Raw genomic sequence first — 55,995 nt, forward strand, 5'->3', positions numbered from 1 at the left:
TCTCTCTCTCTCTCTCTCTCTCTCTCTCTCTCTCTCTCTCTCTCTCTCTCTCTCTCTCTCTCTCTAGCAAAATAAGGCTAACCTCCAAATTTTCAACAGAAAAAATGAGGTTCTTTTTTGCAAAAAAATCCATGAAAAGCAGTCTTAACCACATGTCGTATGTACTATTGTCTTTATTGTCTTTATTGTCTTTCTCTAAAAATTGCCATGTCCTTAATAGAACAGTCCAAAATTAACAATTATTTTTTATAAACAAAGTAAATCATTAAGATATTTTACTTTTAATATGGTTCGGCTCATTAGCGGGTATCGTATATAACGGTTTGTAATTTAAATATTTAATGATTTATATCTGATACCTAAGATATTTAAATGTTAAAGATTCACCTAGATAAACACAATTTTAAGAGCGGCTGTATTGTTTCGGTTTCATCCCCATATGTTCATTAAAAACTCTCGAAAAATGGCTTAGATTGGTGAATCCCAGTCGGTAACCGACATCAGATGCAGATAATTTTTCTTCTTTTAACAAACGGAAATATCTGATAAGTGGCGCAAACCATCAAAAATATTATTTTTCATTCCTTTCTAAAATATTCTTTCCCCTCACTCGTCTCCATTAATAGAGAGCTCTTTATTAAAAAACAGATTATAAAATAAAAGTCTAACAAAAAGGCAAGAATCAGCCAAACGAGGACAACCGATTGATAGTGTGCGGGAAAGTCCTTTGTTTGGCTTTTCTTTTGCGACAGCAAAAGCCACCAATAGACAAAGGTAAGACAAAGTTTAATTACCACATCATTACCTCGATGTAAAATGTAATTGGCGCATAAGTCTCTATTTGTCTGCTTTTTGCGTTACCCTGTGTAACCTCTTGTAGCTCAAAGTAAACTAATTTTGTAACATTTTAAAACTTTGAGTATGCGAAGCACTTTTAAAATCTTGTTCTATCTAAAGAAGAACAATCCTAAACCTGATGGAACAGTTCCGTTAATGGGAAGGATAACGATTGACAGAACTATCAGTCAATTCAGTTGTAAGATGAATGTTCCACCCTATCTATGGGATACCAAAGCAGGTAGGCTGACAGGCAAAAGCACGTTAGCTGTAAAAACCAACCTCACATTGGATAAAATCCGATTGGATATAAACCGCCGCTATCAGGAAATAATGCAAACAGACGGCTTTGTAACTGCTGACAAGGTGAAAAATGCCTATTTAGGGTTAGGCGTAAAGCAAGATACATTTCTTACCCTATTTGCGAAGCACAATCAAGAGTTTTCCCGAAAGGTAGGCTACAACAGAGCGCAAGGCACATATTCCAAGTACTGTATCCTCTATAAACACATCGAAAGCTATATCAAACAGGAATATAAACGAGATGATATATTCTTGAAGGAATTGAATCTCGCTTTTATCAACGGTTTTGAATACTATTTGCGAACTGAGAGAGAATGTTCGACCAATACGATATGGATGTACATGATAGGCGTTAAACATATAGTAGCTGTTGCCCGAAATTCGGGTCAGTTGGCTATCAATCCGTTTGCAGGATATCTGATAAGTCCCGAAGTAAAAGACAGGGGATTTCTTACGAAAGATGAACTAAATTCCCTTGTCAATGCTAAGATGAAGAATGCACAATACGAATTAGTAAGGGATTTGTTTGTGTTTTCATGTTTTTGCGGTCTCAGCTACTCGGATGTAAAGAACCTGACAAGAGATAATATACAAACCTCTTTCGACGGTCATTTGTGGATAATTACCCGCAGACAGAAAACGAACACAGATTCAAGCATCAGGCTATTAGAAGTTCCAAAACGCATAATTGAGAAATACAAAGGTTACACAAGAGATACCAGGGTTTTTCCTATGCCGGGCAACGGCACATGTAACAAAATTCTGAAAAAGATAGCCGAGCAATGCGGAATCAAAACCCGCCTGACCTACCATGTTGCTAGGCACACTTTCGGAACGCTTTTGACGATCTCACAAGGAGTTCCGATTGAAACTGTCAGTAGAATGATGGGGCATACCAATATTAAAACGACACAAATTTACGCCAAGATAACGAAAGAGAAAATCAGTCAGGATATGGAAATTCTCTCACATAAGCTGGAATCGTTTGAAAAGCAAATTGCGGAAGTACTGTAACAATGAGGTTGTTCATAAATGCACAGCCCTATTTTACAAAAGATTTATCAAGAAGATTTGGTAAAGTATAAAGTATTATAATCAAAGAAAATTCAGGGATAAACGATTGCATTATGCGTAATAATAGATTTGGATACGAGATGGGTAGATTTGGTTACATCGGTTGTTTTTGTCTTATCTACCTTTGTTTCGTAATTTAAAACAAAAATTATTATGAGTAAAATAGCAATCATCTATGCTACCAGTCGTGGAAAGACGGCGAAAGTAGCGGAACTAATTAAAGAGAAAGTGGGAAATGCCGACATTTTCAATATCAAAGAAAGTGGAAATGTAGATATCAAGCCTTACGATGTATTATTTTTAGGCAATTCATCAACAGGTCATGGAGATATACAACAATCTTGGCTTGATATTTTACCAACATTCTCACAGCAACATTTTGCAGGCAAAAAAGTAGCACTCTTTGATCTTGGCAATTCAGCCTACCATAAAGATACATTCTGTGCCGGCATGTCTCATCTATACAAAGCATTAAAAGACAAGGTCAATTTCGTTGGCCGAGTATCTGTTGACGGGTATGCGTTCGAAGCCTCTGATTCTGTTGTTGATGGCAAATTCGTTGGACTGGCTCTTGACGAAGATAATGAATCGGATAAGACAGATACACGCCTTACTTCGTGGATAAAATCACTTGCTTTGTAAGCATTTAAAGGTTATTCTTTTTCAAGACTGTTTAATAATAGATTTGGATACAAGATGAGTAGATTTGGCTAAATCTGTTACTTTTACCTTACCTACCTTTGTATTGTAAATCAAAATATAAAACGATATGAAAGTATTTTTAACAGGAGCATCCGGCTGGATTGGCTCCGCAATACTAAAAGAATTATTGGCAGCAAACCACGAAGTTATAGGTTTGACACGTTCCGATGAATCGGCTAAAGCCGTTACCGATGCGGGAGCCAAGGTGTTGAAAGGTACTATTGAAGACTTAGACATACTGAAGCAAGGTGTATCCGAAGCTGACGGGGTAATACACACAGCTTTCCTCAAAGGCGATTTTGCAAAAGCAAACGATGCCGATAGAGCAGCCATTGCCGCGATGGGCGAGGTGTTAATAGGAACAAACAAACCGATAGTAGTAGCCACCGGTATGTTGGGGACATCCAAAACCAACGGATTTGTAACAGAAGACAATGCCCTGCCCGAGTTTCCCCGTTCTTCCGAAGTAGTAGCACTGGCTTTGGCGGAAAAAGGCATAAATGCCTCTGTTGTTCGTCTATCCCCCTCTGTACACGGTAAAGGAGATCGGAATTTTGTTCCTTTTATCATCAGTCAAGCTATTAAAAATAGAGTATCTGCCTATGTAGGAGATGGCAGTAACCGTTGGCCGGCTGTACACAGATTAGATGCCGCTTGTTTGTTTCGCTTGGCATTGGAAAAAGGAGCTAGGGGACAGCGGTATAATGCTGTTGCCGATCAAGGTGTCGCAATCAAGGAAATTGCTGAATTGATAGCAGATAAATTGGATCTGCCTCTCAAACCACTATTGATGGAAGAAGAAGTTACAGCGCATTTCGAGTGGCTCAGCTGGTTTGTAGGATTTGATTCTCCATCCACAAGCTATAAAACACAGGAAATACTGGGATGGGAACCTACTCAGATCGGATTATTAGAGGATATGAGAGAAAACTATTTTTGAGATGAACAGAAAAAATGTATATTTCATAACTATAATATTATTTATCGCAGCACAGGCTGTTAGTGGTCAGTCGAATAAGGCAAATGATATAACATTAATCAATAAAAATATAACAAATATGAATCTACTTTCAACAAGAATTATTACAGACGATGTGCAACGCCTCGTTGATTTTTACGGACATATTACCGGTTTACCCGCGATACAATTTACACCCGATTTCGCAGAATTTAAGACCGAAGCGGCAGCCTTGGCAATAGGAGGAACAAGTACCATGCAATTTTGGGGCGATGATGTGGCCGAAGCAGCTAAAAATCGCACGGTAATATTAGAATTCAGAGTGGCAGATGTGGATGAAACATACAATAAATTGGAAGATTTTCTTGCTCCTTACCTTGTTCAAGAGCCCACAACAATGCCTTGGGGAAACAGATCACTGTTGTTTCGCGATCCTGATGGTAATTTGGTTAATTTTTTCGCACCTGTAACACCTGAAGCAATCAAGAGATTTGATGGAAAATAAAGGCATTAGAAGGATTAAAACGATCAGCGAATTTCATCGGTTGAATAATCTGCCTGCTCCGGAACATCCGCTTTTCAGCATCGTTGATTATGGGATGGTAATACGTCCCGAGGATATTGCTGAAATGAGTTTTGTATTTGATTTTTACCAGATCGCTATAAAAAGAGGTGTGAACGCGAAAATCAAGTATGGTCAGCAGGAATATGATTTCGATGAAGGCATTATGTCTTTTATTTCTCACAATCAGATTCTAAGAATAGAACCCGACTCGAATCCAACAGATAGACAGTCGGGCTATCTGATTCAGATACATCCATGCTTTTTGAGGAATACATCCTTAGGCAAGAACTTTAAGAATTATGAGTTTTTTCAATACTCTGTAAATGAGGCCCTTTTCCTTTCTGAGAAAGAAGAAAATATTATCAACAACATCATTCAGAACATCCAACAAGAATATCATTCGAATATTGATAAATTCAGCCAATGCATTGTTATTTCACAGTTAGAGACCTTGCTCAATTACGCCGACCGCTTTTATCAACGTCAATTCATTACACGTAAAATAACAAATCATCAGATTCTCGATCAGCTGGAAAAAATACTCTCTGACTACTTTAAAAGTAATAAACCCTTGGAGAATGGACTTCCTACTGTTCAGTATGTTGCCGACACGCTCCATCTTTCGGCAAGTTATTTAAGCGGCTTACTCAAATCCCTGACGGGACAAAGTACGCAACAACATATCCAGAATAAACTAATTGAGCTTGCAAAAGAAAAGCTGACAACAACTGATCTTTCTATTAGTGAGATTGCTTATGAGTTAGGCTTTGAATATTCTCAATCATTCAGTAAACTATTCAAAAGTAAGACGAACAAAAGTCCACAGGAATTCAGGCAATCGTTTAATTAAAGTTACAGAGCCTTTTATTGATTCGAAAAAAGAAGAACATACTAATTGATAATCATACAAGTATTTAGCATAAAATAGACTTCGGTCTGATTATTAATATTCACATTTAAATTTTATGCTTATGAATGATTTAATTAAAACAGAGTTTTTCGTTATGTTAAACGAGGACTTACAGAAGATTACAAACGAACAAATGCAATGTACCTATGGAAAGCTTATTACGCATATAGACACCATCAGTCAAGTCGAAAATGACCTTACAGGCATTATTAGAAAGCTGAATGTTACTCGTATTGAGTTAGTATCCCTTTTGAAACAATTTCAAGACGAGCAGGGGGAAAAATGTGCTAGAACTTCGCTACCTAAACAAAGCGATAACTTACATCGATTCCGAATTATCCCTTATTCGTTTAAGAATTGAGCATCCCGAGCAGTTCTGCCAATCTGAACAACAAGCATTCCAATCCGACCTTTATATTCTCCCTAAGTCGAAAGACTTGGGGATTGTTGCATTAGCAGAGATTGTAATAGCTCTTTTCTTCTCAAAGAAAGTATTTCAGCGAAACGGAAAGCCCGCACATCTAAACCAAATTGCAGATGCTTTCCAAAAGATGTTCAATTGTAGTTTTGGCAGCATCTATGACCAACAGGAAAGGGTATTTGACCGTAAACCGTTCAACCGAACGAAAGCCCTTGACTTTCTGCGAAATCTCATAATCCGAAAGGATAAAGAGAGTAGAAATAGACAAAATGAAAAATAATCGTTTTGCAACAAGCTAAATAAAAGGTTGTTATAAAAAACTTTTGGGGGAGTAGTTAACTACTCCTCTATTTTTGTTGCGTTGTTCTACCGTCCTTTGCTTCATCAATGCATTGAGAAAAACAGTATTAATCTCAAAAATGAGGCAAAATGTATATCAATAACGAAGATTTTGAAAAGTGGATGGAAAAACTATCCAAAAAATTGAATGAAATAGGTCAGGACTTGAAATCCCTGATTAACACATCCGACGTATTTGAAGAAGATGAAAAAATTCTGGATAACCAAGATTTAGCCTTCCTTCTCAAAGTGTCCTATCGAACACTCCAAAGATATCGCACAAGTGGCAGACTCCTTTATTTTACAATAGGTCATAAAACCTACTACCGAGTAAACGATGTTCGGAATTTCGTTCGTGAACATATGGATTTCGGGACGTATAAGGAGTTCGAAAAGAAACACCCGAAGAAAGGTGGGGATAAAAAGCCGAATGATGATGAATGATTCTGCTTTTCTTAGCTTTAAGCAGAATGAAGAAAATTAATGAAGGCTGTATTTAGTCCACCGCCTTGTATTAACGCTCCGCATTTCTCAAAAACAACTTCGCCTCGTGGCTCTGTTTGTTTTGCGAAATTAAGCAAGAGGGAACTGGACTTTGTCCTGTTCTTCCTCTTGCCCTGCGGGGCAAAGCCTTCGGCTTTAGCGTGTTATCAAAACACGCTGTAATTAGTCTAATAATTACCCTTTTACTATTATGGCTAATTATCAGCCGTTTATCTATATGTTTTCCAATTAAAAACTAATTAGTCATGCAAAATAAAGGTCAGAAAATAATATTCACTACCATTTCCATAGATACGGAAACGGCAAGTTTAGTCGGGAAGATATGTAAACGCTATTCGCTGAAAAAGAGTGAAATTGTGAAACTGGCTTTTCAGTATTTGGATAAGGCACACATCAACCCTGTCGATGCTCCCGAATCGGTAAAATCGGAACTGTCCAAGATTAACAAACGGCAGGATGATATTATCCGTTTCATTCGGAGCTATGAAGAAGATAAGCTCAACCCGATGATACGGACAAGCCATTCTATTGCCATCCGCTTCGATACGGCTGTCAAAACTCTATCCGAGAATGTAGATTTAGAGATAAAGAACTCAAAAGAGAATCTTATCAACGTACTGAAAAAGTTGGATGAACAGTTTGGCAAAGTCGTACAAGTAGTAAACAACCAAGCCAAGCAGATTAACGACCTATCCCAAGTACAGCAGAGAGATAACAAAAAACTATTGCAACTGATTTCCCTTTATTCGGAGCTATCAGCCTGCGGAGTAATGGACGGAAAGCGAAAAGAGAATCTAAAGACTGAAATTATCAACCTGATAAACGAAAGGTAATCCATGAATATAGATTTTCCGCCACCATCCAAAGGCACGTACAACAACGCTGGTAGCAGTCGAAGACTTACTTCATACATGGAGCATGAAGATATGGAGCGCATGGAACAGGGAATTTATACGGAGGGATTTTTCAACCTGGCAGAAGATAATATCTACAAATCACAAGTTATAAAAGATATAGATAGCAATGTCGGTCAGCTACTGAAAACGGATGCCAAGTTTTACGCTATCCACGTAAGCCCATCGGAAAAGGAGCTTCGGGCAATGGGCAATACAGAGCAGGAACAAGCCGAAGCCATGAAGCGGTATATCCGTGAGGTAGTCATTCCCGAATATGCCAAGAACTTCAACAAAGGTCTATCGGCAGAAGATATTAAGTTTTTTGGGAAGATACATTTCAGTCGTGACAGGTCTAACAATGAACTGAATATGCATTGCCATTTGATTGTAAGCCGAAAAGACCAATCCTATAAAAAGAAACTATCTCCGCTTACCAACCACAAGAACACCAAGAAAGGAACAGTTAAGGGAGGTTTCGATAGAAAGAACCTGTTCCAACAGGCAGAGCAGGGATTTGATAAGCTATTCGGCTACAATAGACAGCTAACCGAATCTTTTGAATACTACAATACCATTAAGAACGGCAGTATCTCCGACCAACTCAAAATACAGAAACGGCAGATTACCAGTGAAAAAGGAAAGATGGATACAGTGCAGATGGGCTTATATGCAGATAAACAGAACGAAGTGCTTGAAAACAAATTTGCAAATAAGCAAGAAAGCAATATTTCAGACAATCCTGAAAAGAAGCAAAATTTCAATCTGCCCGACTTGGGGTTATCCTCCGCATTAGGCTTGTTTACCCCTGAACCCAACAATAAAGAGGACGAACAGCCCCCGATGAAAAGAAAAAAGAAGAAGCCTAAACGAGGGTTCAAGCGGTAGTGCGGTTGTTACCGAAGTTATTTCCTGCACCTATGTCGGTTATTTCCCGCTCATGCTTCCCAGCCCGTTTGAAGGGCGGAAGCTCACGGGAATAACCAACGGCGCAAGAATAACTTCTACCGCTGTGAGGTTGGCAAACAAAGCTACTTACAGCCATTTGCTACCATTGATTACACAATTTCCGAATAACCTGATTATTCTGCTTTCCTTTGCTGCGAACCAATGAAGATAGTAGTTATACATCAGGCTAATATGCAATTAATTAATGCTTTGTATTTCACATTTCTTTAACGAAATTGGCTATATATGGAACGATTTTTCTACCTTTGCAAACAAATGATATTTTAGATATTCCAAGTTATGGGTAGTGAAGCAAGGAATTACACTCTTCCAACCTTAAAAAGGTTATATGGATTGTCAGGGAATCAATGTGCTGCCCCTGATTGTGACAGGGTATTAATTGCCCGCGACGGAATATCTATTACAAGTAAAATCTGCCATATTGAGGCTGCAAGTGGAGATGGTCCTCGATATAATGCATTAATGACAGATAAAGAACGGGCTCATTTTGATAATTTGATTTTATTATGTGATGAATGCCATACCATTATTGACAATAAAGAAAATGAAGGCAAGTATCCTGTATCTTTATTAAAAGAATGGAAAAGGAACCATGAAAGTAAATTTCTTCATGAACAACTTAGAAACCCATCATTGTTAATGCAAGCAATCAATGCGATTGCAGATGCAAATTTTGAAAATGATGCAGTTAATGATGAAAGTTTGCAGACATTTGGCATTACTGATAAAATCAGTTATAACAATATCAAAAGGAATAAATGCTTAATTGAAGAATACGGTGGATATTATGGAAAAATTAATTCCCTTTATGGTGAATTGGAATCTCAAGGTAGTTTTAAGAAAGAAAAATTGTTACGTAATATTCGTGCCGCATATTTGAAAACGAAAGGTAAATATACTCAAGGGGCTTTAGACCCAATGCCAATAATTCAAGAAAAAGCAGACGATATTATTGAGGATATTGAAAATGAGTTTCTATCTTTAGTCGCTGATACGAACAAATATCAGGAAGATATTTCGTTCGGCATCTCTGTTGTGTTAGTTGATGCTTTTATGCGTTGTAAAATTTTAGAAGAACCGCCAAAAGTAAAATGATACTGGGAAAAGATATACATCCGCAAAGAAAGATTTACTATCTTGGAGCCATTGTTATTGAGATTCTAAAATCAACAAATAGCAAAGGAGATGATTTCTTTTCGTTGTACGAGCAGTTGAGTAAGAAAGAAAAGATTTCAATGAATTTGTTTGCTTTGACATTAGATTGGTTATTTGTTTTGGGACTTGTTGAAAATAAAAAAGGATTAATACAAAAATGTTTTTAAAGTCACTGAAAATAGAGAATGGAAGTACCGTTGTGAGAGATATTCTTTTTCACAAAGGGATTAATCTTATTATTGACGAGACTAAAACATCCGATAAAAAAGAATCAGGAAATAATGTTGGTAAAACCACAGTAATAAGGCTAATTGATTACTGTTTGGGAGGAAAAGGTGAAAATATCTATAAGGATACTGAATTTGTTCAAAACACAAATACGGAAGTTGAAACTTTCTTAAAGCAAAATAATATAATTATTACATTGTCATTAGTTGATGATTTGGATAATCCTTTGACTGAAATTTGTATAAGAAGGAACTTCCTCTCTCGTAATGATAAAATTACTGAAATAAATGGTGAATCTTACAAAGGTAAAGATGCCTTAACGAAAGAACTTAAAAAACGTATTTTTAACTCGGAGGAAGATAAACCCACTTTCAGGCAAATTATCTCTAAAAATATTAGAGATGAAAAGAACAGACTACAAAATACGCTAAAGGTATTGCATGCTACTACAACGAAAGATGAGTATGAGCCGTTGTTTCTATTTTGGTTAGGAATAGAACTAAACTCCAATACATATAAAGACAAACTGAATAGAGATAGAAAAACGGAAGAAAACCTACAAGCTCGGTTAAGAAAGGAAAGTACTCTGTCAATGATAGAGCAATCACTTTTGGTAATCGAAAGAAGTATTCAGGAATTAACAACGAAAAAGGAGACTTTTAATATTAACCCATCATTTGAAAGAGAGTTGTCAGAATTGAATCAAGTAAAATTTGATTTAAACAGATACTCTACCGAACTGAGCCGTTTTGAAATGCGGAAAGAGTTGATCGTTGAAAGTAAGAACGAGTTGGAGAGTGAAAAATCCAATGTTAATGTAGTTCAAATCCTTAATCTCTACAATGAGGCAAAAGCATTAATCCCAAATCTTCAAAAATCATTTGAAGACACATTACAGTTTCACAATCAGATGATTGACGAGAAGTTGAGATATATTGTACGTGAATTGCCAGACTTAGACAAAAATATTGCAGCTATAAAACGGGAAATTAACCAGTTATTGGCTAAGGAGAAAAATCTTACGATTCATTTGAAAAAAAATGGAGCAGCAGATGACTTACAGAAGATAATCACAGAATTAAATTCGGAATTTGAGAAAAAAGGAAAAAATGAAGAATTGAAAAGGCTTTGGGAACAATCAATAAAGAGTATTGCAGAAATTGATCAAAAACTTAGCCAAATCAATGAAAACCTTAATTCAAAGGATGAGTTAATACAACAACGAGTTGCAAAATTCAATGAGTATTTTTCAAATGTTACCTATAAACTTTATGGAGAACGGGAAATCTTAAGTGCAGACCCAACAGATAAAGGCTATGAATTTAAGATAACACCTGTAGCGGGAAACCCTGGAACAGGAAAGAAGAAAGGTCAAATAGCAGCATTTGACCTCGCCTACATACAATTTGCCGATAATATGAATATTAGATGCTTGCACTTTATTCTTAACGACCAGATTGAAAACATTCACGATAATCAAATTGAGAATTTACTTACTGAAATAGTTCTTGAAACAAATTGCCAGTACATATTACCAGTACTTCGAGACAAACTTCCTGATGATATTGAGGTAGCGCAATATGAAGTCTTAACTCTTTCCCAATATGACAAGTTGTTTAAGATTTAAACAATTCAAAATCAGATGTTAACTTATTTCTTTTTCCCATAAAGGACATGTTTAACGGATAAAAAAATAAGAATATCTGCTGTGGATTTTGGAAAAATTGCGTATATTTGCGGTTGAGTTATTTGAGGAAATGCAGCGCAAAACGCAGAAATTAGCACGGTTGCCAAATCGTTACCTCGCCCGCTGAAAAATTCCCCTTACAGCCTTTTGTTCAAAAGGTTATCTCCCAAAGATAATTTTATAAAATAAAAAACAAATAAAATTATGATGACAAGAGGTTTTGGAATGGGATTCTTCGGAAGAAACCCTTTCGACAACGAATCAAGAAAAAAGTTTAAAGAAGAATGGTCTAAAATGACCGATAGTGAAAAACTTGAGTTTATGAACAAACGTATGGAGTGCCTCGACAAGCATGAAGACCACTTTTCGGTGGAGGCGATAGATGCCCGCTGCGAAAAATGGATGAGCATGTCGGCTGAAGAAAAACAGGTATTCGTTGACGAAAAGAAAAAAGCGTTCGAAAGCAGGATGCATGGAATGCACGGAGGCTTTGGTTTCGGACATTAAAAGAAGAAGCAACAAAAAAGCCTGACTAAATGCTTAGTCAGGCTTTCGTTAGTTATATATAATCAAGCTGTGAGGCTTCTGTGTTCTCTGTGCAATGCCTGCAACTCACTGGACATCACCTCCAGTTCTTCCAGCAATATATCCATATCTTCGCGGGAGATATTGCGGTACGAATCTTCAAATCGCTTTCTTGCCATATGAATTTCATTAATCAGTTCTTCGTGGCGGTTCATGGTGGTATTTTTTAAGTGTTGTTAATTTAGTTTTTATAGCTGAAATAAACAATATTTCCTCATATTGCTATGCAAAGATAGCAATTATTGCAATCTGTACATTGCAATATAGTGATTTTTTGAATATGTTTTTTAGCATGTTTTTCGCAATTATTTGATATATAGCCGTTTATTGTTTCTGGATAATTAAAAAGTTTTATTTCAGATAATTCACCATTTTAGGTTATGCGATAGGATAGGGGAGCTTATCTGCCGAGCCATTAAATGTTTGCCACAGAATACAATATTCACTATAAATAAAATCATCCGCTGATATTAAGTTATGTAAAGTATTTATAGATGCCAATCAGTAGTTGAATTTAATGTTTGATTTTTTCTAACGCGCCTGCCGGCTTGTTCTCCTAACTTTTTCTTGATAAAAAGTTACAAAAATCAAGGCCTCGTCCCACAGGTGGGGCCGGAGTCGCGATGCGAAGACAAGACAGAGGCTTTTCAGGCTTTAGCTCCATGTGCGTCAGCCCCCGTGCATTAGTCACGCAGGCGGGGCACCCACACGGTGAAGACGGCGTAAAAAGGAATGGGGCGATAGCCCGTTCGTTCCTTTTAGCCGGCAAGCCGGTTGTGGGTCGCCGAGGGACGGAGCACTAGCCTTTTGCCTTCTTTTGGGCAATGCCAAAAGAAGGGACAGGCCCGGGAGGGCGCGGCAGAAATGAACTGAAGATAAAAGCTATTACAAAGAATAATTATATAGATAAATCGAACATTAAATTCAACTACTGATTCGCATTATTGATACATTTTAGTATGTAGGGGCGAATAAATATTCGCCTGTTGATTGTTGCGGGCGAATGTTTATTCGCCCCTACATCAGTCATAGAAAATATATCATTAATTGTTATCATTTACTTATATCTTCCTTTTCCCGGTACTTTTTACTTTGATCGCTTTACCTGAAACCAAATCCTTTCCTCCTTGCAGAAAGAGGTCGCCGCACGTCACTAAACCGGCGCTGTATATATGAGATAACCTATTCTTTTCTATCTTTACAACAAAAAACAAACAAGGCTTCAGTTTTTGGGATTAATATAATCAATTAACAGGGGCTATTAATTGCTGAATAAAAGATGGAACTCCGGACAGTAAACGTCACACGATATATCACCCCCTTGCGTGAAGGTGGTTCATTGCCCGCTTTGGCCGAGGCCGATGATGGATTCAAGTATGTAGTCAAATTCCGCGGCTCGGGCCATGGCACAAAGATGCTTGTGAGTGAACTCATAGGCGGACTGGTTGCACAGGCTCTCGGGTTCCGTGTGCCTGAGATGGTATTTATCTATCTCGACGAGGCTTTTGGCCGCAGCGAGGGCGATGAAGAAATACAAGACCTGCTGAAGGGCAGCCAGGGGCTGAATATGGGATTGCACTTCCTTTCCGGAGCATTGACATTCGACCCGGTAGTAACACGCATAGACGACATTACCGCATCGCAGATACTATGGATGGATGCCTTACTTACCAATGTAGACCGCACCGCCCGCAATACCAATATGCTGATGTGGCATAAGGAGCTGTGGCTGATAGACCACGGTGCATCGCTCTACTTTCATCATTCGTGGACAGGATGGGAAAAATATGCACTGAGCCCTTTCCCTCAGGCCAAAGACCATGTATTGTTACCCTATGCCAGCCGTCTTGACGAAGCAGATGCAGCGTTTAAGAAAGTACTTACACCGGAGAAGGTGGCCGAAATAGTAAGCGTATTGCCCGATGATTGGCTGCACTGGGGAGGAAGTGACGAGTCGCCACGGGATATACGGCAGGTGTATAACGATTTCCTGAATGAGAGAATAAAGAATTCAGCAATATTTATAAAAGAAGCACAGCATGCAAGGGAAGCACTTATATGAATACGCCGTCATCCGTGTTGTACCTAGGGTGGAGCGCGAAGAATTTATAAATGTGGGCATTATTATGTACAGCAAGCGGGAGAAATTCCTGAAAGCCCGCTATTATGTAGATGAAAACAAACTTCGCCTGTTCACATCGGAACTGGATACGGACTCGATACAGGAGAACCTGAAGGCATTTGACAAAATATGCGCTGCCGCCGGGGACGGAGGCTATGTGGCTTCGCTGGATATAACAGAGCGCTACCGCTGGCTGACGGCCGTGCGGAGTACATCTATACAGACATCGCGCTCCAACAGGGGCTTTTCGGATGATTTGGACAAGACGTTCGAAAAGTTGTTTACAGAGTTGGTGATGTAGCAGCCAGCGTTCTCAAGCAGCGTCTAAATCTCCCGTATCACCCTGCACGGATTGCCTACGGCCAGTACATTGGACGGAATATCTTTCGATACTATGCTTCCCGCGCCTATCACCGTGTTGTCGCCGATAGTAACTCCGGGCAGGATATGCACGCCCGCACCTATCCATACATTATCGCCGATGGTAACAGGATAAGCATATTCAAGCCCGCTGATGCGCTGCTCCACATCGAAGGGATGTCCGGCTGTATAGATACCTACGCCGGGGGCTATGAATACATTGCTGCCGATGGTGACCTTTGCCCCGTCGAGGACTACCAAATTCATGTTCGCAAAGAAGTTTTCACCTATCTTGATATTGTAGCCGTAATCGCAAAAGAAAGGAGGTTCGAATATGAAGTTCTCGCCTGTTTTGCCGAGAAGGCTTTTCAGCATTTGCTTTTTTTCGGTTTGCATGCCCGGGCGCAAGAGGTTGTAGTCGTAAAGTATTTCTTTAGCTTTTTCTCTTGCCTGTAAAAGATCTTTATCGTTGTTGGCATCGTAAAGAAGGCCTGCGGCTGCTTTTTCTTTTTCTGTCATAAGTGTCGGTTATAGTTACAAATCCAAATATAAGGCATATTTACTAAAGTAATCTCCTGTTTTAGGCATTTTCTCCTTATTTAAGGAATCCTGCAACTTCTGAAGTGTTAAATAGTAAAAGTGCGGACAACCACCGTTATCCGCACTTTATTTATATATAAACTCCATACCGATCAGGCGTTTATCAGCTTCTCGATATCGAATTTTCTCATTTGCATAAATGCATCCGTTACCCGTCCTGCTCTTAGCGGGTCTTTCATCAGGTCGGTGAGAATAGCGGGAACTATCTGCCACGAAAGGCCATATTTGTCTTTCAGCCAGCCACAGTAGCTTTCTTCACCGCCATCGGCAATAAGGGTGTCCCAGTAATAGTTTATTTCTTCCTGTGTATCGCAATATACCTGAAACGAGACCGACTCGCTGAAGCGGAACTCAGGCCCGCCATTGAGAGCTGTGAACGCCTGTCCGTTGATTTCAAATTCTACGGTAAGCGCTGTACCTTCGGGCTGGTTGTGTATCTCAAATCCTTCCTTGCCGTAGTAAGTAATGTCGTTTATCTTCGAATTACTGAATACGGATACATAAAAACGCGCGGCTTCTTCGGCTTTGCCATCGAACCACAGACAGGGGATTATCTGATATTTCATGATTGTTGTTTTTTTTGTATGGCTACCGATTTGTTTGATTAATGTTCTATTATTTTCTACATTTTTTCTACGCGCAATCAAAGATTGCTTGTGTTCCTTTTGTCCAAAGCCGCAAAAGGAACCAAAAACGCTTTAGCGCCCGCTTCAAAGGCCGACCCGTAGGACAAAAAGACGAAACGAAAAAACTCGCTCTGAATAGAGCATAATACGAATCGGTCGATAAGCTCAAACACGTTTTCGTTTTTTTTCGCCTTTTAATCCTACGGGTACCCCGTCCATGAAGCATACGGCGCAGGCTGACGCACGATAAGGCTAGCTGCATTAAAATCAGGGGCTTTGCCCTCACTGTGGCGTCCGCCCCCGCGCATTAGTGACGCAGGCGGGGCACCCAATCCGTAAAGCGGAGGTGTAGGGCAAAATAGGGTAGTTGCTATACTCGACTGATAATTCAGATAAAGATGATCCCGTACTATTTTGCTCCGCCGAAGCTGCGGTTTTGGGTCGCCGAGGAATGGAGCGCTAGCCTTTTGGTTCGTTTTGGGCAATGCCAAAATGAACATTCAGAGAAAATAATAGAACTTTTCAATTAAATTATATGCTGCGCCCTTGCATAACAATTTATTTCTCGTTCAATTCCACATAATATTTGAACCTGTCGAGGATGGCCTGCCACCCGGCACGTTGCATATCTGCCGGATTCAGGGTTTCGGTGTCGAATGTCTCTGTGATCAGGGTATTATTATCCACATTGGTGAATAATATCTTTACCCTGCGTCCGTCGGCCATTGTATATATTATCTTTTCGTTTGGCACGATCTCATCGTACCGTCCTTCAAAGTCGAAACCTGCGCTGCGGTCTTTGGCTTCCATACGCCACCTGAACCACCCGCCCTGCTGAAGATCGTTGACGGCGGTAGGTGTATGCCAGTCGTCAGACGCACAGTTCCAGTTGACTATGTGTTCAGGGTCTGTCCAGTATTCCCACACGATATGGGGCGACAGGTTGACCTGAACTTTTACGGTGATTTCTTTCTTTTCGTGTTCCATCCTGTTGTTTTTTGAGGGGTTACTTCTCTGAGTGCAGTCCGAAGATATTCCCTTCGGTATCTACAGCAAGCGTAATAAAGCCATATTCCCCTATCGGGAATTTTGGTTGGTGTATCTGCCCTCCTGCGGCTACTACCCGGCTCTCTTCCACAGAGCAATCGTCGCACCCGAAATACACTACCGTGCTGTTGCCTCCGGCTTTCACGTCTTTCATCCATACCAGCGCTCCGGAAGCATTGGGGGCATCCATATCGTCTGCCATGGGAAACATTGCCATGTTGTAGTCCGTCGCGCCTTCCATCGGCATATCGGTCAATTCCTTAGCCAGTACTGTTTCATAAAATTTGCGGGCACGGGCCATATCGTCTACATAGATTTCAAACCATACTACGGGATTCGTCTTTGTTGCCATACTGATCTTGTTTTTTATTGGTAATTAAATTATTTTGATAGAAAATTCCTGAGGGATGTTCCTAATATTTCCTCCCAGCCTGCCACATAGTTTTCGCGGGAGAAGTCAGCCCCGGCATCGGCAAAGTTTTCCACACCTGTGTGCGTAAGGGTGACTTTAGTACCGTTGTCAACAGGCTGTAAATCCCATGTGACTACCGATTCGCCATTGCTCTGTGAGGGATGCGTCCATGTGTGGCTGAATCTTTTTTGCGGAACAATTTCTTTTATCACGCAACGGTGATGATAGATAACATCTTCGAAGGATACAGTAAAATTAAATTCGGCACCTTCTCTGAGTTCAAAGTCTTCGATGGTGAAATACCATTCTTCCATCTGGTTTTTATCGGTGATCGCGTTCCATACCTTCGATAAAGGCACCGGATAAATTTCTTCTGTTATTATGGGGATATTATGCATGAAACAGTGTTTTAAATTGATACTGATATATTTCTTTAAACAGAAAAGTGAATATCTGTGTTCATTCGAAAGAGTTAATATGTAGTTAGTTATTGTTGGTAAAATATAAAAATGCCGGGGGTGGCATAATAAACTGCGTCAGCCGGATTCTTTTTAGCTAACGTATGAAGCCGGACATTTGGTGCCCGGCTATTGTAGTATATTTTTTTAATGCGAATCAGTAGTTGCGCTTAAACGTTCATTTTGGCATTGCCCAAAACGAACCAAAAGGCTAGCGCTCCGCTCCTCGGCGACCCAAAACCGTTTTGCCGGCTGAATCAAACACACGGGCTATCGCCCCGTTTGATTCTATGCCGTCTGCAACGGATTGGGTACCCCGCCTGCGTCACTAATGCGCAAGGGCTGGCGCACGCGGGGCTAAAGCCTGAAAAATCTCTGTCTTGTCGCCGCATCGCGATTCCGGCCTCATTCCGCAGGCGGGGTACCCAATCCGTAAAGCGGAGGTGTAGGGCAAAATAGGGTAACTGCTATACACAGCTGATAATCCGGCTAGAGATGATTCCGTATTATTTTGCCCCACCGGAGCTGCGGTTTTGGGTCGCCGGAGGGATGCAGCCTTGATTTTTTGTTTCGTTTTGCATCAAGGCAAAATGAAAAACAAGACGGCAGGCGCGTTAGAAAAAAATAGAACAATTTTATACTACAATAATTATTTTAACTACTGATTGGTATTTTTACTTAATTGTTATAGGATATCTATCTGATTATTGAGGGTTTAACTTTATTCTATCACAAATACCACCGTGCCTTCCACGGGGAAGGTATCATAGATAAATTTGGCATGCGAAGTAGCATTACGCACACACATATGCGACCGTGGAGTAGTTCCCAGCGAAGCGCTGTATTCTATAAAATCTTTGCGGGGAGCATTCACCGGCACGCCGTGCAGGTATCCGCCATTGGTAAACCGGCTGGCGTAAGGAGCAAAGCCGCCTGTTTCGGTAGTGCCGTCGACAAGGAAAAACATCTTATATTTCTTCTCCTGTATGACGAACATCCCCAATGGAGTTTCCTGCTGATGGGGCGGTTTGTGCAATCCGGTAGTCACAGGATTCATGCTTCTTATCATCCACTTGTCCCCCTCCTTTTGCAGCGTGACCACATTCTCATTTATGCGATCTACAAATATGGCACTGCGGAAGGCTATACTATCTGCTATTTCTTTCACATACTTACGGGGGACCAGCCATTCGCCGGGAAAGTATACGGTCTCTATTTTTTCAAACTTTGTGCTGTCTGTTCCTTTTATCAGTTTCACCAGCGAACCGTCCCTGCCGTAACGCTCGGGAACTACGGTGTCCTGAAGGGAATATAAGGGTACCGACTGGTAACGTTCTACATCGTAATTGTCGGATATACGTTTATATACATTGCGGTGATATTCTTTTACCAGCGGGGCTTCCCCGTTGTTGTTCCTGTAATTTTGCAGAATGCCCCACGACGAATGCTCTATCTGCATGGAATCTATGGTTTTCAGCCCAGCTTTGATCTTCTCCCATTGAAACCGCCTTGTGGTATCTTTGTAGGGGTAAGTATCTTCGAGCGTGTACTTATCGTAGAGAAGTTCCTTTTCTACGGTGACTGTATCTGTTTTCTTTGTCTCATCTTTATCCTTTACAGCCACCGTATCTTGCGAGGGGGGATCTGTGGGTTGGGGATCAACATTTTTCTGCCTGCACGAATTTAATATAAGAATAGTGATAACTAGGAGAGTCGTAGTTATTTTAGCCATAAACTTTTGTTTTTGTATTTATTGTGAATATCCGTTTATCCCTAAGAATACGAATGATTTCCTTCTTGTTGCTATTTTTACAATTATTTCTTCTTTATAAAAATATTAACTTTTTATTATAAAAACAAAGAAGACGCTTTATTGTTTCCCATATTTACAAAATAAGCCCGTTCTGCCGGCTTATTTAAAAAGGTTGAGATTGTATAAGTTCTTTTTTTATAAAAATGGCGGTGATATCAACCGGTAATTAAAATTTAGCATTATTCGAAAGTTTTCTATGCTTTAAACATACAGATAAAGAGATATTTACCTGTATTGTTTCCTAAAAATACCAAAAGTGAAAGAAGGATAGCTGTTATGCATGAAATAATTGAAGAATTTCGTATATTTACAGAAGTATTCTACTCCTTATTTCTATAAATATCAGCATTATGAATAAACAAAGCATTACATTTCTGTTCTTGATGTTGTTTGCTTTACAAATGGCATATTCGCAAGTACCGGCAGTGAGGGGACAGATAACTTCGACAGAAGACAAAAGGGTACTACCGGCTGTTATGATATCTAATACATCGCGACAAATAAAGAGTGTCTCGGATAGCAAAGGAAATTATACAATACGCGCCGGGGTGGGCGATACACTCCGTTTCTCACTGATAGGATTTAAAATCAAACAGATAGTTGTAAGCAGTCCTGTGTGCGATATTGCCCTCGATACGGACAAACACGTTATGGGTAAGGGGACTCCCGGATCTGTTTATTCCCTTATAGAGAAACGGGAAGACAATATCTATCTGGTAGACGACAATGTGATCTCAAAAGATTCGTTGCTCAGGATAGATCCTTCTACAATAGAATCTATCAGCATACTCAAAGACGGTGATATGCACCCCATCAATAAGCCTGTGACCATAAGCATCAAGTTGAAACCCATTTACGAAGCCATCGTTATGGAATCCGGCTATGAAACATTCCTGGTCACTCAGCGGCCGAAAAATTTCTATACGGAATCGTCACTGAAGACTAAAAATGTATTCCTTGTGAATGAATGGAATTACCGCTGCGACAATCCCATGCTATACAGCCCGCTGATCTATGAAGCAAAAATAGATTACAATCCACAGAACGAATACGGGCTGGATGTGGAATACCGCTTGTACATGTTTTTCAGGTATATGGATAAAAAATACAGGCTGGGACTCGAAAACTGGTAAGTTTTGTGAAAATTTGCGACAAAATCCGTTCACAAATCAAATTATTCCTGTCTTTTTGATTGAGGTTAATGCCTTTATACTATTTTTGCGCTTAATCCGTTTCCTTAATAAAATAAAGAGAGCAAGTATATATAATGCCGGCATTAATCAAAAAACGAAACCGCTTATCAAGAGCCTGGTGTATAATTATATTGGTATTTTTGGTACTCGTGTCCAATACGGATTTTCACAGACCGACAGTACCTATATCGGTTTCTTTGAGCAGCCTCTCTCGGTGCGTACCTACTTCATGGATAAGTTTACCGTGCTTTCGCACCAGCAGGGCGACCACGACGATGAAACCTCTTACCGCTCCAATGCTCCTTTTGGCATCGGCTTTGGCTTTTCGTACAAAAATGTCTCGCTGAGCGGTGCCTATGGTTTCGATTTCATGCGTGACAAGAAACGGGGAAAGACCCGCTCATTCGACTTTCAGTATCATCATTACGGGCGGAAGTTTGTTTACGATATATTTTTCCAGAACTATAAAGGCTTATATACCGAACCCGAAAACGATAGATATGAATTGTATCCCGACATAAAGCTGAAGCAATACGGAGTATATGGACAGTATGTCTTCAACGGCAATAAGTTTTCCTATCCGGCAGCCTTCAATCAGAGCGAAAAGCAATTGAAATCGGCCGGGAGTTTCCTGCTTGGAGGTGCAGTGTACTTCAATGAAGCCCGCGCCGATAGTTCACTGGTGTTTGATGGCGGTCACAAACTAAAAAATTATCAGGTGGGTGTAAATGGAGGTTATGCCTATACGTGGGTTGCCAACAAGCGGATATATGTTTCGCTGTCTCTTTCGGTGGCGGCGAATGTAGGTTTTGAAAATATAGACGGAAGAAAAAATAAGGTGAAAGTATATCCATCCTTTTTTCCCCGCTTCTCGATGGGATGCAACCACGATACGTGGTCGGTAGGAGCATCGGTGGTCAACAACCGGGTGTATATTCTCTATACAGCCCCTTCAAAAATGGCATTCGATGCGGGGGCAATCCAGTTCTCGGTTATCAAGCGATTTGGAAAAGCGCCTAAGTTTCTCGAAAACCAGAAGATAATAGATAAATATAACGAATACAGGTTTTGGTAGGGGAGGCTAAAAATAAAATCCAGGAATCTCAAGTAAAAGTATGGGATATGACATAAAAATGGGCTGTCTCAAAAGTCTTTTTACTTTAGGAACAGCCCCTTTTCCATGTTATTCTCGTATCGTCAGTTTCTTCTCCGGCGATTCTCCTGCATTTTCTTCTGATGCTCATCAAATTTCTTTTGCTGGTCTTCGGTCAGTACAGCCTTAATAGCGGCAGTACGTTCTTCCAGATTCTTCTGGAATTGAGCTCTTAGCTTTTCCCGGTCGGTTTCTTTGCTATCGTCGGCTAGCGGCTGGGCAAATTTCAGGTTTATTTCATATACTTTCTTTTGCTGGTCTTCTGTCAGGCTGAGTTCCTTTACCAGTGTTTCAGTTTGTCTTTTGGCTCTTTCTTCAGGTGTGGAACGTTGTCTCTGTTGGGCGAATACTCCACTTGTAGCGAACAATGCAATTGTAAGAAACAATACTAACTTCTTCATAGATTATAAAAATTAAGTTATACATACCGTCTACTATGACTATCGAAACCTGAAAAAGTAAATTCGGAAAGTCGTCTTTTTTAGTTAAATAATCATAAAACAAAAAAGTATACACCCAATACAGCACCTACAATAAGAATGGATGCGATAACAGAGGCATACATCGTATCGGTGGAAATCTTAAATACATTCCTGATCCGTTCCTGGCTGATAGTCCACAGCGTGCCGCTAAAAAACAAGCTGCCGATAAGGAATGTGGGGTCGTAGGCAATGAAGAACATCCAGAGCAGCCCCATGAGTGCAAAGCTCAGATAGATGGATAGCAATATCCATCCCGCCGTCTTTTTCATCCAGAAGAGTATGGCTGCCAATGGCGTGATGATGACAGGAAACAGGAATATAACTACGCTGAAATCCCATCTCGAATCCTGAAACAGTCCTGTAATCAGGTCGAACTGGGTAATAATCTGCAACAGGCCAATAGCAAGGAATATAATAGCAATGGTATTAATCAGTCTGGGCGATTTGCGGGCATCGTCTTCGTTGTCCTGTATAGGGCTTATGTAATCCATAATACCGGAGCCTTTTTCTTTCAGCGTATTCTTTATCTCCTCCCTATGTTCCTTTTTTAAGGCGAGTTCCTGCCGTTCAGCTTCCAGTTCGGCTATAGCCCTGTTTTTATCATCGGGGGTAAGATCGCGGGCATCGAGTTCGTCCCGGGCGGTCTTCACGGCTTCGGGGCGGTAGTTTTCGGGGTTCTCTATAATCCGCAGCAGGGCGGTTACAGAATATGTTTTATATACTTCAGATAACTGGCTCATATTTCGTCATTGTTTACACGGTAAAGATAAGATATTTATGCGAATCCGTAGCTTTAAAGGCCGGACGGAAATAAACGCTGAAAATATTGTGTAGTAGAAATCACCTTATAAAATCACATATTTGCAAACTGATGCTAATGCTTTTTACCTATCTTTGAAAATAATAGTTGTTAGAAAAGGATTAGACAATATCATAAAAAAACAATATGAAGATAATATCCGTCAAAGAGACTCCCGGATATAAGGATAAAGCGATAGATTATATCAGTAGCAAATGGTCGGCTTCCCGTATCATTTATGACGATTGCATTTCCCATTGTCTTACATCTCCCAGCCCTGTTCCCCAATGGTATCTGCTGGAAAAAGAAAATAAAATAATAGGATGTGCAGGACTGGTAACAAACGATTTTATCAGTCGTATGGATCTATATCCCTGGGTATGTGCTGTATTTATTGAAGAAAAGCACCGGGGAAATGCATATGGTTCCCTCTTGCTGGAGCAAGCAAAAGAAGACACCCGTAAAGCGGGTTTCCACAGCCTTTATCTTTGCACGGACCATATCGGTTTTTACGAAAAATATGGATTCCGGTATATCGGGCAAGGCTATCATCCATGGAACGAGGAATCGAGGATTTATGAGTTTACGGGTCTCTGAATTAAAAATACTTTATTCAGGAATTTCTTCCTTGTTCCCTTCTCTATCCTCCATATGACGGGCATCACAAAACGGCTTGTTCCGTGATTTACCGCAACGGCAAAGAGTCATCCTGTTGCGTGCGGCGTATGGGCGTCCGTTGGCATCTTCTACACTGATGCCTCCTTTCAGCCATATAGGCCCGTGTGTTTCGGCTACCGTATCTTCGAGGATACTTATTTCCTGAGCAAGTTCGGGTTCTATCCTTTTCCCGTCTTTGGTTACGGCAGTGAGGCGTCCACTGGGGCAATTGCAACATTGCCGGATAACAGTCTCTATGGTTTCTTCATCGTCGCCTTCTTGCACCAAATCCCATGTGGTCCCGTTGGTGTCACAGAAACGGGCTACTGCACAGAGGTTCTGCGCATCTAGCATATCTATACGTTTACCTTCCGTAAACAGAGCTGTTTGCTCATACGGGCGGTGAGTGGCGGTTTCTTTTCCATAAAATCCCTGCAAATGTGAGCCATCACAGTAGGGCTTATTATTCGATCTCCCGCACCGGCACAAATGATAGGTTTGCTGCAATGGGAACGTTCTGATATGCTCATAACCTGTCGATGCTCCGTTTTCATTGTATAGATAGCCCAATTGGTCGAGTGGCACATTTCCCGTCACTTCGTAAGGGCCATTTTCCAGCACTTTTACTTTTTTCGGATCTTGTGTGTTCATAGCTTTGTTCTTTTAAGATCTGAAGCCGTCCCTGATTTTATTTCTTCCGTTTCATATTGTCATATACAGAGCTTCCCTGTTTCCTTTTTTCGAGGACCTTCCCTTATTATTTAAGATGACAGAGAAAAGATTTATATCATAATGACAGCAAAACTTCGATAATTTCTTAGTTGTATTCAATCTTAACAAACTGCTACATGATAAGTTTACGGATTTACCGCGAAAAATAAAAAAAAAGTCCGCAACATCACATCGCAGACTTTCCTAAACCTTAACACAAACTTTACAAAACTACACGCCGTTATAACTGTAAACGGACGTATTATGTTCACGGGAATTTGATATTTAACATTATTATTAGATATTTTAAGAATTCTGTTATCTGAAAAGGCTTTTGACGAGTAAAAGTATATTTATTTTTTATGGTTTTATGGCTTTTTTTTATTTTAGCACTATTTCTATAATAGAATCTGTTTCATCTAATCCTCCGGCGAATGAAAAAGTCACATCCCCTGTCTTTTTATCTTTCTCCCATTCGGGTTGTGCAGAGACATTTATCCATTTTGCCGATTTTATGTCCGGTATATTCAGCGTAATGGATTTTGTGTCCTTATCCAGTATATGGATATAGTATGTTTTATCCTTTTTAGTCACTGCGCCCCATGTCTGAGGTTTTACAAAGCCCTGCTCTGTGCCGTATATCGTATATCCGTACTTATCCATCCATTTGCCCATCTCCTGCAGGCGTTGCACACATTCGGGCTGTATCTGCCCGTCAGGCATAGGCCCTACGTTCAGCAGGAGGTTAGCACCCGTTCCGGCAGTGCGTATCAGCAGATGTAGAAGCTCTTTTGCAGATTTGAAATTGTCGTCGGTGATGTTGAAGCCCCATGCGCCGTTTATTGTTTCACAGGTTTCGAGTGGAAGGCGTGAAACTTCCTGTCCGCTATATCCCGATTTGTTCTCACCCGGCACATCACGTTCAAAGATTTGATAGTCCTCTCCCGCAAATGGCGGCAGATGGTGGTTATTGGCTACCAGACATCCCGGACGAAGGGTATGGATGAGTTTGTATATCTCGGGATAGTGCCAGTCTACATGTGTGGTGTGGTCGGTACGATTTTCATCTTCGGTCTGATCCCAGTGTCCGTCGAACCATATGCCGGCAATCTCATAGTTGGTAAGTAATTCGGTCAGCTGGGCTTTCATAAAGTTGATATACGACAGCCAGTCGCTTTTTCCGGTACGTCCTGCGGCCTTTCCCGTGCGCCCGGTTTCATACTGGTAATCGGTACGCATCCAGTCGAGAAGGGAATAATACAATACCAGCTTCATGTCCTGTTTTTGGCATTCGTCCGACAATTGTTTTACAAGATCCTTCCCGTAAGGTGTGTTCATTATGTTCCAGTCCGACTGTTTCGTGTCCCAGTTGCTGAAGCCATCGTGATGGCGGGAGGTAAACGTGATATATTTCATCCCTGCATCTTTGGCTATCCTGACCCATTCTTTGGCATCGAAGGCTTGCGGATTGAACAGTGTTTGCAGGCGCATATAGTCTTTCCCTTTTACGGGGCGGGTGTTCATTACCCATTCTCCGGCTCCCAGTACACTATACGGGCCAAAGTGTACGAACATGCCGAAACGGGCGTCTTCAAACCATTTGGTATCGGTTTTTTGTACTGTTTCCTGACTATTCATGCGGGGAACTATAAACGAAATAAGCAATAAGCTGAATAATACTTTTTTCATGGGCGGCTTTATTAAAAGTTAACAGGTATAAAGGTAAGGAAAAGAGGGGAGAAGAATTAAGAGCCTGTTTAAATTTTACCAAAATATTTTATTATAGATTCTTTTTCGTTCATTTTTAGTCTCTTTTTGGCTATTTTTTCATTCTCTCAGTTCAAATAGCCCGCTATTATCACTTCGAGGAAGAAAAAACTATCTCAAAAATAGTTCTAAAAATTTAAACGAATAAAATTTAAACAGGCTCTAAGAAATTAAATAAAAAACAGTGTGGTATACTTCATACGCAAGTTACGTTTGACTAAACCAGCCTAACATCGGCAAACAAAGACCTGTTTTTCCGATTTATTTCTGCATTTTTTTCAGACTCATTTATCTATACTGTAAAAACAGCTATGGATGCAATAATGATAAGCGTCACTCTGACTTTAACCGCAATTACCTCTCTTTACTGGGGTGAAGTTCTTTCTATCCGTCTGCCCGAAATAGACAAAAGATTCGACCGTAAGCCTTTCAATTGTCGTCCTTGTTTTACTTTCCATATTTCGTGGCTATTAGCTTTATTGTCAGGGATTATATTAGGATGCGCATACCTTGTGTTTATTGGCGTATTTATATCATTCGCACTGTTTTTTATTACAAAATTTATTGACAATAAAAAGATAACAAAATGAGTGAAATGAACCTAAAATCAGAAGTAGAGCAGCTTTTAGCTGAAATAGAGAGAACCCACAGGTACTCGATGAGTAAGATATATAACCTTGCGAATAGAGTATTTAATAAAAATGAAATACCTCAGTCGTGTGCCAGCTGCCTAATACGAAAGACTCGTGAATTAAGGAGTTGGCTCAATATGCAGGAAAGTGAAACGGAAGTACCGAAACCAGCGGTAGAAACTCAGGCAAAGAAGAGAAAAAGTAAGAAAACAGGGGAGGGAAAAGTATAAAATACGGCAATTTACACTCCTTTTCCTATTACTCACATTAAATACAAAAACATATGACAACAGTAAATTCTATGACGCGACAAAAAAGAACAAAACAACAACTATATACTGACCCCGAAATGCTACTTTCCAAGGCATTTGAATACTTTACATGGTGTGAAGAAAATCCGTGGCTGAAGAAAGAACTGATGCGCTCGGGCGAAAAGAAAGGTGAATTCATAGAGACACCTATACCGAGGCCATTCACTCTCGCAGGCATGTGCGTATACTGCGGCATCAGCGAATCTGCATTTATGCGGTACGGCAAGGATGAAGAGATGCGTGATGCAGCAGCCCATATTTTGGGTATAATCCGCCAGACCTATCTCGAAGGCGCTATATTGGGAGAATATAACGCTACATTTGTGGCGAATCTGCTCGAAGATTTATACTAGGTATTTCGGGATAGTCGGAGGGGATTATATTAAAAACGGGATTGAAACTTAAGTTTCAATCCCGTTATTTTTGTTTATCCTTCAAATTTTATTTCGAAACAGGAGCTTTTGACGTATTGTCTTTGAATACTCTGTTTATTATATTCAGCACCGGACCTGTCATAAACGTAGTCACCAGTGCCATTATCACCATCATGGCAAATATTTCAGCATTGAGCACACCCAGATCGTAACCGATATTGAGTACCACCAGTTCCATCAGTCCGCGTGTATTCATCAATGTACCTATGGTGAGGCTGTCCTTCCAGCTTTGCCCTACATACTTGGCGGCTACCGCACTGCCTACGAATTTGCCGAATACGGCCACAAGGATTATCACTCCGGTTACTATCCACAGATAAGAGTCGTTGAGCAATCCGATTTCGGTACGCAGCCCCGTGATGACGAAGAATAAAGGCAACAGGAGTACCAGGGCCACATCTTCTATCTTGTCTATAAACATGCTTCTGAAACGTGGATTGCTAGGCATGATAACACCGGCCATAAATGCGCCGAACAGGGCATGGATACCGATTATTTCAGTGACAAACGAAGAACAGAGCAATACGAGGAAGAATATGGCAATAGCCGATTGTTTAAAGCCCTTTTCTGTCTTTAAGGATTCTGCCGTTTTCTTGAGGAAGGGACGCACAATCTTTATCATAAATGCCACATAAGCTACGGCCAGCAGAATGGTATAAATAGAACTGACAAACGAACCTGCCTTCACAATGGCAATCACAGCTGCCAGCAGGCACCATGCGGTGATATCGTCGGCCGCGGCACAGGTGATAACAATTGCTCCCAGTTTGGTCTTGTGTATCCCGCGTTCCTGAATGATGCGTGCCAGCACCGGAAATGCGGTTATACTCATCGATATACCCAGAAACAGACCGAACGACATGAATGAAATGCCATCAGGAGCGAATGACGAATATATGAAATAGGCAAGCGCTATACCTGCCGCAAAAGGGATTATAATACTGGCATGACTGATGACAACGGCTTCGTGAGCCTTGGTCTTCAATACTTTCAGATTGAGCTCCATACCTACGATAAACATAAACAGGATAAGCCCTATCTGGCTCAGCACCTGTAGATTGGCTAGCGACTTCACAGGGAATATAAATTCGGATACCTCCGGCAGGTATAGTCCTAATAATGAAGGGCCGAGTACGATACCCGCAATTATTTCACCTACTACCACGGGTTGTCCTATCTTATTGAAGAGCCATCCGAATACACGTGCAAAAACGATAATGATAGTTATTTGCAGCAACAGAATACCCGCAGGATGTTGGATATTAGACACAAATGAATCAAAAAAATCCTGAAATGAACTTCCAGTAGCTGCATTTTCTATAACATGGCGTCCGGCTTCAAGACCTTTTCCTTGGGTAATAAGCCAGTAAACGAGAAAAGAAAACCCTCCGATAATGAGGATGTAGAAAAATACTGTCCTAAACTTTTTCACAATTTCCATAGTTGTGTGCGTGTTTTTATTATTAGTGATTTTTCATGTAGAAAAAGAAGTGAAGATCCGATCTGTAAGCTTTACATATTTTTCCGCATATGTTTTATAACAGTTAAATAATAAATGCTGTTTAACTGAAACTGTTAAAAATAACCGGTTACAGAGCACAAAAATAAAGAAATAAATATATCAAAGACATTCTTATACCAAATCTTTCGTGCAATTAACTAAGAATATACCGGCTTGATAATTGCCTTTGGCTCTTGTTTTCATTCCGTTTTCGACAGAAAAATGCCCTTAAATCCAATATACAAATAATAATACCCGTACTGTAGCGTTCTAATACAGATAGGAAAAACCTAAACAAGTATTATGAAAAACGTGCCCCTATACTGTTTTCTGACCATTATCCTATTTTTTCCATCCTGCGTTTTTCACAGGAATTATAAGTTTAGCCGGCTCGATTCGCTGCAATCGCTCAATGGGATATATGAAAACAGAGATAATATTATAACCCGGTCGCTGAATATGAGAGACGAAAAGGATGTAGACCTCGTCAGGTTCGAATTTACCGATTCGCAGACGCTGAATGTGTCATGCCTTGTTGATTCGGGCTTTGGGGTCAACCGGACTTTTAAAGGTAAGTTCAAACCGGAGAAGGGCTATTTTGAAATCGTTTTTGGCAAGAAATGGCTGTGTCTTCTAATATTTTACCATCATTCGAGCGATAAGGTCAGGATAGGACGGGATACTTTCGGAAAACTGTTTCTAACCAAGGAGGTAGCCTATAGGCAACAAACGCTCATCGTTTTCGGAGAAGCATACGACTATGACTATGGCGAAAGCCTCGGCAAAGTGGAAGGAATCGTTCTGCGTCCCGCCCTCCGCTTCGAAAAATGGGGATATGCAGACCCCGCAGGCAAGATTGTAATACGTCCTGTTTATGATTTCGCATGGCGGTTTGAGGGAGAAGTAGCCCGTGTACTCAAAGACAAAAAGTGGGGATTGATAGACAAGGCCGGAAACGAAATATTGCCTCCTGCCTATAGCGAAATAGAAGAGTTCGGCACGCAGGAGGTTGCACGGGCTTACCACAACAAGAAAACGGGCTTTATCAACCGGGCAGGAAAGGAAGTAGTACCTGTAATGTATGATAAAATAGACGATGTATATACCGGCGACAGTATTACCACGACAATGCTAAATGGAAAGTACGGATTTGTAAGCTATAGCAGGGTCATTGTACCTCCTGTTTTCGACCATGCCATGCGTAGGGACGATGTCACGGGGCACAACAAGGCAATGAAACGAATTTTACCGGGGTATGTGGGTACAGCTGAGGTAGACAGAGTGCGGTATGCAGTAGACGAAGATGGCTATATTTACAAGATGGCAGGGCGATCGGAGATAGAGCCTGCATCGCGAAAGCACTGGACAGAATTGCCTGTGCCGCAGGGACAGCAAAATATACACAGGCTTTTTCCTGTCTCGGATAAGCAATAATCCACAACTTTTATTTATCTTGATTGCCAATTAGCCGACACTATGAAAAACAAGAGTTACGCACTATTTTTTCTTCTGCTTATTCTCATGCTTGCATCCTGCGCGTCGCATAGGAAATACACATTTAGCACACTGGATTCGTTACATTCGCTCAACGGGACATATGTGAACCGTGCTGGCTATATAACGCAGGCATTCAATATACGCAAAAATTATATCGACCTGGTCAGACTCGAATTTGCTGCATCTGATACGCTAAACGTATATTGCCTTACTGATACGGGCTATGTACATTTTGTTTCGCGCAAAGGGAAGCTGAATAAAAAGAAGAATTACTTTGAGATCGTTTTGGAAAAAAACAGAGCCATATTTCTCCTGATGAATGGTATATCGAACGATAAGGTCAGGATGGGAGTAGATTCGTCAGGTAAATTATTCTTAAACAAACAATACGATAGCTTCGGCAATTTTTTCATCTTGATGGGGGCCTATGATTATGACTTTGGGGAGAGTATGGAGATGTTGAGCGATACTGTACTCCGTCCTGTCCGCAAAGACGGCAAATGGGGATATGCCCGTGCAGATGGCAGTATAGAGATAGAGCCGCAATATGACTTTGTCAGACTGTTTGAGGGTAATGTGGCCCGGGTGCAGGTAGATAAAAAATGGGGCTTGATAAATAGGTCAGGAGAGGAGGTCGCTCCTGCGATATACACAAATATAGGGGACTTTGAAGGTCGAAAAACCACCCGTGCCTATCGCGGCGAAAAAGAAGGTTTTATAGGGCGTGACGGAAAGGAAGCCGTGCCCGTGATATATGACAGAATAGATTATATGAGTAGCGGGGACAGTATAGGAAGAAGCCGTCTGGATGGCAGATACGGGTATGTGAGCCGTACGGGCGTTATTGTACCGCCTGTATTTGATGCAGCCGAGTACATTGGTACTTATTACAATCACAGCTATGTGAAGGATATAAGAAAGACATTGCCCAATTATATAGGAGAAGTTGTAATAGAGAAAAAGCGATATGCTATAGATGATAATGGATACATATACAATATTTCGGATAATATAATAAGTAAGGTCCGTATCTTACTGGATTCGAAAAGGCACTGGACAGAAATATACATACCTAAGGGTAAAGATGAGGAACAAATGGATATACATCGTATCGTGCCTGCCACAGGGCAATAATATTCATACCCTCATATCCTTCTTGGCCGAAGCTTAATATATTGAATGATATCTATATTTATTGTATTCAATAATTTCTAATCTACTTCTAATCTACCTCTAATATTTATTTAATCCATATCTAAAAGACTTCTAATCTTAGAGAATTAATTTTGTAGCGAAATTGATCATGTGGAGATGAAATAATATTCACTCATATTTACCCGTTCTTTCAGCCCATATAACTTATAACAGAAAAACCGGGGATAATTTATCTATGATAGTTGAAAACAATTTTCAGTTGTCCACGGTTTAATATTTAATCTGTAAATCGGAATTAACGATTTAAACAGGAAGGAGACAATATATCTGCATGACGTTTTTTAATGTTTTTTTAGACTCACAATAATATTACACATAAACATTTATACAAAATTATGGATAAAATAAATCACCTGAATGTTAAACGCATTATCAATAAACATGCTTTCCTCATTGCCGTATGTTTATTTAGCGGGATTTACCAAGCGAAAGCCCAGGTAACTATAGGTAGCGGAAGCCCTCCCGCAGAAGGCGTATTGCTACAGCTAAAGGAAAATGATAACACAGGAGCTAACGCGACAAAAGGCATGATGTTGCCTCGCATGTACCTATCGGATAAAAACAATCTCTACCCGATGTTTGAAGACCAGAACAACAATGGACTGCCAAGCCCCGATTATGCCAGTATTCAGGATAAACGGAAACAAGACGAGTTGCATATCGGATTATATGTATACAATCTCAATCCGTGCAATCCGTTCGGGAGAGGGACTTATGTATGGAATGGACAAGAATGGATACCATTGGGCAAGACCTTTATCGAAGGTTATTCGACCTTAATGGCTTTACCCGATACACTGCACATCCCCAGCGGTATGGATAGCAGGTCGTGGACTGCTCAAACTATGAGTTTCGAGTATCTTTCCCAGACATCCCCGACTTGGGGAAATCTGGTTTCCAGTCCTTCGTACAATGGATTGGAATTTGCCGATCAGTCCACTCAGATATTGCCCAATAATCCGGCATCATGGTCAGTCAGTCCTGCGGTTTTTTCTATTCAACCCAACAAAATGACATCTTCGCTGGTTACGAAACTGCAGCCGTGGCATACCAGGCAGTCTTCGGTTACATTGTCTTTCGATCAGGCACCTTGTGGCGGCATCATAACCAAAAATGTTCTTTTAAATCAAACGAATTATGCTATTTCAGGAAGAATCCCCACCAGCAATAATAATACAACGGATGAAGAAGACATTCTGAATATGATCACAATCAGAAATACAAATCTGAATGGAACTGTAAAAGTATTGTCTAATGTACGCTGGCAGGCTTTTGTACAACCTTTGGGCGGAAATGTCTCCGAAATACTTAACAATTATACTCAAACTCCGCAGGGAATAAATCTGAGTGACGGGAATTTCGGCCCGGAAACATTTTTTACTTACAACGGAGCCTCCGGTGCTCCCGGTAGCCGTTTCAAATATGTAAAAGTTAATCTCAGAGATGTGGACAACCGGGCGTCTGACTTCGAAATAACTATTATGCAATGCGAAGGGAATGAAGACCTGACAAGTGTGACAGAGAACGCGACTCCGGCTCAGACTTCCGGTTCTTCGTCGGACTGGGGAGATAAAGTTGTCCGTCACCTTGAAAAACCGGGTATTTATGAAGAATTTTATTCAGCGGATTTCGGTTCGGCAGGCCGATGGATGGTAACAAACCTGGCAGCAGTGGATTATGATTCAGATGTTACCCCCAACGGATTTTCCAATATGACCGAAAGTCTGGCATCGACATTGACGGCGGGGCATTATGCTTATCCGGGAAATAGTTTGCAGGCATATCTGGATAATACGTACCTCGGGTTGCTTTACAATTTTGCAGGAGCAACAGCCGGACAAAAGACGGGACTGAATGTGGATGAGCCTAACAATCCTTCCCAAGCTAAAGTTCAGGGAGTTTGCCCTAACGGATGGCATTTGCCCAGCGATTATGAATGGACTCAACTCGAAAATGAAATAATCACTAACACTACAAAATATGCCCATGTATCTAAAAATATAATCGACAACGGCGGAAGTCTGGTACCTCCATCTGCTTCGGGAGGGAATTACAGAGGCAAACATGCTCCCGCCATGACTAATGCATGCGAAATATATCAGGGCAACGTAAAAGGTACATCGAAGAGTATCGCTGAAGGCGGGTTTGGAGCTTATTTTGCCGGAGAGATAGTGAATGCAGCGCCAAACGATTTCGGAGAAACCGCAGCTTACTGGAGCAGTAGCTTATATAACATGGACCAGGCATATTACCGGGTAATGTCTACCGGTATAGGGGATGCGGGAGTGGCAGCATTTGCAAATAGCCAGACTAATTATATGTCTGTGCGTTGTAAGAAAGGCTGAACGTTTTAATTATGTGAATAAGCCAAAGTACCGAAAGCGTGGAATAAAACCGTAATAAAATTTTTCACCGTTTTGCACCTTATTATAGTTTTAGCAATGCGTCCGGCTTTGGCTTGTTCTGTTTTGGTAGAATTGACCGCTTTTACTGACCATCACTGGGATGTACTTTAAAAGTAAAGTGCCCTTATTGGTCATATTTTATCGTTTATTGAATAGCAATTTTTAGAGGACATAAAAGGTTTGTGTTAAGTTTGCACGTCAAACAAAAGAATACGTTAACATTTTAAATTCTAAAAAGCATGCAATCTTCTACTACACTAACCAGTAATAATCGCATAGAAATAGCAGATGTATTACGTGGTTTTGCAGTAATGGGAATTACCCTTATCCATTTCATCGAACGGTTCAGTCTTAATAGCTTTCCGGAAGAAACCAGCAACTTTCTGATATTTACCGACAGAGTGATCTGGGACAGTATATTTTTTACCTTTTCGGGTAAAGCCTATTGTATTTTCGCATTGCTTTTCGGATTCAGTTTTTTTATTCAGGACAATTCACAAAAAGAAAAAGGGAAAGACTTTCGCGGACGGTTTGCATGGCGGCTGGTATTACTTTTTTTTATAGCCTGCATCAATTCTACTTTATTTCCCGGTGAAATATTAGTGCTTTATGCATTACTTGGTTATGTAATGATAGCGGTCTGCCGTCTTTCTACCCGTACTATTGCGGTGATAGCAGTTATCCTTCTACTGCAACCTCTTGAATGGGGACAAATAATTTATGCAGTCATCAATCCCGGATATGTAATTAACGCAGAATTTGATGGTCCGTACTGGGAGATAGTGAATACGGTACAGAAAGAAGGATCTTTCCTCGAAATGTGCAAAACTGCAATCTGGACAGGAAATATTGCGAATATGGGTTGGATGCTATTGCATGGAAGGGTTACCCAGACAGCCGCGTTATTTATGATAGGTATGCTGATCGGGCGTAGCAATGTGTTCATCTATTCGGAAAAAAACATGAAGTTATGGGCTAAAGTATTCATTGCAGTTACTCTGGCCTTTTTCCCTATATATGGTTTGATAGCTGTACTTCCCGACTTTATAGACAGGGAAGCACTACTTGTTCCTTCTATCCTTATACTCAAATCACTTTCTAATATCGCATTTACAGGAATACTGTTTGCCGGGGTAATCCTTATATATTATCTGACAAGGTTTAAACATGTCCTTCACCAGTTAGCTCCTTACGGACGCATGAGCCTGACAAATTACCTGTCGCAGTCTTTGATAGGAGGATTCCTGTTCTATAACTGGGGACTCGGGCTTTACCGGCATACAGGCATCACAACCTGTTTCTTAATGGGTATCGGGATGTTTCTTATTCAGTTCTTCTTCTGCCGCTGGTGGCTTCGTTCACATCGCCAGGGGCCATTGGAATGGTTATGGAAAAAGGCGACCTGGATTAAAATAGGAAAAGGATAATATTCCGTATTACTTCGTTTAGTACATAACCGTCAGGCTATTGATTTATAGTCTGACGGTTATTTTAATTGATGGATATCTGATTCAACAAATAAATCAGAAGCGAATGTTAATTATTGAAACTACTATTCACCGGGGTTCTTTATTTAAATAATATTAATATCTTTGCACTCAGATTTTGGTGTCATGCTTCCGTATCCTCGGAAAAATGATGAAAAGGGAATCAGGTGTAAGTCCTGAACAGACCCGCTGCTGTAAGCTCTATTCAGTAAACAGTTAACAGTCATCAGTTAACAATGTTTCTGAAAAAAGTCTTCGAACAATACCAAAAACCACTGATTGACAGTAATCAGTCATCAGTCAACCGTTATCAATCTTTTTGTTAACTGTTCACTGTTAACTGTTCACTGAATGTTGGGAAGGGCGTTCAAAGATGGAGTAAGTCAGAAGACCTGCCAAGATTGATTAGTTTAAAGCTTTCGGGAAATAAAGCTGAAGAACACTGATAAGGAATCAATCTTTTACGCTGGCGTTGTCTGACTTACTGTACTGATTTCCTGTTCACTCAATCTTCATACGACTTATTTTCAGTAAGCTATTTGATAATATTCTTATTAGCTTGAAATGTCATTTTCCAAGTCAAAGAAAAGGATTTTGATTATTATCCTATTAAACGTATGCTTGATTTCTTTTGCCCAGAACAAGCTGGATAGTATACAGTTGTTGAACGAAGTTGTTGTGTCCGCACGGGCTATTCAAACGGAAATTGTCCCCGTGCAAACCTTGTCCGGGACGCTCCTTGGGAATCTGAGCGCCCATTCCGTAGCCGATGCCATGAGATACTTCTCGGGCGTACAACTCAAAGACTACGGCGGTGTGGGAGGCCTGAAAACTGTAAATATCCGCAGTATGGGCAGCCAGCATGTCGGCGTATTCTACGACGGTATAGAAATAGGAAATCCGCAGAACGGCGTTGTCGATTTAGGCAGGTTTTCGCTGGACAATATGGAGGCGATATCCCTCTATAACGGACAGAAGAGCGCCATATTTCAGCCGGCTAAAGATTATGCGTCCGCGAGTTCCATCTATATGACTACAAAATCTCCGGAGTTCAGACAGGGTAGGAGATACGGCCTCAAAGCGGCATTCAAAACCGGAGCGTTCGACCTTGTTAATCCCTCCGTCCTGTGGCATCAGAAACTATCCGAAAATGTATCCGGTTCCCTCAATGCCGAATATATCCATTCTTCGGGCAGATATAAATTCAAGCGTGCGGTAGTAAATAATATGGATGACCGGGGCGGTTATGATACGACCGAAGTAAGAAAAAACGGAGATGTAGATGTTTTCCGTATCGAACATGCCCTGTTTGGCAAGATCAGAGACGGAGAATGGAAAACCCGTTCTTATTTCTATACATCCGAACGCGGCTATCCGGGAGCCGATATAAAAAAGCCCGACGTATACGCCCATGAAGACAGGCAGTGGGATAAGAATTTTTTCTTTCAATCTTCCCTCAAAAAGAACGTATCGGCGACATACAGTACATTGCTGTCCACCAAATATGCATATGACTATATTCACTACATAGCCGGCCCTTATCCCGGCCCCGAACTGAATAATAAATATATGCTCCATGAGGCCTATCTCTCGTCTGCCAATTTGTTCAATATATTACCTTTTTGGAGTGCCAATATTTCTGCCGATTTTATGTGGAATAAAATGAACTCCGATATGCGGGAATTTATTTACCCACAGCGTTATTCCGGATGGGTAGCTGCTGCAACATCACTCTGTTTCGACCGTTTCAGATTGCAGGCCAGCCTGTTGGCTTCTTACATCCATGACAATACCAAAGAAGAGAAAAAGGAGATACAGCGCGATTGGGATAAATATACCCCGGCTATCATTGTTTCGTGGCAACCGTTCGATGCCCATGATTTTCATCTGAGGGCCTTTTATAAAGACATTTTTCGTATGCCTACCTTCAGCGAGATGCATCTCGCATATATGGGCAGCTTATCTTCTTTTCTTAAGCCCGAATATACAAGGCAATACAATATCGGGATAACCTATTCACATCCCGTTAACCACGCTTTAAATATTGGAGGGCAGGTCGATGTCTATCATAACAGAATAACCGATAAGCTGGTTGCGATTCCCGGCGGAGTCAATTTCAGGTGGACGATGAAAAACATCGGGTTAGTAAAGATCAAAGGCATCGATGCCGCTTTATTCGGAGATATACAACATGGACGAAATCTATCTGTCGATATACGGTTAAATTATACATATCAGCAAGCTCAGGATTATTCCGATCCCGAAGAATCGGCTACCTACAAAGGACAAATAGCATATATACCGTGGCACAGCGGTTCTGCCATTATCGGCACAACATATAAGACTTGGTATTTCAATTACAGCTTTATATATACAGGAAAACGTTACGACGGAAGCGCCAATATCGTGGAGAACCGCATAAAGGAATGGTATACGCACGATCTTTCATTGAGTAAATCACTCAACTGGAAAGGAACGGATTTCCGGTTAACCGCTGAGGTTAACAATCTTTTCAATCAGCAATACGAAGTTGTGTTACGCTATCCTATGCCGGGAACAAATTTCAAATTCATACTAAATGTAATCCTATAGAAACCCAATTATAAACAATGCAAAAATGAGAAACATCAGATTATTTTTCCTGACTCCGATACTGGCGTTAGCTATGCTGGCTGGTATCTCTTCGTGCCGGAGCGATGATGATGACATCAAACCTCCTACCGAAACAGAAGTCACAGCCGGTGAAAAAGGTCCCGTCGAGGGCTTTTATTTATTGAATGAAGCGAATATGGGGAGCAATAAGTCATCCATTGATTATTTCGACTATGGGTCCGGAACATATTTCAAAAACATTTATCCTACAATAAACCCCACAGTGGTAAAAGAACTGGGAGATGTAGGCAACGATATCCAGATTTACGGTAATAAGTTATATGCTGTTATCAATGTTTCGGGATATGTGGAAGTTATGAACAAAATAACTGGAAGGCACGAAAATGAAATCGTGGTCAAAAACTGCCGGTATATTGTATTTGATAAAGGATACGCATATATCAGTTCCTATGATGCTGAAGTTAAAATAACACCTGATGCGCCGATTGGCTGTGTGGTAAAAGTCGACACCACTACAATGAAAGAGGTAGGACGGTGTATCGTAGGATATCAGCCCGAGGAAATGGTAATAAGGGATAACAAGCTATATGTGGCCAACTCTGGCGGTTATCGTGTGCCAAACTATGACAATACAGTTTCTGTCGTTGACCTGAATACATTCACGGAAACGAAAAAAATCATTGTAGGCATCAATCTCCACCGGATGGAGCTGGACAGTGACGACAACATATACGTCAGCTCGCGTGGAGACTATAAATACATCGGTTCCAATACCTATATCATTGGCAGGAACGACATGGTAATCAAGACACTGAACCTGCCATGCAGCAACATGACGGCAAGTGGAGATTCTATCTATATGTACAGTGTGGAATGGAGTCATATTACACAGAGCAATACTGTATCGTATGCCATTGTGAATACAAAGACACGCAATATCGTTTCGCGCAACTTTATCACGGATGGAACGGAAAAAAGGATAAAAGTGCCGTATGGATTGGCTATCAACCCGGAGACAAAGGAAATATTCGTCACCGATGCCAAGGACTATACAAGCCCCGGGACCCTCTATTGCTTTAGCCCTGATGGTAAGAAGAAATGGGACGTGATAACCGGCGATATACCCGCACATATCGTATTTACCAGAAAGAAATTGGAGAATGAAAATATTAAAAAACAAAACTAATTTATCAAATAATAACACTATGAGAAATTTAAAACATCTGATTTTTCTGTTTCTGTCAGTTTATTTGATTTGTTCGTTATCGTCCTGTTCGAGCGACGATGACAACAATGAACTGACAGGTGATCCCACGATTACATTCGGGATGGAGGAATACAAGGTAAAGATTGGCAGGGATCTTGCCATTCAGGCTAATGTGGAAAATGCTGTAAATCCAATGTATTCGTGGAAGCTGGAAGGCAGGATCATTTCTGTTGATCCGGAATTAATTTTTAATCAAAACGATGCAGGGGAGTATTTTGTAACTCTCAGGATAGACGCCGAAAATGGTACGGCGGAAAAGCAAATTAAAATATCCGTACAGGATAAATTGCCTCCCGAGATCAACGTGTCATCTTCCATTATAGCCTATTCGGGAAAGGATACGGAAATTTCAGCAGAAGTGCTTTATGCGGAAGATGCAACTTATGTATGGAGACTGGATGGTAAAATTGTCTCCGAAAGTAAAACATACGTTTTTAACCAAACAAAACTTGGGGCACAGACACTTTCCCTCAAAGTCAGCAATGACGACGGAACAGATATGCAGGTGATCACGGTCACCACACTGCCCGAACCTACTCCTGAACTATTCTTCGATAACGGCCATTATCGTGTCGCTTCAAATATAAATGAATTGCGGAAGATGACTGTTCCATTGGGCAAGTCCCTCGTATTGGCTCCTGTGATTTGCAATATCGAAAATCCTACAACATTCAAGTGGACGGTCGACGGCGCAACACAAAGTTCTACCACCGGATATTTTAAATTCACACCATCGGAAAAGGGTGTCTATCTGATCACTGTAACAGAGCAAAGTTCATCGGCAAAAGCAGAAGTACAGGTGACCTGTACCGAACCGGAAGGGACATATTTCCGCCCTGTGAAAACAGGCAATAAAGCTACTGCTGCTACTGTGTTCGACTATATACCTGCACCCGGTCAGTTTGTAAACTATCAGATCGGTTCCACAAAAGCAAAAGCGTTGCAGGATGCGCAAAACTGGTTGAATACAGGTAATACAAGTGGCTATATCCATATAGGGGCTTATGGCGGATACTGGATTGCAGGGTTTGACCATAGTGTAAAAAATGAAGAAGGAAAAGCCGACCTGCTTATAAAAGGAAACGCTTTTGCCGGATGGAGCGAACCGGGTATCGTCTGGGTGATGCAGGATGAAAACGGCAACGGACTTCCTGATGATACATGGTATGAACTGAAAGGCAGCGAAGCTGATAGTAAAGACACCAAATACCGCTACGCTATAACATACTACAAGCCGAATGCCAGTGGTTCCAATGTTCTTTGGACGGATAATATCGGCAGGTCCAATTCCGTAGATTACAATGGCTATCATTCACAGGCATATTACTTTCCGATGTTTATAGCCGAAGACTATTACACATTGGTGGGAACATGCCTTGCTGCAAACTTTTTTGTAGAAGGGGGTATTGAATATGCAAAAGACCTGCCTTGGGGATATGTGGACAACTATAATAGTGATAAGACCAAACCCATGAATGAATTCTGGATCGAAGACGCCATACAGGCCGATGGTTCACCTGCCAATCTGAAACACATAGATTTTGTGAAAGTACATACCGGAACGATCGGTAAAGGGGCTGCCGTGGGTGAAGTCTCGACCGAAGCCTGTGTCCCTGCTGATATGAATTTCAACAACTAACATATAAAAATGGTTATGAATATATTAAATAAGAGTTTTTACTTGCTGCTGTTAGCCGTTATAGGCTTGCTTTCTTCATGTAGTGATGAAGATGATCCATTTGCAGGAAAAGATAACTACATCGCTTCTTTCTCATTGAAACAAGGAGATAAAGAATTTAACGCGGTGATTTCCGATAATGTAATTACGGTGACAGCTCCCGAAGGAATCTCCCTGAATGGTGCTGCCGCCACGATAAAATTGAGTGAAAATGCCACTATTTACCCCGATCCTAAGTCTGTAACCGAATGGGATGATGAAATGCAGTTTGCCGTTACAGCCTACAACGGATCACAAATCAGGTATAAATATACTGTGGTGCGTTCAGATATTGGAATTGAAGGTTCTGTTGTGCTGGAAACACAAGCCGATGTGGATGCGTTTGGAGAAAAAGGTATTACTGCCATAAAAGGGAATCTGGTGATTGGCCGCACAATAGGCGCCGAATCAGACTCTATTTCTACACTGGCTCCTTTACTCCAGCTGAAAGAAATCGGTTATTCACTTATTATTCATCCTACCTTTTCGGGGAAAGACCTTACCGGGCTTGACAAACTTGAGAAAATAGGAGGGGAGATAAGAATTGATGGAGCAAGAAATCTTGAAAAAGTAAATTTTCCGGGCTTGAAAACAGCAGGCGGTATGTATATTAAAAATACATTGATAGGTCTTGCGGATTTTCCTGTATTGACATCTGTATCAGAGACTCTGACTCTAGATTGTCCGCTTGCCGGGATAAACTTTCCTAAACTGAAAATTGTAAAAGGGAAACTGTCTCTTAATACGGCCAACGGATCGAACGCGATGATGTCTAAAATTTCATTCCCGTCTTTGGAAGAAACCGCAGACTTGTCCTTTACCTATTTTAAAAGTACTAAAAAGGTTGATCTGCCGGAATTGAAAAAGGTTGGAGCTATGACCTTCAGCCAGCTTACCATGCTGTCTTTTATAAATGCACCTAAACTGGAGGTGGCAACAGGGGTTATAACCATTCCGTCGACTACATATCTGACAGAGGTCAGTTTCCCTGCCATGACTCAGGCAACAACACTGAGCATTGACAGTAAATATATAAAGGTACTTGATTTTCCCAAACTGAAAACCGTGTCGGACAGGCTGGCTATCACATATGCCCAGATTGAGGGAATCCTGGATTTCAAGGCATTGGAGAGGGTCGAAGGTGAATTATATCTGTACGATCTGCCACAGATGACAGCACTTAAACTTCCGGCCGGCATTAAATACATTGGCAGGTTAACTATCGGAACCAGAACCGCGACTCCTATCAAAGAAATCAATATTAAAGGTTTGAATATAGGCGAACTTAAAGTTTTAGGTAATTCTATTCAAGCCGATAAGATTATCGGAGATGATGTATTCAAAGGGACGTTGACTATCGCTTCAAGCGGAGCCTCGTATAATAACGGATATCCGGGTTTCCCTGCTCTTGAAGGATTTCACGAGGTGGATTCTCTATCTCTCGACGGATATGTGTCTTATATGGATACAGTGCATATACGCGGTATCAGGAAAATAAACAAAGGATTCCGGTTAGAGAACAACAATATCAAACGGTATTCAATGCCTGATATCGAAGAAGTAGGAGGAGATTTTTATTTTGCCCGTCTGGATCAGGGAGTTGATAAAATACTGGAATTTCCGAAACTGAAAAGGGTAGGAGGGTATTTCGACCTTAATGTAGGATCTGTCCAAACCCGTATATTACGTTTCCCATCTTTAGAGTCTGTTGGCGGAGATTTCAGATTAGGCACCGGATATAATGCGGACAGGAGTCTGGAGGATGTACAGTTCCCTGTATTGAAAAGTATCGGTGGAGCGATGATCCTGAACGGATATAGCAGTAGTTATAAAAATCAACTGCTGAAAAATCTGGATGGCTTTGCCAGTCTCGAGAAGGCTCAGTCGATAGAGATAACTAACCAGATGGCAATCGAATCATACAACGGCCTGAAAAAAGTTTTTAGCTCACTAACCAATTCCGGCTGGAAAACATCGGGGAATAACTATAATCCTACTTATGAGGATTTGCAGGCAGGTAAATGGGTAAAACCTTAATTACAATAAAGTAAAAATCAACAGATATGAATATAAATAAAACAGGAATTATTTTGCTCTCATTGCTGGGAATGCTCTCCTTTTCCGCCTGTAGCAATGATGACAGTGACTTCGACGGAGGAGATAGCTATATAACCGCATTCCGCTTGAAACAGGGAGATGTGACATTGAATGCTTCGATTTCACAAAATACAATTGTGGTTACCGCGCCCGAAAATTTATTGTTGTCAGGTGCTACGGCTAATGTATTATTAAGTGAAAACGCAAAGATGGAACCTGATCCGGCTACCATTACCGATTGGGATACAGACCAGTCTTTTGTGGTTACTGCTTATAACGGTACAAAGAGTACATACAACTACCATGTGGAGCGTAATGTCGTTTCCAGAGAGGGGGATGTTATACTTCTGACACAGGCCGAAGTAGATGAGTTTGCAACGCTCGGGCTTGCCCGTATCAATGGAAGCCTGACTATCGGTGCTGCTACCGGAGCGGATTCGGTATACAGTCTTAAACCTTTAGCCGGATTAAGAACAATTGATTTCAACCTCATTATAAATCCTACATTTGCCGGAAACAGCTTAGAAGGGTTGGAAAATCTGGAAAGGGTAGGATCGCTTCAAATAGGACAGGTAAAAGGTTTGAAAACGGTAGATTTTGCCAAACTAGGATCAATTATGACCAATCTGGTAATAAATGGCGCTAACATCAGATCGGCAAAATTTCCCGAATTGAAAAATATTGACAGAGCGTTACAGATACAGAATACAGACTCTTTGGTTGAGATGTCGTTTCCCAAGTTACAGAATATCGTGGAAAACATGACAATTCAGGGTTCGTGGAATATGAATAAACTGGCAGCGGTTGATTTTCCAAAACTGGAGAAAATCGGAGGCAATTTGAACATAACGCAATGGAAAGAAGCGAAGTCGGTGAACTTCCCTGTACTAAAAAATGTGACGACACTCAGTATAACATCTCTTTCTAAAATGGAATCGTTGGCACTCCCCCAGTTGGGTTCCCTGCCGGGTGACGTAACTATTTCAGCATGTGACCTTCTTGTAAATGTGGATATAACATCGTTAAAAACAATATCGGGTAATCTTAGGCTGGAAAATGTCAATATTGAAGACCTGAAGGGACTGAAATCATTAGAATCCGTTGGTAAAGAATTATTTATATCCAATATGCCAAAACTGAAGAGTACCAAAGATATGAAATCTTTAAAATCGGTAGGAGGAAGGATATACATTTCAAGCTGGCCTATACTGGAAGATAATATTGACGGACTGTCGCTGCTGAACAGTGTGGGAGGAGATATTATAATTTCCCAGGTTTCATTTAAGAAGTTTTCCGGATTTTCATTGTCCCGGGCTAATAAAATATCACTGTATGGAAACAACCTGACTTCCATCACAGAAGTAGACCTTCGCAATATAAATATGAACGGTCTGGAGTTATACAATATAACTACCCCTTTCACACTGAAAGGTAAAGATATCTGTGGATATGATGTTACATGGGGTAATTGCAATATTAAGAGTCTGGAAGGATTTAAAGAACTAAAGAGCTTGAATTTTACTACCGATATGAACACAATGGCTGAGGCAACCATAAGCGTGGAAAAGATACAGGGAAATCTGAGTCTCAGTACTTATGGCCTTGATAAAGTAAGTCTGCCGAATCTGAAAGAAGTGGGAGGGATGTTCTATCTGTCTTCGGCTCCTAAGGCTATAGAATTGCCCCTCTTGAAGAAAACAGGTACAGCGAATATCGATGCTTCTTCGATGCAGAAATTTAGTATGCCTGTTTTGGAAACGATAGATGGAGATTGCGCTATAACTAGCGGCGGATATAATTCCGATAATCTGTCGGAAATAGATATGCCAAAACTTACAACGGTAAATGGCTCACTGAATATATCGGGCTATAGTTCCTATTATGGAAATTCGAAACTTACAAATCTGAATGGTTTCCGGGTATTGAAGAATGTAAAAGAGATTACGGTTTCTTACAACTCTTCACTTTCCGATTTTTCGGGATTGAAAAATATACTTTCTTCAGTAACAGCAAGCAGTTGGAATGTATTCAATAATGCTTACAATCCGACTTATCAGGATATGTTGGACGGTAAATATAAAGAGCAATGAAAATCAACAACACTACTTATTCTAGTTGATTAATTAGTTAATTGCACATTTGAGAAGTGGAGATGGGGCTGTTGTGAAACAGTCCCATTTTTTTTATATAATAACTTTATTTTGTTGATAAATATACATTTACGCCATTTTTACGGAAAGCCTGCCTGCCTTTTATTAAGTAATTCAACTTAAGTATTCACCATTTATAGGTATTGGATGTTTTTACGAATAAATATACTTTTGTAAGTTCTGTACAATGACAAAAATTACATGATAAGTAAACATACACTTGAAAAAAAGCAAATAAGTATTTATATAATAACGCTGTTTATCAGTGTTATTGTAGGATTGACATGGGATCAGTCCAATATACTTGAGCATGCCATTGAGCCGGTAATAGGAGTATTGCTTTACAGTATGTTTTGCCAGATTCCTTTTTTAGAACTGAAACAGGCATTGAAGAAACGCTCATTTTTCGCAGCTCTTTTATTTGGGAATTTTATACTGATCCCAATACTTATATGGCTTTTGATAAACATTTTTTCGATAAGTCCGGTAATCAGTATTGGAGTTCTTCTTGTTTTATTAACGCCGTGTATTGATTATGTGATTGTCTTCTCCCATTTGGGAAAAGGAGATTCCAAATCGGTTTTGGCTTCCACTCCTCTGCTGTTTATTTTTCAAATGGTATTATTGCCTTTATACTTATGGATTTTTCTTGGAAAAGAAACTATCAGTATAATAGAGATTACTCCGTTTATAAAAGCTTTTTTTTATTTAATTATTATTCCGTTTGTACTTTCAATTATAACGCAGCTAATCTCAAAATCGAATAATAAACAGGGAAAAAATATATTGAACTTTTCGGGTTGGCTCCCGGTTCCGTTTATGGCTTTGACATTTTTCGTTGTTATTGCTTCTCAGATTTGGGTATTGCGTGAAAATCCGGTTTCGATATTAACTGTTTTACCTATCTATATAACATTTGCTCTTATCGCTCCTTTAATAGGAAAACTGTCGGCTAAGATATTTAAAGTAGATACGTATGGTTCACGGGCTGTTTCTTTCTCTACCAGTACAAGAAATTCTTTAGTCGTTTTGCCTCTTGCATTATCTTTACCTGCACCGGAAAATCAGATAGTCGCCGTAGTCATTGTAACACAAACTATCGTAGAAATCTTATTCGAACTGATTTATATCAAAGTGATTCCAATCATGACGAAATGTAAATCGAAAGAATAAAAAATAATGTGCATAAGAAATACTTATAATATTTCTTATGCACATATATTGTTTATACCTTATTTTTCCACTAAATGGTGCGTATACTTAATATATATATACAACACAATGGGAAATTATTCTTTATTTTCTAATGCCTCTACGCGTCTTAGCAGCGCGTCGATAGCTTGCTGTTGTTTATCTATTGTCTGTTTTTGGGTTTCGATAGTGACTTGCTGTTCCTGGATAGCTTTAGTTAATACTGGTATCAGCTCGGTAGAAGTTATCCCCAGTGTATCGCCTTGTGTAGGCACTACCAGGCTATAGCCTGACATGTTTTCTTCAGCCATCACCTGTTGCAGATCCTGTGCAATGAACCCGAGCGATTTCTTACCGTTACCTGTGTTGTAGATATACTCTACCGGTTTCAGTTTCTTAATGAAATCTAAGCCTTGTCCTATTGGTTTGATGTCGTGCTTCAGGCGACGGTCGGAAGTAACAGTCCAGCTGCCGCTGCCATTTGATAGCAAATTACCAATCCTGATTGTTGAATGGTTGGAAGCTCCCATGGCTATTTCGTTAGTAGCGGTAGGAGAGGATGCTTTTGTGCCACTTCCTATTATTATATTGCTGTTTCCTGTTGTTATGTTATTACCTGCATTATCACCAATGGCTATATTATCCCTGCCTGAGGTGATAGCTGATAAAGCATAGGTGCCTACGGCTATATTACGATATCCGGTTGTAATGCCTAACATGCTACTCCATCCTAATGCTGTATTGCTGTAACTGTCAACGTTATTAGCCATAGAATTGTCTCCAATTGCAGTATTATATGATGATTCGCCGGTTCCTAAAGCATTGTTGCCGACAGCTGTACTACCGTTTCCGCCTGTACTTTGGGATAGAGCGCGATAACCTACTGCTGTGTTTTCCTTCGAGCTGTTATTACTCTGCAGGGCGTAATAACCAATAGCTACATTGTTGGCTCCTGAGGTATTGGTATATAGGGCATTACTTCCCACGGCTGTATTGTAACTGGAGGTGTTATTTACCAGGGCATAATAACCAATAGCTGTGTTGCCGTTCCCGCCGGTACTGGCAGACATCGCATTACTACCCAGAGCTGTATTCATTGCGCCGGCTTGCATGACTGTCATAGCGTTAGAGCCGATAGCTGTATTATTGCTATTTGAGTAGTTTCTGAACAATGCTTTTTCTCCCATAGCTGTATTACCGGTTCCTGTACCATTGTAAAACATGGCTGCATAGCCAACAGCTGTGCTGCCGTTTGTATTGTTATTATATAAAGCACTGTCTCCAACAGCTGTATTCCGGTTTCCTGTATTGTTGAAATACAAAGCGTCGTTACCAATAGCCGTATTGCTGCCTGCAGTGGTGTGTCTGAGAGCCGAATTACCCACAGCTGTGTTAGCCTTCCCTGCCATGTTCTCTGATAAAGCATTGGTACCGACGGCCGTATTGTACCCTCCGGTAGTATTACTGCGCAGAGCAATAGTACCTATAGCTGTGTTGCTACCTCCTGTCAGATTATTTGCTAAAGCATTGGAGCCCACAGCTGTATTGGCAGATGCAGAGGTGTTTGCGGTCAGAGCTTTCTCGCCGACAGCTGTATTGAGATTACCACCACTCGTGCTGGCTAATGCCCGGTTGCCAATAGCTGTATTGCCACTGGCAACAACATTGTTTGCCAAAGCATTGTCACCTACAGCTGTATTGCCTATTCCTACTTGGTTTCTTAATAAGGCACTATCACCAATGGCAACATTGCTATGACCTGAGCTTATGGCGAACAGGGCTTTATTACCTATAGCAGTATTGTAACTTGCCGAAGAAGAGTTGTGCAATGTACTGTCACCTACAGCAATATTGTTATGTCCGGTGGTATTGGTTCGCAAAGCGCGAAATCCCACAACGGTATTACTATACCCGGTGGTATTAGATACCAGGGCTGTGGCACCAATAGCGATATTGTTGGACCCTGTGGTGTTTGTTCTCAGCGTGCTGGCGCCGATAGCTACATTGTTGCTTCCGCTAGTGTTGGATAATAAAGTGCTATTACCGAATGCATCATTATTTATTCCGGTATTGTTGCTTCCCGGATTTAATGCTTCATATCCGATCGAAGTACCTCTGCCGGTAGAGGAAATATAACCCGCACGGGTGTTGTTTACCCTGAAAACTAATGGTTGATTGTCCGTTGTTCCCAGAAAATTCACAGCAGGGTTTGTTCCGGCATTCCCCTCAATACTCCAGTATTCATCTTCTGTACCTCCTCTTGGAGTGGCAGTAAGGTCCCACTGAAGGCCGTCCCATGTGTAAGTTCCGGCAGTAGTAAAGCCTCCCTGACCAACAGTAAGGCTATATACAGTAAGACCTATCAGCTTTAGTTTCAGTGTTGCAAGGTTGGGGTCGTCATCTTTTACAAAAGGGCTGAGTTTGCTTATATCTGTCAGATATACACGTGGCAGCAGCAATCCACCGCCAGTGCCGTCTGCTGTTCCGGTAGTAGCTCCGCCATTTGTTGAAGCGTCATCACTTTTCAGGTCGAGCAGGGCACCTTGCGTCGGTTCTTTATCTGCACCGATGGTTACTTGCGCATTAATTGTCACAGACAAGCCTACCATGAAGACAAGCATTGTTACTACTTTTTTTAGTCTTAGTTTCATAATTCGTTTGTTAAAGCATTTGTTTTAGTTACATTAATTTTTTGTAACTCTACAAAATGTAATTATTGTACCATACTCCTTTTATATTCGAATATGGATGTAAGTCTGTGATAAGGTTGGAGATCCTGTTAATACATTTTTGTGTACATAATTTATTTCGGTATTGTTGTCATTTACCGAATTTGTAATCTATTGTCTGTCGTTTTGTTAAAAAAAGCTTTATTCGTTGCCTTCATTGTCTTTTAGTCTGTTCAGTGTGCTATCCTAGCTATTCTGATTCCAACCATGTTGCCCTTTTGCAGGATCTTTTGTTTAAAAAATGGATTCTCCTTAGGCCGCCATTGTTGGCTAAATGTTGTGTGACTACATTATATGTCTCTATTGAGGCATATCTGATAATCAGATTTTCAGTCGATAAATTTGGATTGAAAATACTGTATTTCAGTCTTATTTTCATTGCTATAATTTGCATTCTATTTGAGGCCGCAAGTTATTCCTAATATTTTAGATAGATTTTATAGATTTTCGCCATTATCTTTAACATTTTCTCCTCACCACATGAAAAAATGGGGAACATTCCGAGTGTTAAAAAGAAAAACGTCAACAAATCAGAAGAGTGGTCTGCTATTTTGTACATACATATATTTATTATATATATAATGAATTGTGAAAATAAGGGAGAGTGGATATCGTCTTCTTCGACGAAAGGATATTTATTAGTAATTGGTTTGAGAATCTATAAATTTTCCATATTTTCTGATATTTGAAGGAGTGGCTCCCAAATAAGTCTTACAGAAATTAGTAAAATGAGAGATACTGGAAAAGCCGAATTCGTCACAAATCTCTTTGAAGCTTTGTTTATCGAGCTGTATTTCATAGTAGATTTTTTCTGCTTTATTCCGAAGCATCCATTTATACGGGGAAACGCCGAATACACGCTTAAAGTGCTTTTCGAAACCGGAGACCGAATAATGGAGAGCCTGAGCAAGCTCGCTTACCGATCTATAGTTATGGCCATAATGAGTAACATAGGAAGAGAAGCCGGAATCGGAATGTAGTGCTCTGCTAAAAAATTGAGCAAGGTTATCCTGAGGATAAAATGCACGCATCAGAAAGAATAATTCTGCGATTTTGTGTTGAAAAAAGCTCCTGCAACATATACCCTGATCAATACAATTCTGTACAAATCCTACAAATAGCTTAATTTGGGGACTTGTTACCAACAAATATAAACATTGCCTGTTTTTACAACATTCGTCCAGGTTCTTCTTTATCAAATCCATAATACGCAAACAATTACAAAATAAAATAGGATCATGTATACGGACAATAAGTAATGTTGAATTTTCGAGGATATGAGCTAAGTAGTGACAATCTAAAGGGAGATATATAATATCATCTGCTTTTATTACCGTATTAACAGATATGTCTATTGACATATCGATTTTGCCTACAATAACAAAGACCATTATATCTTCCGTCGATATGTCTTTAATTATATTTCCCTGATCTAGTTTTAAGATTTCAAAAGTAGGATCCTTTTTTTCAGCCATAGGACAATTAGTATCACAGAAAGTATTCATAATTTATATTCTTAATGATTAAACGCTCTAAGAATCTTCCAGGTAATTATATCTCCTATGCGCCCGAACAAAGATTTTGAGAAAGTCCGGGAGAATTAATCTTAAATAAGATATTTCCTACATGAATATAAATATGATGACTAAATATTCTTGTAATATTTATCTAATCGAAGCCATTAGAAATATATAAACAGTAAACTATGATGATAATATTTGTTGCTTAATGTAATGTGGAGAAAATGATAAGAGTGTATCTCAAATCACTGTTTTTTTGTACTTCATACCGTCTATTAAGAAAACATATATCTGCCTGATTTTGTTCTCGATAATCAAATAAAATATTATTGAGGCTATCCGGGCCGGCTGAAAATGTTTACCACAGGAATATATGTCTCTTTGGCCCAATAATGTCTATGTCGAGGATGATATACATCAAATTGGAAGAAAAATAAAAGAAAATGGAGGAAATATGTAAAAAATAATTTGATTCAAATCTCTACTTTTGTGCCGAATACAAATTCTTACAAGAAATAGCTATTCTTATTTATACCTCTATTTTTCATTTAAACTTATTGATTATTTTTTACAAGAAATCAATAGAACTTAATCCTATATTAATAATATAGTTGTTCTATAGCTTTTTGTTTTTATTATCTAAATTTATATGAGCGAATTATATTGTTCGGATAAATTATCATGTCCTTATAAAGAAAAAGGCCGTCATTCTGCTATTCAGCTACTGGTATTGAACCAGAATGATAAGATAGATAACAATTCACTGAATGATAAGATGGTTTTTCTTATAAAAGGAAAAATTTCTTTATCATTCGCGAGTCATACAGAGTCTATTATTGAAGAAAATAAAGCTGTGTACCTGCCGGTAAATCAACATTACTCATTAAATGCATTAGAATACTCTACCTTGTTGATCATACGGCTTCAGGAGCAAATTACATTTTGCAACTGTATGAGTATCGAAGACCTTGCGCGTTATTTCGAAAACGAAAGCCATCAAAGCCTGGACGATTTATATCTTTTAGATCTGAATATAGAAATAAAGCAATATGTTGAGTTTGTACTTGCGTGTTTCGATCAGGGCATATATTGCGGCATATTTTACCGGAATAAAGTAAAGGAATTGTTCTTTTTGCTACGTGCCTTTTATTCTCAGAAAGATTTATCTCTGTTTTTCCGTCAGGCACTTAGTGCCGATTCCTTATTCTCTTCTTATGTTATGCGTAACAGTCATAATTATAAATCGGTAAGCGAACTCGCTCAGGCTCTTAATTATTCGGTCTCCGGTTTCGAAAAGCATTTCAAGCGCGTATTCGGCGTTTCCCCGTATAAATGGATGCTCCACAGCAAAGCGGATAAAATTTATTATGAAATACGACACGAAAGACGTAGTTTCAAAGAGATTTGTGACGAATTCGGCTTCTCCAGTATCTCCCATTTTACTAATTTCTGTAAGACTTATTTGGGTGGTACTCCTTCCAATATCAGGAAATACGGGAAAATGTGGGAAAGCGGATGTGAATCGAATCTCTAGAGTAATTAGCAGATAAAATCATTGATTACCTATATCTTACCTATGTACGATTATTTGTTATATTATGGTGGATATATGTAAAGGTAGTTTTATATCATACATATAACTTTGCAGTTGAAATAATTTAGAGGTACAGGCTAAGAATTGACTTTTTGTCTGAGAGTAATTAACAACAGAAATATATAGGAGATAATAAAATAAAGAAACAGTAAATCATAGTCTGTCTACAGGCCGCTGACGATATATGAATCGATCATATTTTTCGAAAATGCTGTTTTCTCATTATTGTGTTCTGATATTTCGTTTATCTATACAAATAATATTAAACAGTTCTGTACCCCAACATACACAATACATTACAAAAGTGAATAAAACCGGAAACAAACGACAAAACGGGATTAATTAAATAATATCTATACAGAACTGAATATATGAGAACAAAAATATATATTGAGGAAATACTATCTCGTAGCAATAGAACATTAGGATCATCATATTCTTTATCGCTGGAAGTCAGAGACGGATATCTTTTGAATAACAAGTTTTGTAAGTATCCGGATATTCTTAAAGAATACGATATCCCCGATAATATTATTCCTTTTTCCGCATCTCAATTGTCTTTTTCTTACATTACGTCTTTTATAAATATTTATATGCGGAAATTTTTTGTCTTTTATGGGTTGCTTTGTCTGCGACAGCTAGGGTAGCCCAATTTTTTTTTTATAGACAACAAACAGAATGATAAAATATACATTAATACAAATGTCGTTCAAATCCCTAAACCGGATAAACAACAAGTCTATATAAGTTGATATTATTAATATCTCAAACTAAAAAATGGAAACAAGAAAATATTGCAGAACAATGTTGAGCCTTATTACAGGTTTGTTACTGACCGTAATGGCATATTCCCAATCAGGTTCTCCGGCTGTTGAAGAAAAGAATAAAACAGTAAACGAAGAAACTGTAAATACAATATCACGGCCAAAAGAAGAACCGAAACCTATGTCGATTTACGGAGGGTTGATCTTATATAAGGTAGAACTGGAATCCCGCACTAGCTTGTCTCCTTATGCACAAGAAAATACACCAGATTATAAAGATAAGAAAGAAAATCTGGTAGGACTCATGGTCTTTAACAAAGATAAAAACAAACAGGATGGAGTAAACGCTGCAATGCCTGATGGAGTTTATGTATGGGACGGAGAACAGTGGTTGAGTATAAGCCTGCCTCTGGTAGCTAAAGCTAAATAGAATAGAGGATAAGTCTGTAACATTGGATTTATAGAGTTTGACCTCACAAGTTCTTTTACTATCTTTATTGTTTTTAATTTTTAAAGATATGTTCAAGAAACTTGTAGCCATAGAGCCGGTGGGCCTGATCCCGTCAGCAGAGATGGCATTGCATTCTTTTGCGAGGGTAGTTGTTTTGCATCAGGATATACCCGTCGACGATAATGAGATAATTGCGCGTATAGGCAGTGCGGATGCCGTGCTGCTGAGCTATACCTCCCGGATTAACCGCTATGTATTAGAAAGATGCCCCGGTATTAAATATATAGGAATGTGCTGTTCCCTGTATTCTCCCGAAAGTGCCAATGTAGATATCCGTTATGCTAACGAACGGGGTATAGCCGTAACAGGTATACGGGATTATGGCGACGAAGGCGTCGTAGAATATGTAATCAGTGAACTTGTGCGCTGCCTACACGGATTTGGTCAGGAGCCATGGGACGGAATGCCTCGCGAAATTACGGGATTGAAGGCGGGGATTATAGGATTGGGAAAATCCGGTGGTATGATAGCCGATGCACTGAGCTTTTTCGGTGCGGACATAGCTTACTTCGCCCGTAAGGAAAAAGACGATGCAAAAGCCAAAGGTTATCAATTCTTGCCTTTGCAGGAACTTCTTTCGCACAGTGAAGTCGTATGCTGCTGTCTCAATAAAAACACAATTTTATTACACGAAGCAGAATTTAAACAATTAGGGAATAAGAAGATACTTTTCAATACAGGCTTATCTCCGGCTTGGGACGAAACTGCATTTACCGGATGGCTGGAAGGAGACAACCTCTGCTTTTGTGATACAGTAGGGGCATTGGGAGGAAAACATTTGATTGGCCATCCACATATCCGTTGTATGCAAGTCTCTACCGGCCGCACACGTCAGGCTTTTGACCGCCTGAGCGAAAAAGTCTTGAAGAATTTATCAGAATACAATAGGTGAAACGATATTGATCAGAGTACTCACTACCGACCAACCTGCAATTTCGGAGGTAGCACTATATACATCTACTACGGCATGTACCTGATCATTTTTTATTTCAACCCGTTGGGTATCACCTCTAAATCCCGGAGTAGATTGCATGGTTACATGCATTTTTTCAGGACCTACAGATGCCAGTGAAGCCGCAACTGATACATTTAGCCCGGTTGGGAATACGCCGATAGCTTCTCTTGCCGTTCCGGAAAAGACAACACGCTGTTCGGTTTCCAAAGACGGATCGTAGACAGGTGACCGTCTCAGGGCATTAACGCCTTTCTCATTGAAGAACCGGGCGGATGCATTTCCCATCAGGGTAGCAGTTCGCAAAACATCGAAACCTCCTGTAGCTCCGGAAGCAATGTATATACGTGTGCCATTTGCTTTTGCTGTTTCCATCACCTCCTTATAAAAAGCGGTATCGGCAAAAGCTCCTATAGACAAAGTGATAATAGATGTGCCGTTTTTTAATGTAGGCAGGGCCAGTTCTTTCATGGCAGCAGGGGATGCTGCTTCCACCAGATAATCGGGTTTCAGAGTCAGCAAATCTTCCAGTGTCGTGCATGCAGAGCATGGTTTACCATGTTTATGCATTTTTTTTGCAATCCGTCCTGCTTTTGACGCAGTACGCGAATAAACTCCAGTTAAATCATATTCAGGCAGTAAGCCGTTAATAAGTGCATCTGTTACAATTTCGGCAAGATACCCACATCCCACAATCGCTAATTTTTTCATGTGGGTAAAGATACCTCTTAAAAATATGATTTCCTAAATGTTTCTGCCCGATTGGCTGTCTTGTGTATCATTCAATGAGACAAACACTCTGAAAGGAGAGAATAACGAATAGAATTACTATATTATGCCAATCAGTAGTTCAAGTAATTATTGTAGTATAAAATTGTTGGATTTCTCTAACGCGCCGTCCGGCTTGTTTTTCATTTTGCCTTGATGCAAAACGAAACAAAAAATCAAGGCTGCATCCCTCCGGCGACCCAAAACCGCAGCTCCGGTGGGGCAAAATAATACGGAGTCATCTTTTACCGGATTATCAGCCGTGTACAGCAGCTACCCTATTTTGCCCTACACCTCCGCTTTACGGATT

Annotated in this window: 52 protein-coding genes and 1 riboswitch; of the genes, 34 read left to right on the plus strand and 18 right to left on the minus strand. The window is 40.2% G+C overall.

The window, feature by feature from the left end; translation table 11 throughout:
• Positions 1–403 precede the first annotated feature (403 nt).
• Positions 404–532 carry a helix-turn-helix domain-containing protein gene (locus tag HMPREF9455_RS20925; RefSeq protein WP_245532157.1) on the minus strand — a complete coding sequence of 43 codons (129 nt, stop codon included), beginning with the start codon at positions 530–532 and terminating at the stop codon, positions 404–406.
• 389 nt (positions 533–921) lie between these two features.
• Between HMPREF9455_RS20925 and HMPREF9455_RS02555 the strand changes: the two genes are divergently transcribed.
• The 9 genes from HMPREF9455_RS02555 to HMPREF9455_RS02600 all read left to right on the plus strand — a co-directional run bounded on the left by HMPREF9455_RS02555 (position 922) and on the right by HMPREF9455_RS02600 (position 8,394).
• On the plus strand, positions 922–2,154 hold the full coding sequence (locus HMPREF9455_RS02555; RefSeq protein WP_006798018.1) for a site-specific integrase: 1,233 nt from the start codon (positions 922–924) through the stop codon (positions 2,152–2,154).
• 213 nt (positions 2,155–2,367) lie between these two features.
• On the plus strand, positions 2,368–2,856 hold the full coding sequence (locus HMPREF9455_RS02560; protein WP_006798019.1) for a flavodoxin: 489 nt from the start codon (positions 2,368–2,370) through the stop codon (positions 2,854–2,856).
• A 127-nt stretch (positions 2,857–2,983) separates the two neighbouring features.
• On the plus strand, positions 2,984–3,856 hold the full coding sequence (locus tag HMPREF9455_RS02565) for an SDR family oxidoreductase (protein ID WP_006798020.1): 873 nt from the start codon (positions 2,984–2,986) through the stop codon (positions 3,854–3,856).
• Between the two features lie 118 nt (positions 3,857–3,974).
• A complete protein-coding gene (locus tag HMPREF9455_RS02570) occupies positions 3,975–4,379 on the plus strand; it encodes a VOC family protein (RefSeq protein WP_044215422.1) in 405 nt (134 codons plus the stop codon).
• Positions 4,369–5,289: a helix-turn-helix domain-containing protein gene (locus HMPREF9455_RS02575; RefSeq protein ID WP_006798022.1), complete on the plus strand. Its 921-nt coding sequence runs from the start codon at positions 4,369–4,371 to the stop codon at positions 5,287–5,289. The genes HMPREF9455_RS02570 and HMPREF9455_RS02575 overlap by 11 nt, the downstream gene beginning before the upstream one ends.
• Before the next feature lie 344 nt (positions 5,290–5,633).
• A complete protein-coding gene (locus HMPREF9455_RS02585; protein ID WP_185095942.1) occupies positions 5,634–6,050 on the plus strand; it encodes an RteC domain-containing protein in 417 nt (138 codons plus the stop codon).
• A gap of 149 nt (positions 6,051–6,199) precedes the next feature.
• Entirely contained in the window at positions 6,200–6,553 is a 354-nt protein-coding gene (locus tag HMPREF9455_RS02590) for a helix-turn-helix domain-containing protein (protein ID WP_006798024.1), read from the plus strand.
• 305 nt (positions 6,554–6,858) lie between these two features.
• Complete coding sequence (locus HMPREF9455_RS02595; protein ID WP_006798025.1) at positions 6,859–7,446, plus strand: BfmA/BtgA family mobilization protein; 588 nt, start codon at positions 6,859–6,861, stop codon at positions 7,444–7,446.
• A gap of 3 nt (positions 7,447–7,449) precedes the next feature.
• The gene (locus tag HMPREF9455_RS02600) at positions 7,450–8,394 is read left to right on the plus strand and encodes a DUF5712 family protein (protein WP_006798026.1); all 945 of its coding nucleotides are present in this window, start codon (positions 7,450–7,452) and stop codon (positions 8,392–8,394) included.
• On the opposite strand, the gene HMPREF9455_RS21290 is transcribed toward HMPREF9455_RS02600, so the two are convergent.
• Positions 8,384–8,551 (minus strand): hypothetical protein, encoded by a 168-nt coding sequence (locus tag HMPREF9455_RS21290; RefSeq protein WP_157256587.1) that lies wholly within the window; start codon positions 8,549–8,551, stop codon positions 8,384–8,386. The two genes, HMPREF9455_RS02600 and HMPREF9455_RS21290, sit on opposite strands and share 11 nt — an antisense overlap.
• A gap of 203 nt (positions 8,552–8,754) precedes the next feature.
• On the opposite strand from HMPREF9455_RS21290, the gene HMPREF9455_RS20580 reads away from it, so the two are divergent.
• The 4 genes from HMPREF9455_RS20580 (at position 8,755) to HMPREF9455_RS02620 (ending at position 12,052) form a co-directional block, all read left to right on the plus strand.
• Positions 8,755–9,570, plus strand: coding sequence for an ABC-three component system protein (locus HMPREF9455_RS20580; RefSeq protein ID WP_006798027.1), 816 nt, complete (start codon positions 8,755–8,757; stop codon positions 9,568–9,570).
• On the plus strand, positions 9,567–9,797 hold the full coding sequence (locus HMPREF9455_RS02610) for an ABC-three component system middle component 6 (RefSeq protein ID WP_006798028.1): 231 nt from the start codon (positions 9,567–9,569) through the stop codon (positions 9,795–9,797). Before HMPREF9455_RS20580 ends, HMPREF9455_RS02610 begins: the two co-directional genes overlap by 4 nt.
• Complete coding sequence (locus HMPREF9455_RS02615) at positions 9,788–11,485, plus strand: DUF2326 domain-containing protein (protein WP_006798029.1); 1,698 nt, start codon at positions 9,788–9,790, stop codon at positions 11,483–11,485. Before HMPREF9455_RS02610 ends, HMPREF9455_RS02615 begins: the two co-directional genes overlap by 10 nt.
• A gap of 264 nt (positions 11,486–11,749) precedes the next feature.
• Positions 11,750–12,052, plus strand: a complete 303-nt coding sequence (locus HMPREF9455_RS02620; protein ID WP_006798030.1) for a hypothetical protein — start codon at positions 11,750–11,752, stop codon at positions 12,050–12,052.
• 62 nt (positions 12,053–12,114) lie between these two features.
• Here HMPREF9455_RS02620 and HMPREF9455_RS21295 read toward each other — a convergent pair whose 3' ends face one another.
• Positions 12,115–12,285, minus strand: a complete 171-nt coding sequence (locus HMPREF9455_RS21295) for a hypothetical protein (protein WP_006798031.1) — start codon at positions 12,283–12,285, stop codon at positions 12,115–12,117.
• Positions 12,286–13,409: 1,124 nt separating this feature from the next.
• Between HMPREF9455_RS21295 and HMPREF9455_RS02625 the strand changes: the two genes are divergently transcribed.
• Positions 13,410–14,192 carry a HipA family kinase gene (locus HMPREF9455_RS02625; RefSeq protein ID WP_006798032.1) on the plus strand — a complete coding sequence of 261 codons (783 nt, stop codon included), beginning with the start codon at positions 13,410–13,412 and terminating at the stop codon, positions 14,190–14,192.
• The gene (locus tag HMPREF9455_RS02630; RefSeq protein ID WP_006798033.1) at positions 14,170–14,553 is read left to right on the plus strand and encodes a DUF3037 domain-containing protein; all 384 of its coding nucleotides are present in this window, start codon (positions 14,170–14,172) and stop codon (positions 14,551–14,553) included. Before HMPREF9455_RS02625 ends, HMPREF9455_RS02630 begins: the two co-directional genes overlap by 23 nt.
• A 23-nt stretch (positions 14,554–14,576) precedes the next feature.
• Here the strand turns inward: HMPREF9455_RS02630 and HMPREF9455_RS02635 are convergent, their stop codons facing one another.
• The 7 genes from HMPREF9455_RS02635 to HMPREF9455_RS02665 form a co-directional block, all read right to left on the minus strand.
• The gene (locus HMPREF9455_RS02635; protein WP_006798034.1) at positions 14,577–15,131 is read right to left on the minus strand and encodes a sugar O-acetyltransferase; all 555 of its coding nucleotides are present in this window, start codon (positions 15,129–15,131) and stop codon (positions 14,577–14,579) included.
• 173 nt (positions 15,132–15,304) lie between these two features.
• Positions 15,305–15,778, minus strand: a complete 474-nt coding sequence (locus tag HMPREF9455_RS02640) for a VOC family protein (RefSeq protein ID WP_006798035.1) — start codon at positions 15,776–15,778, stop codon at positions 15,305–15,307.
• A 260-nt stretch (positions 15,779–16,038) separates the two neighbouring features.
• Complete coding sequence (locus HMPREF9455_RS02645; RefSeq protein ID WP_044215350.1) at positions 16,039–16,338, minus strand: hypothetical protein; 300 nt, start codon at positions 16,336–16,338, stop codon at positions 16,039–16,041.
• A gap of 58 nt (positions 16,339–16,396) precedes the next feature.
• A complete protein-coding gene (locus tag HMPREF9455_RS02650; protein ID WP_006798036.1) occupies positions 16,397–16,825 on the minus strand; it encodes an SRPBCC domain-containing protein in 429 nt (142 codons plus the stop codon).
• A gap of 19 nt (positions 16,826–16,844) precedes the next feature.
• A complete protein-coding gene (locus tag HMPREF9455_RS02655) occupies positions 16,845–17,237 on the minus strand; it encodes a VOC family protein (RefSeq protein WP_006798037.1) in 393 nt (130 codons plus the stop codon).
• 29 nt (positions 17,238–17,266) lie between these two features.
• Complete coding sequence (locus HMPREF9455_RS02660; RefSeq protein WP_006798038.1) at positions 17,267–17,695, minus strand: SRPBCC family protein; 429 nt, start codon at positions 17,693–17,695, stop codon at positions 17,267–17,269.
• A gap of 781 nt (positions 17,696–18,476) precedes the next feature.
• Positions 18,477–19,487: a L,D-transpeptidase gene (locus HMPREF9455_RS02665; RefSeq protein ID WP_006798039.1), complete on the minus strand. Its 1,011-nt coding sequence runs from the start codon at positions 19,485–19,487 to the stop codon at positions 18,477–18,479.
• 431 nt (positions 19,488–19,918) lie between these two features.
• Here HMPREF9455_RS02665 and HMPREF9455_RS20585 point away from each other — a divergent pair, with 431 nt between their 5' ends.
• Both HMPREF9455_RS20585 and HMPREF9455_RS02675 read left to right on the plus strand, forming a co-directional pair.
• Positions 19,919–20,701, plus strand: coding sequence for a DUF6146 family protein (locus tag HMPREF9455_RS20585; protein ID WP_006798040.1), 783 nt, complete (start codon positions 19,919–19,921; stop codon positions 20,699–20,701).
• Positions 20,702–20,879: 178 nt separating this feature from the next.
• Positions 20,880–21,836, plus strand: a complete 957-nt coding sequence (locus HMPREF9455_RS02675) for a DUF4421 family protein (RefSeq protein WP_157256588.1) — start codon at positions 20,880–20,882, stop codon at positions 21,834–21,836.
• 122 nt (positions 21,837–21,958) lie between these two features.
• On the opposite strand, the gene HMPREF9455_RS02680 is transcribed toward HMPREF9455_RS02675, so the two are convergent.
• Both HMPREF9455_RS02680 and HMPREF9455_RS02685 read right to left on the minus strand, forming a co-directional pair.
• Entirely contained in the window at positions 21,959–22,315 is a 357-nt protein-coding gene (locus tag HMPREF9455_RS02680; protein WP_006798042.1) for a DUF4890 domain-containing protein, read from the minus strand.
• A gap of 92 nt (positions 22,316–22,407) precedes the next feature.
• Positions 22,408–23,136 (minus strand): hypothetical protein, encoded by a 729-nt coding sequence (locus HMPREF9455_RS02685; RefSeq protein ID WP_006798043.1) that lies wholly within the window; start codon positions 23,134–23,136, stop codon positions 22,408–22,410.
• 206 nt (positions 23,137–23,342) lie between these two features.
• Here HMPREF9455_RS02685 and HMPREF9455_RS02690 point away from each other — a divergent pair, with 206 nt between their 5' ends.
• A complete protein-coding gene (locus tag HMPREF9455_RS02690; protein WP_006798044.1) occupies positions 23,343–23,792 on the plus strand; it encodes a GNAT family N-acetyltransferase in 450 nt (149 codons plus the stop codon).
• A gap of 12 nt (positions 23,793–23,804) precedes the next feature.
• On the opposite strand, the gene HMPREF9455_RS02695 is transcribed toward HMPREF9455_RS02690, so the two are convergent.
• Both HMPREF9455_RS02695 and HMPREF9455_RS02700 read right to left on the minus strand, forming a co-directional pair.
• The gene (locus HMPREF9455_RS02695) at positions 23,805–24,503 is read right to left on the minus strand and encodes a CDGSH iron-sulfur domain-containing protein (RefSeq protein ID WP_006798045.1); all 699 of its coding nucleotides are present in this window, start codon (positions 24,501–24,503) and stop codon (positions 23,805–23,807) included.
• 441 nt (positions 24,504–24,944) lie between these two features.
• A complete protein-coding gene (locus HMPREF9455_RS02700; protein WP_006798046.1) occupies positions 24,945–26,252 on the minus strand; it encodes an alpha-L-fucosidase in 1,308 nt (435 codons plus the stop codon).
• Positions 26,253–26,641: 389 nt separating this feature from the next.
• On the opposite strand from HMPREF9455_RS02700, the gene HMPREF9455_RS02705 reads away from it, so the two are divergent.
• From HMPREF9455_RS02705 to HMPREF9455_RS02715, 3 genes are read left to right on the plus strand one after another with little or no spacing between them, the layout of a single operon-like run.
• Positions 26,642–26,920 carry a hypothetical protein gene (locus HMPREF9455_RS02705; protein WP_006798047.1) on the plus strand — a complete coding sequence of 93 codons (279 nt, stop codon included), beginning with the start codon at positions 26,642–26,644 and terminating at the stop codon, positions 26,918–26,920.
• Complete coding sequence (locus HMPREF9455_RS02710) at positions 26,917–27,192, plus strand: hypothetical protein (protein ID WP_006798048.1); 276 nt, start codon at positions 26,917–26,919, stop codon at positions 27,190–27,192. The genes HMPREF9455_RS02705 and HMPREF9455_RS02710 overlap by 4 nt, the downstream gene beginning before the upstream one ends.
• A gap of 53 nt (positions 27,193–27,245) precedes the next feature.
• Positions 27,246–27,626, plus strand: coding sequence for a terminase small subunit (locus tag HMPREF9455_RS02715; protein ID WP_006798049.1), 381 nt, complete (start codon positions 27,246–27,248; stop codon positions 27,624–27,626).
• Between the two features lie 88 nt (positions 27,627–27,714).
• On the opposite strand, the gene HMPREF9455_RS02720 is transcribed toward HMPREF9455_RS02715, so the two are convergent.
• A complete protein-coding gene (locus HMPREF9455_RS02720; protein WP_006798050.1) occupies positions 27,715–29,148 on the minus strand; it encodes a cation:proton antiporter domain-containing protein in 1,434 nt (477 codons plus the stop codon).
• Positions 29,149–29,511: 363 nt separating this feature from the next.
• Between HMPREF9455_RS02720 and HMPREF9455_RS02725 the strand changes: the two genes are divergently transcribed.
• The 10 genes from HMPREF9455_RS02725 to HMPREF9455_RS02770 all read left to right on the plus strand — a co-directional run bounded on the left by HMPREF9455_RS02725 (position 29,512) and on the right by HMPREF9455_RS02770 (position 46,829).
• Positions 29,512–30,642, plus strand: a complete 1,131-nt coding sequence (locus tag HMPREF9455_RS02725; RefSeq protein WP_044215351.1) for a WG repeat-containing protein — start codon at positions 29,512–29,514, stop codon at positions 30,640–30,642.
• Positions 30,643–30,684: 42 nt separating this feature from the next.
• Positions 30,685–31,839, plus strand: a complete 1,155-nt coding sequence (locus HMPREF9455_RS02730) for a WG repeat-containing protein (protein ID WP_006798052.1) — start codon at positions 30,685–30,687, stop codon at positions 31,837–31,839.
• Between the two features lie 416 nt (positions 31,840–32,255).
• A complete protein-coding gene (locus HMPREF9455_RS20590) occupies positions 32,256–34,265 on the plus strand; it encodes an FISUMP domain-containing protein (RefSeq protein WP_006798053.1) in 2,010 nt (669 codons plus the stop codon).
• Positions 34,266–34,564: 299 nt separating this feature from the next.
• The gene (locus HMPREF9455_RS02740) at positions 34,565–35,752 is read left to right on the plus strand and encodes a DUF418 domain-containing protein (protein WP_006798054.1); all 1,188 of its coding nucleotides are present in this window, start codon (positions 34,565–34,567) and stop codon (positions 35,750–35,752) included.
• Positions 35,753–35,914: 162 nt separating this feature from the next.
• A riboswitch (cobalamin riboswitch) is annotated at positions 35,915–36,226 on the plus strand.
• Between the two features lie 150 nt (positions 36,227–36,376).
• Positions 36,377–38,404, plus strand: a complete 2,028-nt coding sequence (locus HMPREF9455_RS02745; RefSeq protein ID WP_006798055.1) for a TonB-dependent receptor — start codon at positions 36,377–36,379, stop codon at positions 38,402–38,404.
• A gap of 25 nt (positions 38,405–38,429) precedes the next feature.
• Positions 38,430–39,611 carry a DUF5074 domain-containing protein gene (locus tag HMPREF9455_RS02750; RefSeq protein WP_006798056.1) on the plus strand — a complete coding sequence of 394 codons (1,182 nt, stop codon included), beginning with the start codon at positions 38,430–38,432 and terminating at the stop codon, positions 39,609–39,611.
• Positions 39,612–39,630: 19 nt separating this feature from the next.
• Complete coding sequence (locus tag HMPREF9455_RS02755) at positions 39,631–41,331, plus strand: PKD-like domain-containing protein (RefSeq protein ID WP_006798057.1); 1,701 nt, start codon at positions 39,631–39,633, stop codon at positions 41,329–41,331.
• Between the two features lie 15 nt (positions 41,332–41,346).
• The gene (locus HMPREF9455_RS02760) at positions 41,347–43,446 is read left to right on the plus strand and encodes a DUF5018 domain-containing protein (protein ID WP_006798058.1); all 2,100 of its coding nucleotides are present in this window, start codon (positions 41,347–41,349) and stop codon (positions 43,444–43,446) included.
• Between the two features lie 26 nt (positions 43,447–43,472).
• Positions 43,473–45,596, plus strand: coding sequence for a DUF5018 domain-containing protein (locus HMPREF9455_RS02765; RefSeq protein WP_006798059.1), 2,124 nt, complete (start codon positions 43,473–43,475; stop codon positions 45,594–45,596).
• 261 nt (positions 45,597–45,857) lie between these two features.
• Positions 45,858–46,829 carry an arsenic resistance protein gene (locus HMPREF9455_RS02770; protein WP_006798060.1) on the plus strand — a complete coding sequence of 324 codons (972 nt, stop codon included), beginning with the start codon at positions 45,858–45,860 and terminating at the stop codon, positions 46,827–46,829.
• A 116-nt stretch (positions 46,830–46,945) separates the two neighbouring features.
• On the opposite strand, the gene HMPREF9455_RS02775 is transcribed toward HMPREF9455_RS02770, so the two are convergent.
• On the minus strand, positions 46,946–49,498 hold the full coding sequence (locus tag HMPREF9455_RS02775) for a tail fiber domain-containing protein (RefSeq protein WP_083820937.1): 2,553 nt from the start codon (positions 49,496–49,498) through the stop codon (positions 46,946–46,948).
• A 716-nt stretch (positions 49,499–50,214) separates the two neighbouring features.
• Positions 50,215–51,081: a helix-turn-helix domain-containing protein gene (locus HMPREF9455_RS02780; protein ID WP_006798063.1), complete on the minus strand. Its 867-nt coding sequence runs from the start codon at positions 51,079–51,081 to the stop codon at positions 50,215–50,217.
• Positions 51,082–51,745: 664 nt separating this feature from the next.
• On the opposite strand from HMPREF9455_RS02780, the gene HMPREF9455_RS02785 reads away from it, so the two are divergent.
• The 3 genes from HMPREF9455_RS02785 (at position 51,746) to HMPREF9455_RS02795 (ending at position 54,857) form a co-directional block, all read left to right on the plus strand.
• A complete protein-coding gene (locus HMPREF9455_RS02785; protein ID WP_006798064.1) occupies positions 51,746–52,630 on the plus strand; it encodes a helix-turn-helix domain-containing protein in 885 nt (294 codons plus the stop codon).
• Positions 52,631–53,467: 837 nt separating this feature from the next.
• Entirely contained in the window at positions 53,468–53,884 is a 417-nt protein-coding gene (locus HMPREF9455_RS02790; RefSeq protein ID WP_006798065.1) for a hypothetical protein, read from the plus strand.
• 88 nt (positions 53,885–53,972) lie between these two features.
• Positions 53,973–54,857, plus strand: coding sequence for an NAD(P)-dependent oxidoreductase (locus HMPREF9455_RS02795; RefSeq protein WP_006798066.1), 885 nt, complete (start codon positions 53,973–53,975; stop codon positions 54,855–54,857).
• Here the strand turns inward: HMPREF9455_RS02795 and HMPREF9455_RS02800 are convergent.
• Complete coding sequence (locus tag HMPREF9455_RS02800) at positions 54,840–55,628, minus strand: aspartate dehydrogenase domain-containing protein (protein WP_006798067.1); 789 nt, start codon at positions 55,626–55,628, stop codon at positions 54,840–54,842. The genes HMPREF9455_RS02795 and HMPREF9455_RS02800 overlap by 18 nt on opposite strands.
• Positions 55,629–55,995 lie beyond the last annotated feature (367 nt).

It is taken from the genome of Dysgonomonas gadei ATCC BAA-286, assembly GCF_000213555.1.
Lineage (GTDB): Bacteria > Bacteroidota > Bacteroidia > Bacteroidales > Dysgonomonadaceae > Dysgonomonas > Dysgonomonas gadei.

Coding starts and splice junctions, on each gene's coding strand:
- HMPREF9455_RS02555 (WP_006798018.1), top strand. CDS start 922: ATGCGAAGCACTTTTAAAATCTTGTTCTATCTAAAGAAGAACAATCCT.
- HMPREF9455_RS02560 (WP_006798019.1), top strand. CDS start 2,368: ATGAGTAAAATAGCAATCATCTATGCTACCAGTCGTGGAAAGACGGCG.
- HMPREF9455_RS02565 (WP_006798020.1), top strand. CDS start 2,984: ATGAAAGTATTTTTAACAGGAGCATCCGGCTGGATTGGCTCCGCAATA.
- HMPREF9455_RS02570 (WP_044215422.1), top strand. CDS start 3,975: ATGAATCTACTTTCAACAAGAATTATTACAGACGATGTGCAACGCCTC.
- HMPREF9455_RS02575 (WP_006798022.1), top strand. CDS start 4,369: ATGGAAAATAAAGGCATTAGAAGGATTAAAACGATCAGCGAATTTCAT.
- HMPREF9455_RS02590 (WP_006798024.1), top strand. CDS start 6,200: ATGTATATCAATAACGAAGATTTTGAAAAGTGGATGGAAAAACTATCC.
- HMPREF9455_RS02595 (WP_006798025.1), top strand. CDS start 6,859: ATGCAAAATAAAGGTCAGAAAATAATATTCACTACCATTTCCATAGAT.
- HMPREF9455_RS02600 (WP_006798026.1), top strand. CDS start 7,450: ATGAATATAGATTTTCCGCCACCATCCAAAGGCACGTACAACAACGCT.
- HMPREF9455_RS21290 (WP_157256587.1), bottom strand. CDS start 8,551: ATGGCTGTAAGTAGCTTTGTTTGCCAACCTCACAGCGGTAGAAGTTAT.
- HMPREF9455_RS20580 (WP_006798027.1), top strand. CDS start 8,755: ATGGGTAGTGAAGCAAGGAATTACACTCTTCCAACCTTAAAAAGGTTA.
- HMPREF9455_RS02610 (WP_006798028.1), top strand. CDS start 9,567: ATGATACTGGGAAAAGATATACATCCGCAAAGAAAGATTTACTATCTT.
- HMPREF9455_RS02615 (WP_006798029.1), top strand. CDS start 9,788: ATGTTTTTAAAGTCACTGAAAATAGAGAATGGAAGTACCGTTGTGAGA.
- HMPREF9455_RS02620 (WP_006798030.1), top strand. CDS start 11,750: ATGATGACAAGAGGTTTTGGAATGGGATTCTTCGGAAGAAACCCTTTC.
- HMPREF9455_RS21295 (WP_006798031.1), bottom strand. CDS start 12,285: ATGAACCGCCACGAAGAACTGATTAATGAAATTCATATGGCAAGAAAG.
- HMPREF9455_RS02625 (WP_006798032.1), top strand. CDS start 13,410: ATGGAACTCCGGACAGTAAACGTCACACGATATATCACCCCCTTGCGT.
- HMPREF9455_RS02630 (WP_006798033.1), top strand. CDS start 14,170: ATGCAAGGGAAGCACTTATATGAATACGCCGTCATCCGTGTTGTACCT.
- HMPREF9455_RS02635 (WP_006798034.1), bottom strand. CDS start 15,131: ATGACAGAAAAAGAAAAAGCAGCCGCAGGCCTTCTTTACGATGCCAAC.
- HMPREF9455_RS02640 (WP_006798035.1), bottom strand. CDS start 15,778: ATGAAATATCAGATAATCCCCTGTCTGTGGTTCGATGGCAAAGCCGAA.
- HMPREF9455_RS02645 (WP_044215350.1), bottom strand. CDS start 16,338: ATGTTCATTTTGGCATTGCCCAAAACGAACCAAAAGGCTAGCGCTCCA.
- HMPREF9455_RS02650 (WP_006798036.1), bottom strand. CDS start 16,825: ATGGAACACGAAAAGAAAGAAATCACCGTAAAAGTTCAGGTCAACCTG.
- HMPREF9455_RS02655 (WP_006798037.1), bottom strand. CDS start 17,237: ATGGCAACAAAGACGAATCCCGTAGTATGGTTTGAAATCTATGTAGAC.
- HMPREF9455_RS02660 (WP_006798038.1), bottom strand. CDS start 17,695: ATGCATAATATCCCCATAATAACAGAAGAAATTTATCCGGTGCCTTTA.
- HMPREF9455_RS02665 (WP_006798039.1), bottom strand. CDS start 19,487: ATGGCTAAAATAACTACGACTCTCCTAGTTATCACTATTCTTATATTA.
- HMPREF9455_RS20585 (WP_006798040.1), top strand. CDS start 19,919: ATGAATAAACAAAGCATTACATTTCTGTTCTTGATGTTGTTTGCTTTA.
- HMPREF9455_RS02680 (WP_006798042.1), bottom strand. CDS start 22,315: ATGAAGAAGTTAGTATTGTTTCTTACAATTGCATTGTTCGCTACAAGT.
- HMPREF9455_RS02685 (WP_006798043.1), bottom strand. CDS start 23,136: ATGAGCCAGTTATCTGAAGTATATAAAACATATTCTGTAACCGCCCTG.
- HMPREF9455_RS02690 (WP_006798044.1), top strand. CDS start 23,343: ATGAAGATAATATCCGTCAAAGAGACTCCCGGATATAAGGATAAAGCG.
- HMPREF9455_RS02695 (WP_006798045.1), bottom strand. CDS start 24,503: ATGAACACACAAGATCCGAAAAAAGTAAAAGTGCTGGAAAATGGCCCT.
- HMPREF9455_RS02700 (WP_006798046.1), bottom strand. CDS start 26,252: ATGAAAAAAGTATTATTCAGCTTATTGCTTATTTCGTTTATAGTTCCC.
- HMPREF9455_RS02705 (WP_006798047.1), top strand. CDS start 26,642: ATGGATGCAATAATGATAAGCGTCACTCTGACTTTAACCGCAATTACC.
- HMPREF9455_RS02710 (WP_006798048.1), top strand. CDS start 26,917: ATGAGTGAAATGAACCTAAAATCAGAAGTAGAGCAGCTTTTAGCTGAA.
- HMPREF9455_RS02715 (WP_006798049.1), top strand. CDS start 27,246: ATGACAACAGTAAATTCTATGACGCGACAAAAAAGAACAAAACAACAA.
- HMPREF9455_RS02720 (WP_006798050.1), bottom strand. CDS start 29,148: ATGGAAATTGTGAAAAAGTTTAGGACAGTATTTTTCTACATCCTCATT.
- HMPREF9455_RS02725 (WP_044215351.1), top strand. CDS start 29,512: ATGAAAAACGTGCCCCTATACTGTTTTCTGACCATTATCCTATTTTTT.
- HMPREF9455_RS02730 (WP_006798052.1), top strand. CDS start 30,685: ATGAAAAACAAGAGTTACGCACTATTTTTTCTTCTGCTTATTCTCATG.
- HMPREF9455_RS20590 (WP_006798053.1), top strand. CDS start 32,256: ATGGATAAAATAAATCACCTGAATGTTAAACGCATTATCAATAAACAT.
- HMPREF9455_RS02740 (WP_006798054.1), top strand. CDS start 34,565: ATGCAATCTTCTACTACACTAACCAGTAATAATCGCATAGAAATAGCA.
- HMPREF9455_RS02745 (WP_006798055.1), top strand. CDS start 36,377: ATGTCATTTTCCAAGTCAAAGAAAAGGATTTTGATTATTATCCTATTA.
- HMPREF9455_RS02750 (WP_006798056.1), top strand. CDS start 38,430: ATGAGAAACATCAGATTATTTTTCCTGACTCCGATACTGGCGTTAGCT.
- HMPREF9455_RS02755 (WP_006798057.1), top strand. CDS start 39,631: ATGAGAAATTTAAAACATCTGATTTTTCTGTTTCTGTCAGTTTATTTG.
- HMPREF9455_RS02760 (WP_006798058.1), top strand. CDS start 41,347: ATGAATATATTAAATAAGAGTTTTTACTTGCTGCTGTTAGCCGTTATA.
- HMPREF9455_RS02765 (WP_006798059.1), top strand. CDS start 43,473: ATGAATATAAATAAAACAGGAATTATTTTGCTCTCATTGCTGGGAATG.
- HMPREF9455_RS02770 (WP_006798060.1), top strand. CDS start 45,858: ATGATAAGTAAACATACACTTGAAAAAAAGCAAATAAGTATTTATATA.
- HMPREF9455_RS02775 (WP_083820937.1), bottom strand. CDS start 49,498: ATGAAACTAAGACTAAAAAAAGTAGTAACAATGCTTGTCTTCATGGTA.
- HMPREF9455_RS02780 (WP_006798063.1), bottom strand. CDS start 51,081: ATGAATACTTTCTGTGATACTAATTGTCCTATGGCTGAAAAAAAGGAT.
- HMPREF9455_RS02785 (WP_006798064.1), top strand. CDS start 51,746: ATGAGCGAATTATATTGTTCGGATAAATTATCATGTCCTTATAAAGAA.
- HMPREF9455_RS02790 (WP_006798065.1), top strand. CDS start 53,468: ATGGAAACAAGAAAATATTGCAGAACAATGTTGAGCCTTATTACAGGT.
- HMPREF9455_RS02795 (WP_006798066.1), top strand. CDS start 53,973: ATGTTCAAGAAACTTGTAGCCATAGAGCCGGTGGGCCTGATCCCGTCA.
- HMPREF9455_RS02800 (WP_006798067.1), bottom strand. CDS start 55,628: ATGAAAAAATTAGCGATTGTGGGATGTGGGTATCTTGCCGAAATTGTA.